We start from the raw sequence: 57,220 nt of genomic DNA, 5'->3' as shown, positions 1-57,220 counted from the left end.
CGATCTCCTGCACCTCGGTCTGGATCTCGTCCAGGCTGTTTGCAACCGTCGGCACCTCGATCGGGTTCCTGGTCATGTCGACCTTGACCGGCTTCTCCTTCGGAAAAAAGTCGAGAGCTACATAGACCTGCCCTGTGAGCAGGTTGCCGGTGCGCAGTTGGGCGCGCAGGCCGCGCGCGATCAGCGCGGAGACACGCTCTCTGCGCTCGGCCTGCTGGTCGGGCATGTCGCGTGCGCCATCGACACGCCGCAGCCGGTCGGGGTACACCGTGACCAGTACCGGCATCAGGAACGCACGCTCGCTGCGATCGAATTGCACGCCCAACGACTTGACCTCGCCGATCGTGATGCCGCGAAAGTCGACCGGCGCGCCCGGCGACAAACCACGCACCGACTGGTTGAAGTACATCAGCAGGTTCTGCGACGGGCCGTCGGGTTCCTTCATGGCAGTCTGTTCGTCTTCGGCCAGCGCGAAGGTCGTTTCGCCCTTGGCGACAGGCCCCTGCGCATCGTCCGGTGCCTGAAAAGCGATGCCTCCCAGCAGGATGGTCGTGAGCGACTGGGTTCGCAGCGTGAAACCGCTGGCACTTAGCTGAGCATCGATGCCGCTGGCGTGCCAGAAGCGTGTGTTGACGCCGATGAACTTGTCGTAAGGCGTGTTGATGAAGACCCGCAGCGTGACGCCGCGGCCATCGCCATCGAGGTCGAACGACGCGATCTGCCCGACCTTGACGCGCCGGAAATAGACCGGCGACCCGATGTCGAGCGAGCCGATGTCGCGCGAGCGCAGCTGGTACTGCGTGCCGTTGGTATCGCGCGTGATGATCGGGGGCGCCTCGAGTCCGGCGAACTCGCCGCTGCTTTCTTTAGACACTCCGGCGTCGGCGCCGATATAGGCGCCCGACAGCAAGGTGCCCAGGCCGGAAATGCCGGACGTATCGAGCCGCGGCCGCACCACCCAGTAGCGAGTGTCTTCGGCCGTGAAGCCATCGGCATCCTTGTTGAGCTGCACCAGCACGCGAACGTGCGAGCGATCGCGCGCCAGCCGGATGCGCTCGACCATGCCGATCTGCACGTCCTTGTATTTAACGGCGGTCTTGCCGGCTTCGAGGCCGTCCGCGGTCTTGAACGTCAGCACCACTTCCGGTCCGCGTTCCCAAAGGATGCGGGCCACCAGCGTGATGCCGACCAGCGCCGCGACAATCGGAATCAACCAGATCAGCGACGGTATCCAATCGCGGCGACGCACCACGCGCGGCGCGGGTACGTCGGGAATACCTGACTGCTTCGGCGCGGGCGCCGGCACGGGCTCCGCGTTTCGCTCTTCACTCATTCATTGCACTCGCTTATTCGATCCGGTTTTCGATTCATCTGATTTTCTGTCGCTGTCCCATATCAGCCGCGGATCGAAGCTGATGGACGCCAGCATGGTGAGCACCACCACCGCGGCGAAGGCGCCGATCCCGACGCCCGCCGTGACTTCGGCAAAGCCCTGAATGCGCACGAGCCCTGCCAGCAGCGACACCACGAAGACGTCCAGCATGGACCATCGGCCGATGATTTCGAGTACGTGATAGAGCTTGGCCCGCTCGAGCTGGCGCCAGTCGCTTTGCCGTTGCGCCATCACCGTCAGCACAAACAATGCCGCCAATTTGAACAGCGGCACCAGAAAGCTGGCCGTAAAGATCAGCGCTGCTAGCCCGTAGGAGCCCGACACCCAGAAAAAGATGATGCCGCTCAGGATGGTGTCTTGCTGCGTGCCGAACAGGCTGGTCGTGATCATCACCGGAAGCAGGTTTGCCGGAACGTACATCACGGCCGCGGCGATCAACAAGGCCCAGGTGCGGCGGATGCTGTCGGGCTTGCGTGTGCGCAAGCGCGTACCGCAGCGACCGCACGGCTCGCCGTCGTGAGCCTGCTGCCACACGGTGGCGCAGTGATGGCATTCGCGCAGCCCGAGCTCGGCCGCGGTGGCCAGCGTGCCGCTGCCTTCGTCGACGCAAGTGTGCGTCGACGCATTGCCGGCCAGCCCGGCCACCCGTGTGCCGAAAGCGTTGAGCGAATCGGGCACTTTCAAGATGCTGGCTCCGATGGAAGCTCGGTCGACGGATTCGTGAACGCCATCTCCCAGAACGCCCGCGGATCGAACGACACCACCGAGGTCAGCAGCACCGTGAGCCCGACGAAAGCCCACAGTGCCGGGCCTGCCACCACCGTCGCCATGCCCGACAGCTTGACGATGGCGACCAGCACGCCCAGCAGAAAAACTTCGATCATTCCCCACGGGCGGAGCGACTGGAGCACGCGCACCAGCAGCGCGAAGCCGGGCGGCCGTGCGCCGCGCGTGAGCGGCACCAGCAGATAGAAAAGGATCAACAGCTGCATGAGGGGGAACAGCAAGGTTGTCGCCAGCACCAGCAGCGCCACCGGCGACATGCCCTCCCCGGTCAGCGCGACCACCGCACCGAACAACGTGGTCTGGCTGCGGCGACCCTGCAATTCGATCTCGACGATGGGAAACAGGTTGGCGATCGCGAACAGGATCAGGCTCGCCACCGTGAGCGGAAGGATGCGGCGCTTTTGCTCGCCGGCATTGCGTGCGAGTTCGGTGCCGCAGCGCTGGCAGCGCGCCACCTCACGGGGTCGCAGGGTCGCGTGCCGATAGACCGCGTCGCAGCCATCGCACACCGTCACTCCGGGAAGTTCAGTCATGCGGCGATTCTGCCCAAAGCCAGCGAACGGTTCATGCGAGCGGGCAGAATCCTCCGCATGTTTTCAGACCAGAAGGCGCCACGCGTCGCGACACCCGACCTGACCGATCCCGCCGGGCGCTCGGCCCGTCCGTTGTGGAAGACCTTTCTTTTCTTCCTCGCGCCGATGTTGCTCAGCAACATCCTGCAGTCGCTGTCGGGCACGCTCAACAATATCTACGTCGGCCAGATGCTCGGCGTGGGAGCGCTGGCGGCGGTGTCGAGCTTCTTTCCGGTGATGTTCTTTTTCATCGCCTTCGTCATCGGGCTCGGCGCCGGCGCGTCGGTGCTCATCGGCCAGGCATGGGGCGCGGGCGACGTCGACAAGGTCAAGGCCGTGGCCGGCACGACGCTCACAGTCGGCGTGCTGATGGGCCTGTTGGTCGCGCTGTTCGGCGGCGTTTTCACGACGCCGATGCTGGCCGTGCTCGGCACGCCGGCCGACGTGCTTGCGGACTCGACGCGCTACGCCCGCATCATGTTGATCGCGATGCCGGGGCTCTTCGTGTTCCTGCTGTCGACGGCCATGCTGCGCGGCGCCGGTGACACCGTCACGCCGTTGATGACGCTGTTCATTTCGACGTTGATCGGCCTCCTCGTCACGCCCGCGCTGATTCGCGGCTGGGGCGGCTTGCCGCAACTCGGCGTGGCGAGCGGCGCCTGGGCCACCACGGTGGCTTTTGTCGTCGCGACGCTGTGGCTAGGCTGGCGGCTGCGCCACCGCAAGAGCCCGCTGGCGCCCGATGCGGACTTCATGCGGCACCTGCGCATCGATCCCAAGCTCCTCAAGGCCGTGCTCAAGATCGGCGTGCCGACAGGTGTCCAGACCATCGTGATCGCGCTGGCCGAGATCGCGCTGCTGTCGATGGTCAACAGCTACGGGTCGAGCGCAACGGCGGCCTATGGTGCGGTCAATCAGGTGGTGGCGTACGTGCAGTTCCCGGCCATCTCGATCGCGATCACCGCATCGATCCTGGGCGCCCAGGCCATTGGCGCGGGTCATGCCGACAGGCTCGGCGCCATCGCGCGGACGGCGCTGGTCATGAATCTGTGCCTGACCGGGGGCCTGGTGCTGCTGGGCTATCTGTTCTCGCGTCACCTGATGGCCTTGTTCATCACCAGCGCGCCGGTGATCGACATCGCTCAATCACTGCTGCACATCATGCTGTGGAGCCTTGTCATCTTCGGCATGGCGTCGGCGCTGTCCGGGATCATGCGGGCCAGCGGCTCGGTGCTGGTGCCGACGCTGATCTCCATCGTGTGCATCGTCGGTGTCGAGGTGCCAGTGGCGTGGGCCGTGAGCCATCGCATCGGGCTGAACGGGGTGTGGGTGGCTTACCCGGCTGCGTTCGTGGCGATGTTGATTCTGCAAACGACTTACTACCGGGCGGTGTGGCGGACGAAGGCGATCAAGCGGTTGGTTTGATACGGACGTCAGCCTGCGTCCGTTTCTCCCGCCTTCGCAGCCTGTTGGTCAGTGCAGCAACTGGCTCAGAAAAAGCCGCGTGCGCTCATGCTGCGGATTGCCGAAGAAGTCTGCCGGTGCGCCCTCCTTCATACAAAACGGGCAGTGGTTGGTCGAGATGAGTTGCAGGTCGTCGGTCTTGAGCGCGGTCCAAAGCGCGTCTTGCGACTCCTTGTTGCGCAGCGGCGGCGTCATCACGTACTTGGCGATCGAGAAGTCGTCGTTGTCGTACACAGACTCGTCGAACATGGCGACTTCATCGGCTGGCAGCGGCCCCATCGGTGGCCGCATCGCGTCGCTCGGAATGCGGCCAAGCAGCTTCAGGCAGGCCTTGAGACGCGCGTTGGCATGGCCGCCCGATGCGGTGCCGTAGATGGCTTTCGCCAATGGGTAGATGCGGTCGTTGAAGGCGCGCGCCGCAGCGAGGTCGCCCGCCTCCATCGCGCGGTACAGGCCGACGACCAGCTCCGGCGTGATGCAGGCAAGGCTCACCAGGTTGCCTTCGGTGCCGACCGCGAAGCAGGTCAGCAGGTGCTCGTCGCCCGATGCCATCACCATCACGTGTGGCGCGACACGTTGCACCATCCGCTGGTTCGCCTCGTAGGCGGCGCTTTCCCAACTGCCTTCCTTGATGCCGATGACATTGGGCAACTGCACCAGCCGCTCCAGCACGTCGGCCGTGTAGCCGAGCGTGCCGGCACGCACGCCCGCCTGGTAGAGAAACAGCGGCAGGCGGCTGTTGGCAGTGGCGATGCGGTGGTGCCGCACGGCCACATCCGCATCCTGCGAAAGCGCCCAAGAGAACGGCGGGAACACCAGCACCGCATCGGCGCCGGCCTGCGCTGCATCGTCGACATGGCGTTGCGCTTCGAGGCTGTCTTCGGCGTTGATGCCGCAGACCAGCAGCGTGTGTGCCGGACACGCTTGGCGGGCAATCTCGACCACGCGGCGTTTGTCTTCGCGGCCGAACATGAAGTTCTCGCCGGCGTGGCCGTTGATTAGCAGGCCTGTGATGCCGTCTGCGCGCGACACGGCGGACAGATGCGCGGCCAGGGAGTCTTCGTCGATGCTGTCATCGGGGAGCAGCGGGCAGACGGTGGCGGCGTGGATGCCGCGGAAATGATCGGAGGATTCGGAAGGCATGGCGGTACGCAATGGAGGACTGCGGCCACCTTAGCCGCGCGCTGGTGCGCGGGCCAATGCGTTTTGGGGACGGGACTATAAGTGCGCCGAATAGGCCCCGGTGGGCTGACGCTCTCGCGGATGTGCGCAGATCAGGGAGGCCGTGTCGGCTGGAACGACAGCTTGCGCGACTACCGCCGCCGGCCGTCTCTGCGGGGCCAGAGTCACAGCCATGACGCGCGCTGTCGAATGGGCGGAGTTACTAGGCCCTTCCCCCGGTCTGCGATAGTCTGGTGCGAGTCCGAAACGACCAGTTGCGCGGGTAGGTTCGATGACCGCTATGCAGGGCGGATTCAACGGGTCGATGCAACACACTAAAAACTGCACAGGCAGAAGGAGTGTTGCAAATGAAGTACCGGACACGAACCCACTATTCGGACAGTCAGAAGGCGTTGATGTGGGAGCGCTGGAAGACCGGCTGGACTCTTCACCAGATCGGCCAACTCTTTGATCGACCGCACACGTCTATCCAGAACATTCTGGCGAGGACGGGTGGAATTCGACCGCCACAGCGATGCCGTTCGGCAGCAGCGTTGTCCTTGAGCGAGAGGGAAGAGATCTCGCGAGCGCTGGCGACAAGCGAATCGATTCGCTCAATCGCTGCACGGCTCGGTCGAGCGCCATCGACAGTCAGTCGCGAAGTCAAGCGCAATGGCGGCCAAGATAACTATCGGGCGGCCCAGGCCGACAGTGCGGCATGGGATCGGGCTCTCCGTCCCAAGCAATGCAAGCTTGCTGAGAACCGTCCCCTTGCGCGGCTCGTGGCCGATAAGCTGCGCCTTCTGTGGTCACCTGAGCAGATCGCCGGATGGCTCAAACATACTTACCCGGGCGACGAGAGCCATCACGTGTCACACGAGACCATCTACCGCAGTCTGTTCATCCAAGCGCGTGGTGCTTTGAAGAAGGAACTGCTGGAGCATCTGCGACGAACTCGCGGCATGCGCCGCTCACGGCACTACACACAAAAGACGGCGACCCACGGGCAAATCGTGGGCGCCGTGTCGATCAGCGAGCGACCAGCGTCTGTTGAGGATCGTGCAGTGCCTGGCCACTGGGAAGGCGACTTGGTGTTTGGCAGCGGTAACAGCCAGATCGCCACGTTGGTTGAGCGCCAGACGCGGTACGTCATGTTGGTGAAGGTGGACGGGAAAGACACTCAGACCGTCGTGAATGCGCTGATCAAGAATGCTCGCAAGCTCCCTCAGGAGCTCTACAAATCCTTGACCTGGGATCGAGGTAAAGAGATGGCCGCCCACAAGCGGTTCACGATGGCCACCAACATCCAGGTCTTCTTCTGCGATCCGCAAAGCCCTTGGCAACGCGGAAGCAACGAGAACACGAACGGCCTGCTCAGGCAGTACATGCCAAAGGGCATCGACATCTCTGGCTACTCACAACATCAGCTCAATGCGATTGCGAGACAATTGAATGAGAGGCCGCGCAAGACGCTCGGCTTCCAGACGCCCGCTGAGATGTTCAGCGAATCTGTTGCATCGACCCGTTGAATCCGCCAGCGATAGCGGTCTCTGCCATAAGACTACCCGTGAGTCGCTGCCGGCCAAAAGCTGGCGTTCGTCCGTGACTGCCCGCGGGTAGGCGCCCTGCGCCCAACTTGCACCTATGCGACGTTGGCCTCCCACCTACGATCACCGAACAACCCTCACATAATTCCGAAGTGGGCTGCTGGATCAGAGGAGCGGCTGCTGATCTCAACTAGAGAATCGATCTATGAACGAAGCCTGGATTCTTCAAGCGTCTGAAATTCGGCGTCCTTTTTCGCGGGCGACATGGATTCCCCTTCGTGCGTCGCTCAGTGACGAGAAGGGCAACGTGAAGGAAGTGGGGTATGTCGGCGACGTATTCGGTTGCGGCTCTGCCGCCTTCCCCAAACAGCATCACGAGCTCGCTGAGAGCTTGAGTTGGAGCGACATCGGCACTGGGCACACCGTGGCACCGTATGCGTACTCGGACGGCTATTACTCGCCGATCGATGAGTATCAGTACAACGACAAGGAGCCCATCGGGATCAACCTCGTCTTCGAGCATCCGCAGCCTGTGGTTGGCGGCCGGCAGTGGATTCTGAATCCAGACATGGTGGTCGCGCTTCGCCTAATCAAGGAGGGGCCAAACTGGGTAAGGCCGGAAGAGGACTTTGTCGTGGTCGTCAGGGAGACGATGGACAGCGATGGCAGCCATCGCCTGATCGAGATCAAGCGCGAGTTCCTGATGGACTACCTTGCCGCGCGCGGCCTGTTCCTCCGTCTGTCCTACTACCGCCAGCGAGTCGAGAACGTGGTCGACCTCAAGGACAGCCCTTACGCCGGCATGGCGGAGATCCGGGAGCAGCGTGAAGGTGGAAGGTACGAACTGCGCATCAAGGAGCTGAACGCCGTGTTCGGCGGGAGCTGGGCGTCGTTTCGTGTGTGGCGTACCGACGTCGACGAGGAGGAGGATGCCCCGGTTATGGGGCCTGAGACGAACGACAACACCGCCTCAGAGAACGCCAATGGCCATCGAAGCGGCTACCCCGGTGTGCGCGTCGAAGGCGAGTTTTGGCGAGACGAGTGGATCGAACATCAAGGGAAAAGTACGCGGGTGCGCGGGGACGAGGATCAGAACCTGCCGCACTTCATCGTCAACACCGACGGCTCGCGCAAGTTCTCGGTCGAGCTCAATGACGAAGACATCGGACGGTGGCTCTGGTTCCGCCCGTCCGTGGTCAACGAGCTTATGAGCCATCGAGGCTTCTCGCTGAAGTGGTATACGGCTGAAACCGGCGCGATCAATTCCACCTCGGGGTATTCAACCCATTTCGGTATCAACGCTTCGGAGCTCATCACCGTCTACGCGTACGACATTGCCAAGCTGCCAGCATGGGAGCAGTTCCTCTGGGCCGCGGGCAATGTCGCGCCGGAAGGCAAGGTCAGCGCCGAACTTTTAGCCTCGCAAGTCAAGGCGCGGCCAGCGGGCACCCACGCCGTGGAGGAGATGCTATTCGGGTGCATGCGGCTGCTAGAGGCCGAGTTCCGCAAAACGTTCGATGTGTCGCTGTTTTCGCATGAGATTGACGACACCACGTCGATGCAACACGTCTCCCGCTTTTCGAGCAAGGACCAAGCATCGCTCTTGCGGCTCGCCAAGGAGCTCGTTCGCATCTTCTCCGATCGACTCGACGTGCGCTCTCTTCGGCAGCTGTCCAACCACCCCGACAAGGAGAAGCTGGGCTCTAACAAGTTGCTGCAGAACATCTTGGCCCAGAAGGCCGGAGAGGCGCACTCGCGCGAGGTCTTCGCTGCCATCGCCGGCGCCTACGACATGCGCCTTGGCGATGCACACCCGACAAGCTCGAAGATCGGCGAAGCCCTCAAGCTCGCCGGCATCGACACCGCGTCGTCGTATCTGCGGCAGGGCGAGCAGTTGATCCGCAACTTCGGCCACGCCGTCTGGTGCACCGGGAGTCTGCTCTTCGGAGGCCACGAGAAGAGTGAGAAATAAGCCGTTAGCCAGCGAACGGCCTAACAGCGTCCGGTTGGCGAATCGGCGATGAATGGCGGCAACTAGTCTTAAATGGTCGTTCGACCCGCGGCACTGAAGGACCGTTTCTAGCTGAATCGACCGAACGGCGGACGCGACACAGTGACGCCGCGCGACAGCTATCCAGTCCACTGATAGTCCCGCGCGGAATTTGAATAGGCCGCCACGGCCTTCCCGCGCCGCGCCGCGACTATTCTGAAAAGCAGCCCCGCTCTCCAGGAACCCCCATGCTCTCCGGCTTCAAGGTCATCAGCTTCAACCACTTCCACGCCGGGCCGATGGCGGCACAACTGCTGGCCGACATGGGCGCCGACGTGATCGCGGTGGAGCCGCTGGACGGCGCCTTCCACCGCAACTGGGCGGTGGCGAATCACTTCGTCGCGGGTCAGAGCGTGAACCTGCTGACCACCGGCCGCAACAAGCGCAGCCTGGCGCTCGACATGAAGTCGGAAGCCGGCAATGCGGTCGCGCGCAAGCTGGTGGAGAACGCCGACGTGGTGATGGAGAACTTCCGGCCCGGCGCGATGGCGCGGCTGGGCCTGGGCTATGAGCAGGTCAAGGCCTTCAACCCGCGCATCGTCTACGCATCGGTCAGCGGCTACGGCGCCAGCGGGCCCGACCGCGACTTGCCGGGGCAAGACCTGTTGCTGCAGGCGCGCTCGGGATTCGCCGCGCGCACCGGTCGCGCCGACGGGCCGCCGACGCCGGCCGGACCGGTCATCGTCGACCAGCACGCCGCATCGTTGCTGGCGATGGGCATCTTGGCTGCGCTGCTGTCGCGTGAGCGCACCGGGCAGGGTCGACTGGTCGAAGGCAGCCTGTTGCAATCGGCCATCGACCTGCAGGCCGAATCGATGACGGCATGGATGAACGGCGCACGCTCGGCGACCTCGCGCGGCCCGCACGGGCTTGCGAGCTGGTGCGGATCGGGGCCGTCGGGCATCCACGCGACGGCGGACGGTCACCTGGCGATCTCGATGGCGGCGCCGGCCGATCTTGCGGTGGCGCTCGACCTGCCCGAACTCGCCGGCTTCGACACTGCCGACAGCTTTTCGAAGAGCACCGATATCACCCGCATCGTCGCGCAGCGCATGCCCGCGCGCACCACCGCGGAATGGCTGCCGCTGCTGGCCGCGCGCGGAATCTGGCACATGCCGGTGAAGGATTACGACGAGCTGCGCGACGATGCGCAGCTCGCGCACTTGGGCGTGTTCATCGATGCCGAGAGCGTCGAGGGCGCGCCGATCACGATGCTCAACCACCCGTTGCGTTACGACGGCGCGGCGCCGCCCGTGCGCTGGGCACCGCAACGGCTCGGCATGCAGACGCGCGAGGTGCTGGGCGAGATCGGCTATGGCGCCGACGATATCGATGCGCTGATTGCTTCGCGAGCGGTCGGCCAACCGCCGGCGCCCTCCTCCAACTGATCACATCCATCCCATGTTCGACTTCTCCACCCCGCCCGACGTGCAACTGCTCGTCGACACCGTGCGCCGCTTCGTCACCCAGGAAGTGCAGCCGCTCGAAAACGAAACCGAAGCGCTCGGCCACGTGCCGGTCGAAGCCTTACGGCGCGTGCGCGGCAAGGCGCAGGAGCTGGGCCTGTTCGCGATGAACATGCCGGAAGACTGCGGCGGCGGCGGGCTCGACAACGTGACCATGTGCCTGGTCGAAGAAGAGTTCGGCAAGACCTCCGATGCACTCATCCGCCGCGTGTTCGGCCAGGTCTATCCGATGCTGCTGCCCTGCAATGCCGCGCAGCGCGAGAAGTACCTGTTGCCTACGGTGAAGGGCGACAAGATCTGCGCGATGGCCATCACCGAGCCGGGCGCCGGCTCCGACGCCGCATCGATATCGACCACCGCGCGACTCGATGGCGACCACTGGGTGCTCAACGGCGGCAAGCACTTCATCAGCGACGGCGACATCGCCGACTACGTGATCGTGATGGCACTGACCGACAAGGAGAAGCGCGCGCGCGGCGGCATCACGCTGTTCCTGGTCGACAAAGGCACGCCCGGCTTCAACGTGAACCGCGTGCAGCCGATGATGGGCCACCGCGGCTATGGCCATGCCGAACTCTCTTTCGACGAGTGCCGCATTCCTGTGGACTCAGTGCTGGGCGAAGTCGGCGGCGGCTTCAAGCTGATCATGAACAGCGTGGCCGGCATCCGGCTCGCGCACATCGGCGCGCGGGCGGTCGGCATGGCGTCGCGCGTGCTGGAGATGATGCGCATCTATGCGGCCGAACGTAAACAGTTCGGCCAGCCCATCGGCGACTTTCAGATGGTGCAGCAGATGATCGCGGACTCGGCCACCGAGATCTTCGCGACGCGGATGATGGTGCTCAACACGGCATGGGAACTCGACCAGGGCCGCGAGCCGCGCGACAAGGTGTCGATGGTCAAGCTCTACGCCTCCGAGATGATCGGCCGCGTGGCCGACCGCGGCATCCAGGTCTTCGGCGGCATGGGCTTCTGCAAGGATCTTCCGCTGGAGCGCATCTACCGCGACAGCCGCGTGACTCGCCTGTACGACGGCACGTCGGAGATCCACCGCATGCTGATCGCCAAGGCCGTCATCAAGAACGGGCTCGTGCTTTGAACGGGCGGCCCGCGCTCAAGGTCGGCGACGCCAAGTCGTTTCGCAAGACCCTCACCGTCGCCGAGCAGGCGATGTTCACCGGCATCAGCGGCAACATGGCGCCGCTCTACGTCGACAAGCGCGCAGCCGAGGCGGCCGGATTCGACAACATGCTCGCCTTCGAGCTGAGCGCGATCGCGCTGGCGACCACGGCGCTGAATCGCGTCGCCGGCGTCGCATGGCGGCTCGGCGGCTTGCAGATCGACTTCGCGATGCCGGTCCTGGTGGGCGAGACGGTCGAGTCGCGCATCGAGGTGCTCGACGTTGCGGACGACGCCGTGTCTTGCAGCGTGCGTTGTACCAAGTCCACCGGCGAGGTGATGGCACAAGGCACCGCCAGGCTGGTGCCGGTGCAAGCGCGCGGCTGAAAAAACGAATCGGCGCCATGTACGAACTCAAACCCTTCGACAGCCTGCATGTCGGCGACTGCGTGTCGGTGCGCAAGACCATCACCGAAGCCGACGGCGCGCTCTACATCGCGGCCACCGGCGACTTCGGACCGGTGCATGTCGACGACAGCTATGCCCAGACCACGCGCTTCGGCAAGCGGCTTGCGCCCGGCATCATGGTCGCGGGCATCTGCACCAGCGTGCTGACCGCCGAACTCGCCGGCACGCTGGGCGTGTCGATCGAAGACCGCTTCTGGTTCACCGGGCCGGTGTTCTACGGCGACACCATCGAGTTCAAGGTCTGGATCGCGCAGATGAACGCCGACACGCGCACCGTGACCTGGCAGGCCAGCGCGGTGAACGAAGAGGAGAAAGAAGTGCTGAAGGCCGAGGCCACGCTTAAGTTCCCGCGGGTGAAGCCGAAGGTGGCGGCATGACTGGCATCTCGACTACGGTTGCGGCGCCTCAACTTCACATGGTCCGCGTCGATGTCGATCCCACGCACGAAGAAGCCTTCAATCGCTGGTACGAAGAAGTGCATGTGCCCGCGCTTCTCGCCTGCCCCGGCTGGTTGTCAGCGCGGCGCTTCGTGTCGCTCGAAGGCGGCCCCAAGTACGCGGCCATCTATGAAGTGGCCGGCGACTGGGTCTACGACACGCAGGAGTTCCATGCGGTGAAAGGCTTCATGGATTTCACGCCGCATGTCAGCAACTTCATGCGGCAGCGCTTCGCGCCGATTGGCGAGTAGCAGGTTGGGGCGAGCCTCGCCGGACCGCGCAAGAACTTACGGGCGTGGTCGCTTCAGGTACGCAGGCGCTTGCGCATGGTCTTCGTACTTGCCGTAGCGCGTCTCCGCCGGGTAGTACGCTGACGCGTGTTGCACCTTGCCCGCCGCATCGTCGCCGGACTCGCTCGCGATGAACGCCAGCATGAGGTCGATGCCGGCCGACACGCCCGCCGACGACCACAGCTTGCCGTCGCGCACGAAGCGATCCTCGACCACATCGACGTCCCCGAGTTCACGAAAGCGATCGAGCTGCGCCCAGTGCGTCGTGGCCCTTTTGCCGGCGAGCAGGCCGGTGGCGTGCAACACGAAAGAGCCGGTGCAAACGGACAGCACGGCACGGCAGTTCGCGGCCTGAGACGAGACGAAATCCAGCAGCGCGCGATTGCCGACTTCACGGCGCGTGCCCTGCCCGCCCGGCACCAGCAGATAGTCGAGCGGCGGGCAGTCCGCGAACGACACATGCGGGTTGATCGACAGACCCTTGGCGCATGTCAACGGCCCCGGCGATTCGGAGATGATGAGGCAGCGGCCGGGTCCGTCTGCGACCTTGCTCCACATCGTGAGCATTTCCCACGGGCCGACGAAGTCGAGTTCTTCTACCTCGGGGAAGACCAGGATGCCGAAGGTGGTCGTCGTGAAGTCCTGCATTGCTTTCTCCATTCAGGTTGCCGGTGGGTTCAACGTCCGCTCGAACAACGCGAGCAGATGGCGCGCGAACAAGTCCATGTTCTTTGCGCGGTCGGTCTCGCCGGTCATCACGGTTTCCAACGCCACCGAATCGCCAACTACTGCCAGACAGACGCGGCCTGCCGGGTCGCCATACGGACTGCCGACCGGCCCCGCGGCACCGCTCTCGCTGATGCCCCAGGTCGCGCGATGGATGTCGCGTGCCTTGCCGGCAACGAGCTGCGCATAGGGCTCGGTTTCTCCCCGAAGACCGACCATGTCGTCGGTGGTCAGACCAAGCAAACCCTTGCCGGCACGGCGCGAGTAGACGACCGCGCCACCGAGGAAATAGGCCGACGCGCCGGGGATCGCAAGCAGCGCTGCGGAGACGAGTCCGCCAGCCGATGATTCCGTTACCGCAACGGTTTCTCCGCGCGCACGCAGAACGGCGCCGACACGGGCAGCTATCACCGCCAACGGCTCGGGTAAATCAGACATCGAGAACCTTTCGATCGTGAGCGGCGGCTTCGACCGGCGCCGCCTTGCCACCGATCATCCACCACGCGCTCGCCGCGCTCAACAACGCCAGCCCGGCGCAGAGCAGCATGACCCAGCGAAAGCCGCTGACAAAGGCTGCGGCCACCGCATGCTTGAGCGCCGCTGTGGTCGCCGCATCGAGCCCGGCCGGCAACGCGGCTCCTGCGAGTTTGTCGCGTTCCCTTTGCAAAAATTCCGTGACCGCAGGCGAAGCGCCGATCGCATGCAGTCGCTCCATCAGCGCGGCATCGAATACCCACGCCATGACCACGCCAAACACCGCGATTGCCAGCACCGATGCGGCACGCGACACCGCGTTGTTGACGCCCGACGCCACGCCTGCGAGATCCGGCCCGACCGCGTTCATCACGGTGGTGGTGAGCGGTGCCACGGTGATGGTCATGCCCAGGCCCAACACCACGACGGCCGGGAAGAATCCGGTCCAGTAACTGGCCCCGACGCCCGGCACTGCGAACAGCGCGAAGCCTGCGGCCGCGATGGTCGGGCCGATGACCAGCGGCAAGCGCGGCCCGAAGCGATCGACCAGCTTCCCGGCCCAGCGCGACAGCGCGAACAGGATGAGGATGAACGGCAGCAACGCAGCGCCCGCGGCGGTGGCGGAGTAGCCCTGCGCCTGGATCATGTTGAGCGGAAAGAAGTACAGGCCGCCGCCGAGCGCCGCATAGAGCAGCAACGTCAGCAGGTTCGCGCCACCAAAGTTCGCGACCTTGAAAAGACCGAGCGGCAACATCGGCGAGCGCAGCCGGCTTTCGACCACGACGAAGGCAACGGTCCCGGCCACGCCGAGCACCAGCGCCGTCAGCACGGCGGGCGACGTCCAGTGCTGCGTCGGTGCCTCGATGAAGGCGTAGACGATGCCGCCCAGCGCCACGGTGGCCAGCAAGGCGCCCCAACCGTCGAGCGCGCCGGCCTTCGGGTTGCGGCTTTCGGGCACGTGGCGCCATACGAGCAAGAGCACGATCACGGCCATCGGCAGGTTGATCAGAAAAGCCCAGGTCCACGAGAAGCGATCGACCAGAAAGCCGCCGAGCACCGGACCGATGGCCGCCGTGATGCCGCTGAAACCCGACCAGGTGCCGATGGCGCGTCCGCGTTCTTTTTCCGGGAACGACGCGCTGATGAGGGCCAGGCTGCCGGGCACCAGCAAGGCACCGCCGACGCCCTGCACTGCGCGCGCCGCGATGAGTTGGTGCACGTCGCCAGCGGCGGCGCAGGCTGCCGAGGCCAATGCAAAAAGGCCGACACCGATCGCGAAGATGCGCCGCCGCCCGAAGTGGTCGCCCAACGCCCCGCCCACCAGCAGCAGTGCCGCCAGCAGCAGGGCATACGACTCGACGACCCACTGCGCCTGGAAAGCCGTCGCATGCAGGTCGCGCTGGATGGCGGGCAAGGCCACGTTGACGACCGTGCCGTCGATGAAGGCCATGCTGGAACCGACGATGGCGGCCGCCAGCACCCAGGGCCGGGAGGCCGGCGGGCATGGCGTCGTATCGGACTTGCCGATCTGCGTCATCGGCCCGGACTCTACTTGCCGCGAGTGCGCAGCACGCTGAACACGCCGGCCAGCGCGGCGCATGCGGCTGCTACCGCCAGGGCGATGACCTGGCCACGCCCTTCGTGCGGACCCCACGCACTGAAGATGGCGGCCAGCATGACCGCGCCGAGCGTTTGCCCGGTCAGGCGCGCGGTACCCAGCATGCCGCTTGCCGCACCGCTTCGTTGCGGCGGTGGCGAGGTCACGATGGTGTGGTTGTTCGGCGACTGGAACAGCCCGAAGCCGGCACCGCACAGCGCCATGCGCCACACGATGTTCAGGTTCGAAGGATCGGCCGGCAACGCAGCCAGCAGCGCCAGGCCCAGCGCCATCAATGCCATGCCGATGCCGCCGAGCAAACCGTCCGGGACGCGGCCGATCAGCCGCCCGGCGATGGGCGCAGCCACCACGATGGCGAGTGGCCACGCGGTGATAAGCAAGCCCGCCTCGATGTGCGAACGGTGCAGCGTCTCGAGCAGCATGAAGGGCAGCGCGATGTACGACAGCATCTGCGCGCTGAAGGCGCCGACGGAAGAGCACATCGACAGTGCGAACACCGGAATACGCATCAGGTCGACCGGGAACAGCGGCACCGCCAACGTGCGCTGGCGCAGCAGGTAGAACACACCCACGACGATGCCTGCCGCGAGCAGGACCCACGCCATCGGGTCGGCGCCCTGCCCGCCTTCGCGCACGCCGAGCCGGTCGGCGCCGATGAAGATCAGCGAGAACATCGCGATGTTCAGGACCACGTCGATGAGCGAAAAGCGCGAGCCCGCAGCCGGCGCCACGCGGTTGGCGGGCAACGACTGCATGCCGAGAAAGAACACCGCGATACCGAGGGGCACGTTGAGCGCGAAGAGCCACGGCCATGACGCCACCGACAAGATGGCCGCCGCGACCGATGGTCCCGCGACCGAGGCGGTGGCAACGACCAGCGAGTTGATCGCCATGCCGCGCCCCAGCTTGGCCGACGGATAGATGAGCCGAACCAGCGCCGCATTCACGCTCATGATCCCGGCGGCGCCCAGGCCCTGCAGCGCGCGGGCCGCGATCAATGTGCCGAGCGAGTTCGACAGCGTGGCACCGAGCGATGCCAGCGTAAAGAAGGCCATGCCGACGAGGTAGACGCGGCGATAGCCGACCAGATCGCCGAGCGAGGCCAGTGGCAGCAGCAACACCAGGATGGCGATCTGGTACGCGTTGACGACCCAGATGGCGTGCGACGCACTGGCGTTCAGTTCGCGCGCGATGCCGGGCAATGCCAGGTTGACGATGGTGCCGTCGAGCACCGCCACCGCGATGCCCAGGATGATCACCATCATGGCGCGGTTGCGTGCCGGCTGGGCCAGGCCGTCGCCGAGCTTGGGCGCGGCGTTCAATGCGCCGGACGTGTTGGACGTGTCGGATGCGTTGGAGGCCACGGCGCTCACAGGGCCTCCTCCATTTTCGGCGCCGTGCGCCAACCGCCCAGCGTGAGCCAGGTCAGCACCGCAGCGACGAACGCCCCTGCGGCCATGCCCGCGACCATCGGCAACGGTCGGCCATCGGTAAAGAGCCCGACCGCCGCCATCATGAAAGCGCCCGTCAGCATCTGCAGCGTACCGAGCAAGGCCGACGCCGTGCCGGCGATGGCGCCATGCGCTTCCAGCGCGAGCACCCCGGTGGTCGGTATCACCAGCCCCATGAAGCCGCTGGCGATGAAGTACAGCACGATGAGCACCGCCAGCCGGTCACCGCCCGAGGCGAAATACGCGAACAGCGCCAGCATGACGGTGCCGCAGGCGAGGACGCCGAACTTCACGACCCGCACCAGGCCGAAGCGTTCACCCAGCGCGCCGGTGAACTGCGAGGCCGCGATGAAAGCCGCTGCGTTGACGCCGAAGGCCACGCTGTAGACCGCAGGCGACAGGCCGTAGTGGTCGATCATCACGAACGACGAGTTGGCCAGGTAGACAAAGAAACCGGCCAGCGCGAAGCCGCCAATGAAGACCAGGCCGAGGTAGTGCCGGTCGCGCAGCAGGAGCCAGTACGCACCGAGCGCGCTGCCCAGACTGCTCTCGACGCGCTCCGATGGCGGTCGCGTTTCGTCGAGCTGCATGAACATCATCGCCATGCCCGCGACCGACGCCACCATGACGACCCAGAACACACCGCGCCAGCCGCCGAGTGCGATGACGCCGCTGCCCGCCAACGGCGCGAGGACGGGCGACACGCTGAACACGAGTATCAGCAGCGACATCAGCCGCGCCGCATCCGTGCCGGTGTGCAGGTCGCGCACGATGGCGCGCGGAATCGCCATGCCGGCAGCCGCGCCCAGCCCCTGGATGAAGCGCAGCACGATCAAGGTCTGGATATCGGTGGCCAGTGCGCAGCCGACACTGGCAAGTGCGAACAACGCCAAACCCGCATAAAGAGGAGGCTTGCGTCCGACCATGTCCGACACCGGTCCATACAACAACTGACCGATACCGAGGGACAGGAAGAACGCCGTCAGGCTCATCTGCACGGCACCGATGTCGGCCCCCAGGCTTTGCCCGATGGCCGGCAAGGCCGGAAGGTACATGTCGATGGCGAAAGGACCGATGGCGGAGAGCAGGCCCAGCAGCAGGGCCATTTTCAGAAAACGGGAAGGCATGTTGCGATTGTCGCAATCCCGGTATCCGGTCACTCGATATGGTCTTGTTCGAAAGCATGCTGACGCTGCTGGTCATCGCGTTGGTATTGCTCCAGGTGTCGAGCGGCTGGCCGGTGCCCTACCCGGCCATGCTGGCGCTGGGGTTGTTCATCGCGCCGGCGCTGCTCGATGCGGCGTTCGACTTTCCGCCGTGGCATCTGCGGCGCTATTGGTTGTCGTTGTTCTCGCTGGCCGCGGTGCTGGTGCTGTTGACCACCGCGGCCGTGGCCTGGCTCTGTGTCGTGGTGGCCGGCCTGCCACTGGCGGCGGCCATCGCGCTCGGCGCCATCGTCGCGCCACCCGACGCCGCTGCGGCCAGTGCGGTGCTAGGGCGCTTTCAGTTGCCGCGCGCGACCGTCAGCGTATTGAAGGGGGAGAGTCGGCTCAACGATGCGGTCGCGCTGCTGATCTTCAGCGCGGCGGTGGCGTCGGTGGCCGCCGGTTCGGCTGCTGCGCTTTGCCAGGGACGAATCGTTCGACCATGAATTGATCGCCGGCCGCATCGCGCTGATCGACGCGGGTAAGGCCAGCGTCGAGAACGAGCGCGGCGATGCGGCCGAGGCACTGCGCGAAACGCTGAAGGCCGACCGCAAGGCAATCGACGCCGGCAAGCACCCGCGCGAAGCCGCCAAGATCGACGACCTGACGCGCCGCAGCATCGCGGCACAGCGCGCCAGGCTTGCAGACTTGCGACGCTCGGGCGAGATGGAAGAAGACGTGTTCCACACGCTCGAAGAAGAACTCGATTGGGCCGAGCTGGCCGCCTCGCCGCCGAGCAGCTTCGAGCTGGTCGAAGGCTGAACCGGCCGCTGACTCGCTCTATTGGGTGGCCGAGCGCTCCAGCGTGCGCTTCATGATGGCGGACGCCTCTTCGACCATCGCGTTGAGCGAAGTGGTGAGCGTGTCGGGCAACACGTCGGTGATCCAGACGATCTGGCAGGTGGCTGGTCCCGTCTGACACACCTGAACCGAAGCGTTGTGGTGTGCCGCGCGGCTGCCCACGGCCGAGTACGCCAGCCGGTGGGCCGCGTCATCGACCGCCAGGATGATTTCGCGCGCCACCACGCCGTTGGCGAAAGTGACGATGCGCGCCTTCGGCTCCAGTTTGACGTCGACGACGAAACCGGGCACCAGCCGCTCGTGCACCAGCTCCCAGTCACGCACCGCCTCCCAGACTTGCTGGGCCGGAGCCTGGATATCGATTTGCTTGTAGATGGATGCCATGCGCGCATTCAACCTCAAGGCAGGTTGAAAAGCGAGTCCATTCTGTTCGCTTGCGCACAATCGGCGTGAAGCATCATCAGCCACCGCCGGCAAGGTCGACGTTCTCGAACAGAAAATCAAGTACCGCCCTCGTCGAGCCTGATCATCGCCGCCTTCGCCCTCGGCAACGCGCTCGGTGCGTGGATCGGCGGCATGACCATCTTGAGCGTGCTCGGGCTCGATGCGCCGGGCGGGGTCGCTGCGTTGCTGACGCTCGGTGAGTTCGGGTTCGCGGTGTGGAGTCGCTGGCCCCAAGGGGCGAAGCAGGTTATCTGTCGATGCCATTCCAGCCCGTGCCTGATCGAACAAACATCCCGATCTCTCTTGGGCAAAAGGACATCGACATGGAATACCGACTTCAACAAATCGAGCTTCAAGGTGCCCGCCCTCGGCTATGGCGTTGGCACCTTCGGCGGTGAAGGTCCGCCCTTCAGCGCGTGGGGCAACACCGATGTTGCGGGCTCGCGGCGCATCGTCTACATCTGCTTGGGCGCCGGCGTTAACCTGTTCGACATCGAGCAGGTCGTGCAGACACTTGACGGACTGATCCGCGAGGGCAAGCTCCCCTAGATTGCCGGTTCCAACTTTTCTGGCTGGCAGCTGATGAAGCCGCCGGCAGCGGTTGACAAGCTGGGCGCCGAGCGCTTCGTCGCGAACCAGACCTGCTACTCGCTCAACGGCCGCGGCTACGAATGGGAGTTGATCCCGTTCGGCATCGACCCGGGCGTGGGTGCGATCGTCTGGAGCCCGCGGGCCTGGGGCCGGCTCACCGGCAAGATCCGACGCCGCCAGGCTTTGCCTGCGGAAGGCCGGCCGCACGAAACAGAAGGTGAACTGGCTGCTGACACGCCCGACTGTCGCCACCCTGCTGATCGGCGCGCGCGTCGAGACGCAGTGGCAGCAGAACCTCTGCGCGCTCGGCTGGGAATTGAGTGCGGCGCAGATTGCGAACCTGGATACGGCGAGTGCGGTGACTCCGCTCTACCCTTACTACCCGTACTGGAACGGGCCGTTTTCGGAGCGGAGTCCGGTTGCGGTTTGAGCGATGAGAGTGTGGTGTGGTGTGGTGAACAAGTTATTCGTCAGTCTTTGCGATTTGTGAAAGCAGACATCAAGCGTCGGCACACGAGCCCGCACGGAATTTTCAGCGGCATAGGATGCAACGCATGCACCCATGCAGCCAAAGAACGCCAGAGTCGCCAGTCGTTTCGACGTACCAAAGGATCCTCGTACCGATCGATGGCAGCGAAACCGGATACCGCGGGCTACAGGAAGCCATCAAGCTCGCTCTAACGACGCGAGGTTCCATCCGTCTGATTCATGTGGTGGACGAACTGCGAATGGAGCAAAGCGGCGAACCACGCACCGGCGCTCTCGACGCGCCGAACCCCAATGTCACGCGGGGCAATGAAGTCCTCGCGGCGGGCCTTGCCGAAGTGGAACATGCCGACGTGAAAGGAGATGTCGCGCTTCGGCAAGGGGTGGTCGGGGAAATCTACCCGGCGATCGCCCTGGAGATCAGGGCTTGGGACGCCGACATCGTCGTGATCGGGACGCACGGCCGAACCGGGCTGCCGCGCCTGGCCTTTGGCAGCAATGCGGAAGACATCCTGCACTCCTCAGATGTCCCCGTTTTGCAGGTGAGGCTTTGACGTGAGCGCACTGCAGCACATCGGTTTTCTCTTCCCCCGCCACGTCGACAGCCGGGCCGGCCAAAGCGCCGCCCTGGGATAGCTAGGCCGGCCCCACCGACGTTCGTCTAGTTTGTCCTGACGGCGCTTCCCCAATGCGCCATAGAGCACTCACCGGAGTTGCAGCGGTTGCCGCGACTCCTTCACCCTGCCCGTCCCATCGCGGAAATCTCGCGGCGTCCGACGCTGCGCGACGACCCGCTCCTGCTAACCGAAAGATCCCATGGCACTTCACCAGACCACTGAACATCACGACAACTCGATCGAGGACATCTACGCCTCCGGCGCCTCGGAACGTTGCCTTCCAAAGTACCGGCTGCCCGACCAGTCCACCGAGGCATCGACCGCCTACAGCCTGGTGCACGACGAACTCATGCTCGACGGCAACTCGCGGCAGAACCTGGCCACTTTTTGCACGACCTGGGTCGAGCCTCAAGTGCAGAAGCTCATGGCCGAAGCGCTCGACAAGAACATGATCGACAAGGACGAATATCCTCAGACCGCCGAACTTGAGAACCGATGCGTCCACATCCTTGCCGACCTTTGGCACGCGCAGCAATCGTGGGAGACGGTGGGCTGCTCGACGACCGGCTCCAGCGAGGCGGCGATGCTCGGCGGTCTGGCGTTCAAATGGAAATGGCGCAAGCGCCGGGAAGCCGAGGGCAAGGACGCCAGCAAGCCCAACATCGTGACTGGCCCGGTGCAGATCTGCTGGCTCAAGTTCGCCCGGTATTTCGATGTCGAAATTCGCGAAGTGCCTCTGGAAGGTGATGCGCTCGGGCTCAAACCCGAAGACCTGCGCAGGTACTGTGACGAAAATACCATCGGCGTCGTGGCGACGCTGGGTGTCACCTTCACAGGGATCTACGAGCCGGTCGAAGCGCTTGCGCGTGAGCTCGATGCCATGCAGCGCGACCTCGGGCTGGACATCCCGATCCACGTGGATGCGGCCTCGGGCGGCTTCATCGCGCCGTTCATTCAGCGCGACCTTGTATGGGATTTTCAGATCGAGCGGGTTCGATCCATTAACGCGTCCGGGCACAAGTACGGCCTGGCCCCGCTGGGGGTGGGCTGGGTGATCTGGGCCTCGAAGAAAGACCTGCCCGAAGAGCTGATCTTCAACGTCGACTATCTCGGCGGCAACATGCCGACCTTCGCGCTGAACTTTTCCCGCCCGGGTGGCGAGATCATTGCGCAGTACTACAACTTCTTGCGCCTCGGGCGGGAGGGCTACACGGCCATTCAGCAAGCGTGTTCAGACACGGCCCAATGGTTGGGGGCCGAATTGGCGAAGCTAGAACCGTTTGAGATGGTCTACGACGGCCATGGTGGCCTGCCAGCCGTTGCCTACCGTCTGACCGACTCCGATCATGGCTACACCCTGTATGACCTGTCCGAGAGGGTGCGGATGCGGGGTTGGCAGATCGCTTCCTATCCGCTGCCATTGAATCGCAAGAACACCGTTGTGCAGCGCATCCTGATTCGTCACGGTGTCAGTCGGGATCTGGCGCAACTTCTCCTCAACGACATAAAAAGTGCGATCCAGCACCTGACGAAGAACCCGGTCCCCAATTCCACGGCGAAACCTGGCTTTCATCATGGATAGCATCCGGTCTGTGACCGAGGCTGGGGTTCACGGCTTTTTCCAACTCCTGGGCGATCAGCCAATCGCTTTCGTTCTGCTCGCGCTTGCGCTCGGCACTCTGATCGGCAAGTTCAACTTCAAGACCATCTCTCTTGGATCTACGGCCGGCACGCTGCTGGTCGGCGTCGTGGTCTCGATGATCGCCCAGTCCGCATACGACATCACCTACGCCATCCCGGGCATTCTGTCGTCGTTCATGCTGCTGCTTTTCATGTACGCCCTCGGGCTGAAGGTGGGACCGCAATTCTTCTCGGGGCTGCGCAAGGGCGGTCTTGCCTTCGTCGCGATCGGGCTGATCGTCTGGGTCTTGAACTGGGTCATCTGCTATTTCGGAGCCGCGCTGGCCGGGCTCGCGCCGGGCTACGCGACCGGTCTGATTTCCGGGAGTTACACCATCACGGCGATCCTCGGTGTCGGCCAAAGCGCACTGGCGAGTGGTGCCTACAAACCACCCGCAGGCATGACCGTCGCGCAGGTGGGGGCCAATATGGCGGCTGCCTACGCGATCAGCTATGTTCTCTCCACAGTCGGCATCATCCTCTTGATCCGTTACCTTCCGCGCATCTTTGGACACGACGCCAAGGCCGATGCGAAACTGGCCGAGGCAGCGTTCAGCGGCGGGGCTACCCATCCCGTCCCAGGCGCGCCCAGTGCACTGGTCATCGGAATTTCTCCCTACGATCTGCGCGCCTTCTCTGTTACGCATGACGGCTTCATTGGCCGCAACATCGCGCAGCTGGCCGTGGACTTCCCCGCCGCGCCCATTCTTCGGCTGGTCCGCGACGGCGGTGTGCTTGACATGACCGACGACCTGGTCCTCAGAAAGGGTGACATCGTCACGGTGCGTGGGGACGTGCATGACCTGATCCTGAAGGACGGGAAGCTGATCGGCCCAGAATCCAGCAATCCGTTGGCGCGGAACATCCCGCTTGAGGTTGCGGACGTGCACGTCGGCGCTCACGAGCACTCGGGAAAGAGCATGGCGCAACTCGGACAGGTGATGTCTGGCGGTGTCGCCGTGCAGGCCCTCTTCCGTGGCGGAACCGAACTCCCTCTGGGCCCGAAAAGCGATGTCCGCTTCGGCGACGTGCTGCGCCTCACCGGACCAGACTCCGCGCTCCGCAAAGCGGCGAAGGAATTCGGCGGCCACATCGTGCTGCCGACGATGAAGTCCGAGGTGCTTTATCTCGCGATCGCCATGCTGGCTGGCTACCTCGTGGGCATCGTCACGGTCACGATCTCAGGCATTCCTTTTTCGCTCGGAACCTCGGCCGGCGTCATCATGGCGGGGGTAGGGGTCAGCTATTTCCGCAGCCGCAACCCCAACTTCGGTGGTCCGGTGCACGAAGGCGCACGAAGCTTTCTGCAGGATTTCGGGCTGAACGCCTTCGTCGCGGTGCTGTCGGCCAACGTAGGCCCCAAGGTCATCTCCGCGCTCGGCGGCAACACGATCCTTTGGCTCGCACTCATCGGCCTTGCCGGCGCGCTCATACCGCCGCTGGTCGGCTTCTGGGTGGGAATCAAGTTCTTCGGACTCAACTCGATCATCTCCGATGGTGCCACCACGGGCGCGCGCAACAGCACGCCGGGTCTGAACGCCATCATGGAGGAATCCGGCAGCTCGGTCGCCGCCGTCCCTTATCCGGTGAGCTATGCGTTGACGACCGTCCTGGCGCTGATCGGCGGCTATTTCTCGATGATCCTGTCCTGGCGATAGCCAAGTAGCTTCTGCGTGACTGCTGAAAAGAACCCTGCTCGTCTGAGCTCGGCGTCGGTCGGTCTCATGACCGCGGCAGCCATCGTTACCAGCTTGCGCGGTCTGCCGTTGCTCGCCAAGGAGGAGATGACGATGTTTGCCTATTTGGCGTTCGCGGTTGTCTTTTACCTCGTTCCAGCATCGCTCGTTTCGGCCGAACTCGGCGGTGCCTTTTCGGATAGGAAGGGCGGTATCTATGCGTGGGTCGGGGAAGCCTTTGGTCAGCGATGGGGGTTTCTCGCGGTCTGGCTGCAATGGATACAGAACGTGGTCTGGTTTCCAGTGGGTCTGACTTTCGGCGCTGTGGCTCTGGCGTACACCATCGGGCGTCCCGACCTCGCAAAAAACGGGACTTTCGTCGGCGTCTTCTGCATCGTCGTCTTTTGGGTGGTGACAGCGCTCGTGTTGCGTGGCGTGCGGGTCTTCGCCAGGCTCGCGAACTGGACATTCATCGCCGGAACGATCGTGCCAGGCCTGTTTCTGTTGGTCCTCCTCACCTACTGGCTGTCGACGGGGCACCCGATCGGCTGGCGGCACCTGACCGACCCGGCCGTGTCGAACGACGGCCACGCGACGTTCTGGCCGTCGATCCATGGATTCGGCGGTGTCACCTTCCTGGCCGGAATCATCCTGCTTTTCGCCGGTGTCGAGGTGCAGGCGGTCCATGTCGCGGAAATGCGCGAGCCGGGCCGCGAATATCCGCTGGCGATAGGCATCGGTGCGCTGGCGGCAGTTCTCGTCTTCGCGCTCGGAGCGATCCCGGTCGCGGCGATCCTGCCGCACGACAGGATTTCGCTGCAGTCGGGCGTCTTCGATACGTTCAGCGCCGTCATCAGCGATATGTGGCACATGATCTGGCTGACAAGGACGTTGTCTCTGCTGGTCGGACTCGGTGCCGTCAGCGGCATCTTTGCGTGGCTCGGCAGCCCGTCGAGAGGACTTCTGGCAACTGCCCAGGATGGGAATTTGCCGCGCATTCTGCAGGCGACCAACGGCCATGGGATGCCCAAACACATCCTGCTGGCCCAAGGTGTCGTGGTGACGTTGATGTCGTCGCTCTACTTCTTCGTCAAGAACGTCTCGGTCGTTTTCTTTTTGCTGTCGGCCATGACCATCGCGCTCTATCTGATCGCCTACATGTTCATGTACGCGGCCGCCATCAAGCTGCGCTACTCGCGATCAGAGCTCACGCGTCCATTTCGCGTGCCTGGCGGCAATATCGGAATGTGGGCAGTCGCAGGCATCGGTTTCATGGGGGTGCTTTTCAGCTTTCTGGTTGCGTTATTTCCGCCCGATCAGCTGCCGGTTGGCTCGCCCGCGCTCTACACAGGCCTGGTCATCGTAGGCACTATCGTGTTTTGCGCAGTCCCGTTGCTCATGCACGGTCGGCACCCGCCTGCGCTCGCCGCAGCTGGCTTTAACGCCGAGACCCCAATCTGGCCTGTCGAGAGCTTTCCGCCTACGAGCCGGCGAGCCTGAGATCCCAAGGTTCGGCGCCGTCATCCGCGATGATTGCGCCATGACACAAACGTATTCGATCGAAGAAGGAACCGCGCACCCGTTGGGCGCCACTTACACCGGCCACGGCGTCAACTTCGCGCTGTTCACCGCGCATGGAACCAAAGTCGAGGTCTGCATCTACGACGAGGCCGGCATCGAGGAGTTGGCGCGCATCACATTGCCTGAATACACCGACGAGGTCTGGCACGGCTTCGTGCCCGGCTTGCAGCCCGGCGCCCGTTACGGCTACCGCGTGCACGGCCCGTACGAGCCCGAGAAAGGTCACCGCTTCAATCATCACAAGCTGTTGATGGACCCGTACGCCAAGGCGCACATGGGCGAGCTGAAGTGGGGGCCGGAACTCTTCGGCTACACCGTCGGCCATGAAGATGCCGACCTGAGCTTCGACGAGCGCGACAGTGCGCACATGGTGCCCAAATGCGTGGTGGTCGATTCGCACTTTCAGTGGAAGCAGACCCGAAACGTTCGGGTGCCGTGGGACCAGACCGTGTTCTACGAAACCCATGTGCGCGGCTTCACCATGCGCCGGCCCGACGTGCCCGAGCACATGCGCGGCACCTTCGCCGGCCTGGCGCAAGACGGTCCTATCAAGCACATCCGCGAACTGGGCGTGACCAGCGTCGAGCTGTTGCCGATCCAGATGTTCCTGAACCAGCCGTTCCTGACGGACAAGGGCCTCACCAACTACTGGGGCTACGACACGATGGGCTTCTTCGCGCTAGACCAGCGCTACATGGACGGGCCCAACATCGACGAGTTCAAGGCGATGGTCGACCGCTTCCACGAGAACGGGCTCGAAGTGATCATGGACGTGGTCTACAACCACACGCCCGAGGGCAATGAGCTTGGCCCGACGCTGTCTTTCAAGGGCATCGACAACGCGAGCTATTACCGGCTGATGCCGGGCGGTGGTGCAGACGGCAACGGCGCTGAAGGCCCCGGTGCGCGCTACTACATCAACGACACCGGTACCGGCAATACGCTCAACCTGAGCCATCCGCGCGTGTTGCAGATGGTGACGGACAGCCTGCGTTACTGGGTGACGGAGATGCGCGTCGACGGCTTTCGCTTCGATCTGGCGACCATCCTGGCGCGCGAGCCGTACGGCTTCGACGAAGGCGGCGGCTTCCTGAAGAGCTGCCGGCAAGACCCGGTGCTGTCGAGCGTCAAGCTGGTGGCCGAGCCATGGGACATCGGCCCTGGCGGCTATCAGGTCGGCGGCTTTCCACCGGGCTGGGCCGAGTGGAACGACCAGTTCCGCGACAACGTGCGCGCCTGGTGGAAAGGCGACGAAGCGCTGGCGCCCAAGTTGGCGCAGTGCATGTCGGCCAGCGGTGACCGCTTCAACCATCGCGGCCGCCGTCCTTGGGCCAGCGTCAACTTCATTACCGCGCACGACGGCTTCACGCTGGCCGACACGGTGAGCTACAACGAGAAGCACAACGACGCCAACGGCGAAGACAACCGCGACGGCTCCTCGGACAACCGTTCGTGGAATTGCGGCGTCGAAGGCGACACCGACGATGAGGCCGTGCTCGACCTGCGCGCACGGCAGCAGCGCAACATGCTGGCGACCTTGCTACTGTCGCAGGGCACGCCGATGATGTTGGCCGGCGACGAGTTCGGCCGTACGCAACAAGGCAACAACAACGCCTATTGCCAGGACGACGACATCTCGTGGTTGCACTGGGAGATCGACGAGCGTGGTCAGGCGCTCAACCGTTTTACGCAACGTCTGACGAAGCTGCGTAAGGAATTGCCGGTGCTGCGCCGCGGACGCTTCTTGTCGGGCGACGTCAAGGAAGAGACGCAGCTCAAGGACGTGACGTGGCTCGCGCCCGATGGTGCCGAGATGGATTCGGGCCACTGGGACGACCCGCAAACGCGTTGCTTCGGCATGCTGCTCGAAGGCACCGCGCAAGCTTCTTCGATCGCGCGGCCCGCTGACGATGCGACCGTGATGATCATGATCAACAGCTGGCAAGACGCGATCGAGTTCAAGCTGCCGGCGCGTGCCGACGGTGTGCATTGGTCGCGCCTGATCGACACCGCACTCGACCCGCAGGAGCCCGAGGACTTCGAGCCAGAGGCGATCTACACGGTCACGGGACGGTCGATGCTGCTGTTTGTCGCTGCCGGTGAAAAGCAGTCTGCGAACGCGGTCGCGGCGCTCGTCGCATCGCTCTGACGATGGTGCGGTGACTGAGCGTCGGTACAAGATGCACCCATGGCACGCGACGTACTCCTCACCTTCAACCCTGGCTCATCGACGATCAAGCTCGGGCTCTTTGCCATCGAAGACGGCAAGGCGCGAGCGTTTGGGCAGGGTGCAATCGATCTCCGGCACAAGCCGCTGTCGCTGAAGATCGAGGAGGCGAATCGACCGCTTCAGGTGACCTTGAAGTCGCACGCCACAGAGGACCTGCACGACGTTATCGATGAAACGCTCGGCTGGCTCGCGAGCCATTTCCAGTCCGACAAGCTCTTGGCTGTAGCGCATCGCGTGGTGCATGGCGGCGATCGTTTCGACGGGCCGACGAAGATCTCTGACGACACGCTCGCGGCCATCGATGCGTTGTCGTCTCTCGCCCCGTTGCATCAGCCGCAGAGCCTGCGTCTGATTCGTGCGGTTCAAAAGCTGCGTCCTGACTTGCCGCAAGCCGCGTCGTTCGACACGGCGTTTCACCGCACGCAAAGCGACCTGGTGCGTCGCTTCGCCCTGCCCCGCGATCTGTTCGACCAGGGCGTCAAGCGCTACGGTTTCCACGGGCTCTCGTACAAGTTCATTGCCGGCCAACTGGCACTGAACGGCGATGGCGACGTGGGCGATATCGGCGACCGCGTCGTCGTCGCCCATCTGGGCAGCGGCGCGAGTCTGTGCGGCCTGGAGAACGGCATCAGCCGCGATACCAGCATGTCGTTCTCGACGCTCGACGGCATTCCGATGGCGACGCGCCCCGGTGCGCTCGACCCGGGCGTGCTGCTGCATCTGCAGAAGGAAAAGCACATGTCCGTCGACGCGCTCGAAGACATGCTCTATCACCGCTCCGGATTGCTCGGCGTCTCCGGTATTTCAGCGGACAGTCGCGAGCTTGTCGCCAGCGATGCACCGGAAGCACGTCAGGCCTTGGCATTGTTCGCATTGCGCATTGCGCGCGAGATGGCGGCGATCGCCACCACCCTCGGCGGCCTGGACGCCATCGTCTTTACCGCCGGCATCGGCGAACATCAGCCGAGCGTTCGCGCGGCCATTGCGGCGCACCTCGCCTGGCTCGGTGTTCGCATCGACGCCGAGGCGAACACCGCACACAAGCTTCGCATCGACGCACCCGACAGCGAGATCTCGCTTCTCGTCATGCACACCGACGAAGAACAGGTGATCGCCGACGAGGCATGTGAGGTGCTGCTCGATCCATAGCTGGACGCCTCTTGCAACCACGGATCACCTGGCGCGCGTTTTGACGCCTGAGCCACCGGATCGCTGGGCAAGGGCCGCTGGGCCGACGGTGGTGGAAAGCGCCCAGTCAGGCGGATCGCGTGACCATTCCTTTAAAAATTCGAGCAGGTGCCGTACGCGCGTCGGCATGTTGCGCCGGGTGGAAAACACAACGTTGATATCGAGTTCCTCCGGCACGAAGCTCGGCAGCACCGCCTCCAGCGTTCCGGCTTTGAGTTCGTCGGACACCATGTAATAGGGATGCAACGAAATGCCGCTGCCCAGCAAGGCGCCCTGCTTCAGAGCATCACCCAGGTTGGATCGCACCGTGCCGCGCACGCGGATCTGCTGGGGGGGATCGCCGGCAAACTTCCAGATCCCGGCCCCCGACTTGATGATGTGCACCAGGCAGTTGTGGCGCGCGAGTTCGGCCGGCGTGGCCGGGTACCCATGCACCTTGAGATAGGCCGGTGCCGCAACCACGACCTGTGGCGACTTCAGCAACGACTGGGCGACATAACTGGCATCTTCTAGCGAGGGGGAAATGCGGATCGACAGATCGAGTGCTTGCGCGACCAGATCGGAGCGGCCATCGTCGTGCACCACGGTCACCTCGATGTCAGGGTAGCGCTGCGTGAATCCGGCCACCAGCCGCATCAAGTGGTAGGCGCCGAACGAGGGCGGCGTGCCAACGCGGATGGCGCCTCGCGGCAGTTGCACGGCATCGCGCACCTCGCCTTCGATGGCTTCATAGCGTTCGAGCAGATCGCGTCCAGCGCCCAGCACACGCGCGCCGGCTTCGGTCAGCGCAACCTGCTTGGAGGTGCGCTTGAGCAGCTGCGCACCCATCGACGCTTCGAGCCAGGCCACATGCTTGGTGACAGTGGCCCGCGAAACCGACAGCTGCATGGCAGCCCGTACGAAGCTGCCGCAGCGCGCAACTTCCGTAAATATCTGGAGACAGCGCAGGCGGTCCAATGGGTTCGTCTCTCTTCGCGCGTGAGCGATCGGGAGGGCCATGGGCGGTCCCAAGGTTTCCAAATCGCAAACATTGGATTATCGAACAGGGTGCGTTGGCGGGCAAGCCGCTTCCTAAACTCCGGCCCCATGGTCGCTGTATCTTCCTTTGTCTCTTCCGCCGCAGCGGCACCGGCGCCCGCCGGCTTCACCCAGCTCCTGCATGGCTTTTTCCATGCTCTCGATCTGCGCCACTACGACCTGATGCTTGCGCTGTTCACGGAAGACTGCCGCTGGTTGCGGCAGGGTCAATGGTTAGAGGGCAAACCGGCGGTTCAAGCAGCGCTCGAAGCACGCCCCCTCGATGTCGACACGCGCCACGTGCTGACCAACGAATACATCAGCGCGCTGGCGGACGGCACCGCCGAAGTGGAGGCGTACATGATCGCCTACCGCTACACCGCCACGCCGGCGCTGCACCATGTTGTGCCATCGATTGCGGGTCCGCTGCGCTTCAATCTGACGACGACGGTGTTCAGGCGAGACGTCGGCCACGACTGGCGCATTGCCGAGCAACGCATGGTTGCCGCTTTCGGCTTCACCGAGTGAATACCGTGCCCGCATCCGGGCAGGCGCTCGACCGCATCGCGACCAAGACGCTCGGTGAGCGCGGCCTTCACTGCAACCCGCGCACGTCACGCGTGCCGCCGAGATCCGCGGGCTGCTCGACGCAGCGTTCTGAAACCCAATGAGAGCAAACCCACCATGACTATCCGCATCGTCCCCAGCCAAGCCACGCTCGGCGCCCGCGTCGAAGGCCTCGACCTGTCCCGGCCCTTGTCCGGCGACGTGTTCCAGATGCTGCTGCAGGCGCTCGGACGCCATGGCGTGCTTAGCTATCCGAAGCAGCAACTGACGCCTGTGCAGCTGCGCGATTTTTCGCAGAACTTCGGCCGACTTGAAGTCAACGTGGCGGGCGCCTACCAGGAGCCAGGCCTGCCGGAAGTCATGGTGCTGTCCAACATCGTCGAAGACGGCAAGCCGCTGGGACTCTCGGACGCCGGCCAGGACTGGCATACCGACATGTCGTACGCCCGGATGATCGCGTTCACCAATGTGCTCTACGGCATCAAGATTCCGCAGCGCGACGGCCAGCCGCTGGGCAACACCGCGTTCTGCAACATGCACGCGGCCTACGACGCGCTGCCCGAAGCTTGGAAGAAGCGGCTCGAAGGCATGACCGTCCTGCACGACTTCGACAAGTTCTGGGAAATGATGCGGCGCGAGCGCGGCAGCAGCCGCCCAGCACTCACGCCTGTGCAGCGCGCGGCCCGGCCGCCGGTATCGCATTCCGTATTTCTCGAGCACCCCATCACCGGGCGGCGCGTGCTTTATGCGAACCCGGGCTATGCGACTCGGATCAACGAAATGGACGCCGCGGAAAGCGACGAGGTACTCAATTTCCTGTTCAAACACCAGACACAAGAGGCTTTCACGTATGCGCACCGCTGGGAAGTGGGCGATCTGCTGATGTGGGACAACATGGGAACGATCCACAACGCGATCCCCGATTACCGCCCCGACGAGCCGCGGCTGATCAAGCGATGCCAGGTCATGGCCACGCGCTTCTTCCATGACGACGGCACGCCGCGTGCGGTGCCCGACACTCGGCTCGAAACCGCATGACCCGACGCGCGCAAGACTGCTACTCGATCGCCGACCTGCGCGCGCTGGCGAAACGACGTCTGCCGCGCGCGGTGTTCGACTTCTACGAGGGCGGTGCCGAAGACGAGATCACGCTCGCCAGCAACGCGCGCGCTTTCGATCGCTGGCAGCTGGCGCCGCACGTGCTGGTCGACGTCAGCAAAGCCTCGACTGCTTGCACCTTGCTGGGCGCACCGGCGGCCATGCCCGCGGCCATCGCACCGACCGGCGCTGCAGGTTTCGGTTGGCGCGGTGCCGACCTCGCATTGGCGCGTGCGGCGGCCTCAATGGGCATTCCGTACACGCTGTCCAGCAGCGCCACCACCGCGATCGAAACCATCGCAGACAAGGCGCCGGGCCGGCTCTGGTTTCAGGCTTACGTCTTGCGCAACCAGGACTTCTTCTGGAAGTTGATCGAACGCGCGGAGCAGGCGCACTACGAAGCTTTGGTGATCACCGTCGACCTGCCGGTGGGCGGCAAACGTGAGCGCGACTTTCGAAACCACTTCTCGATCCCGTTCCGCTTCACTGCGCGCAACGTGCTCGACTTCGCGTCGCGGCCCGCCTGGGCGCTCGACATGCTGGTTCACGGCATGCCAGTCATGGAAAACCTTCGCGGGCTGGAGGCAGCTGCCACCAACGCAACGAAGATCGCCTCTTCGGTCGGCCGCAGTTACGACCCGGCGTTCGACTGGGCCCGCCTTGCCGCGGTGCGCGACCGCTGGCCACGCAAACTGATCGTCAAGGGCGTGAGCCGCGGCGACGATGCGCGCCGACTGGCGGCGATGGGCGTCGATGCGATCGTGGTCTCCAACCACGGCGGTCGCCAGCTCGACGGTGCCGTGCCAGGCCTGCTCGCACTGCGCGAGGTGATCGAGGGCGTGGCAGGTCGCGTGCCGGTGCTGATGGACGGCGGCGTTCGGCGCGGCACCGATATCGCCAAGGCGTTGGCGCTCGGCGCGCAGGGCGTATTGCTGGGGCGCGCGACATTGTTCGGCGCAGTGGCCGCCGGCGACGCCGGCGCTCGCCGCGCACTCGAAATCCTGCACGACGAGCTGCTTCGCACCATGCGCCTGTGTGGCGCCCGCACGGTGGCACAGCTCTCGGCCGATCTGCTGCGACCGGCCGACGAAATGCCGGCGCGGCGTCCATCGCAGTACGCACAGGCCGCACACGAAGCGGCCGGTTCCATCATCGCGGCGGCATCGCAGTCGGTCCGCGAAGCAGCGCTTTCGCATCCCGGCACGCACGCCGAAAACCCCTGATCGACACCAAATAAGGAAGAGACATGACACGACATTCCCGCACCCGCCGCTTTGCGCTGCTTGCAGCCGCAGTGCTCGGCACCGCCACATTTTCTCTGAACGCCACGGCGCAGAGCGACTACCCCAACAGGCCGATCAAGCTGGTCGTGGGCTACAGCGCCGGTGGTCCGACCGACGTGCTCGCGCGCGTGCTGGGCCAGGACATTGGCGCCACACTGGGGCAATCGGTCATCGTCGACAACAAGCCTGGCGTCAACGGCAACATCGCAACGGAATTCGTGCAACGCGCAGCGCCTGACGGCTACACCCTGATCGTCAACACGATCTCGCACAACGTCAACCCGCTGTTGCAGCCCGACCGTATCAAGTACGACCCGATCAAGGACTTCGCGCCCATCGCCATGGTGGCGGTGCTGCCGCAGCTCATCGTCGTGGCGGCCAATTCGCCCTACAAGACGCTGGGCGAACTGATTGCCAAGGCGCAGACCGCGCCCAACGCGGTGAGCTACGGCACGGCCGGCGTCGGCGGCTCCGCGCACCTTGCCACTGCGCTGCTCGAGCAGCGAAGCAACACGCACATGAACCATATTCCGTTCAAGGGCAACGCGCCGGCACTGACGGAAGTGATGTCTGGCCGCGTCGACTTCATGTTCTTTCCCATGATCGGGGTGTCCGAGTTCGTCAGCAGCGGCAAGGTTCGCATCCTGGCCACCACTACGGCCAAGAGGCACCCCGACTATCCGCAAGTGCCGACCACCGCAGAACTGGGCTTCCCGGGATTCGAGGACTATGCGCAGCCCATCGGCTTCATCGCGCCTGCCGGCCTGCCGGCACCCATCGCCGCCAAACTCGACGCCGCCATCGTCGCGGCGCTCGACAAGCCCGCCATGCAGGCGCGACTCAAATCGTTGGGCGCCGACGTCAAGCATTTGGGTCCGGCCGAATACCGCGAGTGGCTGAGCAAGGACCGCGTGCGCTGGGCCGAACTCATCCGAAGTGCCAACATCAAGGCTGAATGATCAAGGCTGAATGACGCGGAGACACTCGAATGCGATGGATCAACTTTTCAGTCGACGGCGGCCCGTCCGCTTACGGCATCCTCGACACCGACGACCGCATCCACGAAGTGCATGGAACGATCTTCGAGCCTGGCGAGCGCAGCGGCGCGGTACATCGGTTGGCCGACGTCAAGATCGAAGTCCCATTCATACCGCGCACCTTCTACGCAGCGGGGCTGAACTACGTCAAGCACATTCGTGAATATGCCGAACTGACGGGCCAGCCGGTGAGCGAGCCCAAGCAGGCCGACATCGGTTATCGCGCCGTCAATGCGCTCATCGCGCACGACGAAGCCATTGTGATTCCGCCGGGTGCAACGCAGGTGGAATACGAAGGAGAGCTCGTCGTCGTGATCGGCAAGAAGGCCAAGCATTTGAGCGAAGCTGAAGCGCTTTCATGCGTGCTGGGATACACGATCGGCAACGACGTGAGCGAGCGCCTGTGGCAAGCCTCGGACCGGACCTTCTGGCGCTCCAAGAACGCCGACACGTTCAAGCCGATGGGGCCATGGATCGAAACCGAATTCAACATCGATGCCGCCGAGACGACGGTGCGCCTCAACGGCAACGTGCAGACGCATTTCCGCACTGCTGACATGCTGTTCGACATCCGCACTTTCATCAGCCGCATGACGCAGTGCCTCACGCTCTTTCCAGGCGACGTGATCTGGATGGGAACCGACGGCAAGTCGCCGAAGCTGAAGGCTGGCGATGTCGTCGAGGTCGAAATCAGCGGTCTGGGCCGCCTGCGGAATCACCTCGTCAACTGAAGCGGAAGCGCGCCGCACGGGGCGCGTCTGCGTGCTCGGTGATCAGTCAAGCGAGCCGATCTTGTTAGGCATCACATGCGAGGCTTGAGCTCCGAAGATATTGCAAGGGCGGAGGCAAATCGACGGTGGTGCTGGCCGCCATGAACAAAAACCATGCGTCGGCCTGCGCCGTGCCAGTCGAAATACCACCGTCAGCAAAGTCGGAACCGTCGTTCTGGATCACGCTCGGTCGTTGAAGTGGTGATGGTGCCGAAGGCCAAGTGCATGGGCGCGATCGTGAGCATCCGGATCAGCGTAGAAACGGCAGAACCGCATGGAACGGCAAATGCAATAGGGATCCTTTCTGCACAAGCGGAGAACAGCCAGCGGATTCACCGCCGTAAGAAATCACAGCGCAGTCAGAGTGCAGTCAACCGCAGTCGCACCGGAATCGACTTTGCAGCGGGCACTTTGCTTTGCTCGGCGTGGTGCGCGAGCGGAATCAGCGGATTGCATTCCGGGTAATAGCCGGCGACGCAACCAGCTGGGATGTCGAAGCCGGTGATGCGCAGTCCCGGCACCTCGCGCGTGTGCCCGTCGTCGACAGCGGTCGACGCGGTCACGATCGCGCCTTCGGCCAGCCCGAGCCGGTCGATGTCGTCGCGGTTCATCAACAGCACCTTGCGCGTGCCGTACACACCGCGAAAGCGATCGTCCAGGCTGTAGACGGTGGTGTTGAACTGGTCGTCGCTGCGCATGGTCATGAGTCGCAGCACGTCGGGGTCGGTCTCCGGCGTGTCGGGGTCGGCGACCAGGCTCTCCACGACCATGAAGTTGGCCTTGCCGCTGCTGGTCTTCCAGATGCGCTCGCGTGCCGGAATCGGCCGCTGAAAACCGCCGGGAATGCGAAAGCGCTGCTCGAAGTCTCGAAAAATTTCCGGGTACGTGGTCTCGATGGCGCTGCGCACCCGCCCGTAGTCGGCGACCCAGTCCTGCCAAGGCACCATCGGGTTGGGCGCGAGCGTCGCCTGCGCGATGCCGGCAATGATCGAGGCCTCCGAACGAAGGGTCGACTCGGCCGGCTCCGCAACGCCTTTGGAGGCATGGATGAAGCCTGTCGAGTCTTCGAGCGCCACGGTTTGCTCGCCACTCGCCTGCCGATCGATCTCGATGCGGCCCAGGCACGGCAGCAGGTACGAGACCTCGCCGTGGATCAAGTGACTCCGGTTGAGCTTGGTCGCCACGTTGACAGTCAATCGCAAGCGACGCCAGGCCGCCTCGACACGCTCCGTCTCCGGAACCGCACGCACGAAGTTGCCGCCCAGCCCGATGAAGGCGCGAACCGACCCTTCGATCACACCCTCGCAGGCCTCTACGGTGTTCAGCCCCTTAGTGCGCGGCGGCTCGAATGCGTACAGCGCGGCCAGCTTGTCGAGCGGCGCCAGCGCCGGCTTCTCCGTTATGCCGACCGTGCGCTGGCCCTGCACGTTCGAGTGCCCGCGCACTGGGCAAATGCCTGCGCCCGGCCGGCCGATGTTGCCGCGCAGCAGCAGCAGGTTCGACAGCATCTGCACGTTCTGCACGCCCTTGCGGTGCTGTGTCAGGCCCATGCCGTACACCGCGATCACGGCGTGCGCTTTGGCATAGACCAGCGTTGCCTGCTCGATGTCGTCGCGCGTGAGTCCCGACTCCTTCTCGATCCCGGCCCACGAGGCTTCGCGGACCGCTGCGGCAAACATCTCGAAGCCGCTGGTGTGCTCCGCGAGGAAGTCGACATCGAGCACGCGCTTGATGCCGGCGAGCCTTGCGGTGTCGTCCATCGCGATGAGCGACTTGCACATGCCGGTGAGCACTGCGATGTCACCACCGATCTTCAGCTGGTGGTACTGCGTGCTGATCTTCGTCTCGGCCAGTGTCAGCATCTCTATCGGCGACTGTGGATTGGCGAAGCTCACCAGCCCGCGTTCGCGCAGCGGGTTGAAGGTAACAATCGGTACGCCGCGTTTGCGCGCGTCTTGCAGCTGATGCAGCATGCGCGGACTGTTGACGCCCGTGTTGTGGCCGAAGAAAAACATCGCGTCGGTCTGCTCGAAGTCGTCGAGCGTGACAGTGCCCACCGGCACGCCGATGGTCAACGGCAGCGCGACCGATGTGCTCTCGTGACACATGTTCGAGCTGTCGGGCAGGTTGTTGTTACCGTACAGCCGGGCCAGCAACTGGTACATGTAGCTGGCCTCCAGCGAAGCGCGACCTGAGGCGTAGAACACAGTCGACTTCGGGTCTTCGGCGCGCAACTTTTTAAGCTCGGCGCCGATGTCGGCATAGGCATCTTCCCAACTGACTTCGAGGTAGCGATCGGTGACGGAGTCCCATCGCATTGGCACCGTGAGACGGCCGCCGACTTCGAGTTCGTGGTCGCTCCAGGTTTCCAACTCGGTCAACGTGTGTTCTTCGAAGAACTTTGCCGGCATGCGCTTGCCAGTGAGTTCCCAGGCGGTCGCCTTGGCGCCGTTCTCGCAGAACTCGGCGAGGTGCGGCTTGGACGGCTTGGCCCAGGCACAGCTCACGCATGAGAAGCCGCCGGGCTTGTTTTGAACGAGCAGTGCTTTGGTTCCGGCGACAAGGGCTTCTTCCCGAATCAGGTAGGTCGTGACTGCCTTGACGGAGCCCCAGCCGCCCGATGGATGGTCATTGGGCTTGAATTCGGGGATTGCGCTCATCGGGGACTACCTTTTTGAATCGGCCGGTGCCGCAACAGGCATCGATGTCTCGAAAGGTAGTCAAGGGAAGCGGCTTGTCAGGTAGGGTAGACGGACCGCGCTTTGTAAGACTGAGGGATGCACTTGCTGCTGCGGCTCCCGCGCGAGTCATGAGACGGTACGCGCCAACACTTATAGCGAATGACGACGACCGGCAGGTATGGGCGAGGACAAGAAGAAGGCGGGTTGACGATGCGCTCGTGCGGGGCTCAGGCCGGCGCGGTGCACTGCTCCGCTCATGTCCCCCGGCTTCGCCTCCTCCTTTACTTCGCTGCGCAGTGCACCCCACCGGCCTGAGCCATGTGAGGGCCGCGGTTGATCGGGGTGTGCGACCGTCAGCTTCGGGCCCGAAGCCGACACAGCAACTCCCTGATTGCAGACGCTCAGGCGGTCGTTAAGCGGAGGCTCATGTGCTGCCCGTCGTAAAAAACGCTGCCTATACAAACCGCATCGGGTTCGATCCCGTAAGGCTTGAAGCCAAGGGATTGGTAAAGGCTTGTTGCGGCGATATTCGGGACGAAAACAGTCAGATTTACTCGATGCACGTCATGCGACCGGGCGTGGTCGAGGGCCGTGCTGACAACCGATCTTCCCAATCCTTTGCCTCGATGCGCAGGATGGACAAATGTCCCCCAAAGTACTACCTTGTGCATGGAAGAGGCAAATTTGCTTGTCCATGAGATGGCCGCACAGCCTCGCAACTCGCCTTCGACAAATGCGCCGAAGGCCGCGTTTGGAGCAGGAAAGCCCAACTGGTCGCGAAACCCCTGCATCGGCCGCGTCATCTCTTCAGCTAGCGTCAGACCCATAGGTAAAGGGTCATCTGCTGTGATTATCCTGCGCAACGAGGAAAACGCTTCCGCATCGCTCGACGTCAATTGGCGCACATGAAGTTCTGGCATTTGTTTTGGTCACCCTGTGATTGCTTGATGTCTGCTTCTGGCCCGATTGCGGTCGTAGCCCACCGTCGTTGCTATGCGCCTACCGCGCCAGCCCAGCCTCACCGTGAACCGTTAAACCTTCGGCGGCTCCGTCTTGATCGGATGCCCTCCAAACTCATTCCGCATCGCAGCCAGCAGCTTGTCGGTGAAGGAGTCGTCGTCGCGCGAGCGCAGCCGTTCGAGCAACGACAACGTGATGACCGGCGCAGCCACACCCAACTCGGCCTCGTTCACGGTCCATCGCCCTTCTCCCGAATCGGCGACGTACGGGGCGATGCCGGCCATGGTCGGGTTCTTGCCGAGCGCGTCGGTCGTGAGGTCGAGCAGCCATGAGCGCACGACGCTGCCAGTGCGCCAGATCTCGCCGACCTGGTGCAGGTCGAGCGCGAAGTCGGTCTTGTGCTGCAGGATCGAAAAGCCTTCGGCGTACGCCTGCATCATTCCGTACTCGATGCCGTTGTGAACCATCTTGGTGAAGTGCCCCGAGCCGACCGGCCCGACACGGCCCCAACCCGCATCCTTGCCCGGCGCCAGCGTCTCGAAGATCGGGCGCAGCGCAGCGACCACCGCTTCGTCGCCGCCGATCATCATGCTGTAGCCCTCTTGCAGACCCCATACGCCACCGCTGGTGCCGCAGTCGACATAGGCCAGTCCTTTGCCGGCGTACGCCTTCGCGCGGCGCAGCGTGTCTTTGTAATTGGAGTTGCCGCCATCGATGACGGTGTCGCCCGGTGCCAGCAGCGCGAGCAAGGCATCGACGGTGTCGTCGGTGATCTTGCCGGCCGGCACCATCAGCCACACGACGCGCGGCGCCTCCAGGCTCTGAACGAGCGACGCGAGCGCATCGGCCGATGTCGCGCCCTTCGCTTCGAGCGCAGTCCGTGCCGCAGCATTTGGGTCGAAGCCGACGACGTGATGCCCGCCGCGCAGCAAGCGTTCTGCCATGTTGGCGCCCATGCGGCCGAGGCCGATCATTCCAAGCTTCATCGATGTGCTCCGTTTCGTTTTGTTCAACCGCGCTTGGGGATAGCGAGGCCGGCGGCCACAGCCGGACGCGCCACGAAAGCAGCCAGCACGCGCGCCACGTTCGGGAAATCGGTGAAGCCGACCAGCTCGCCAGCTTCGTAGAAACCGACCAGGTTGCGCACCCACGGAAAGATCGCGATGTCGGCGATGGAGTACGCGTCGCCCAGCATCCAGTCGCGGCCCGTCAGGCGTTTTTCGAGCACGCCGAGCAGCCGCTTCGACTCGGCTACATAACGATCGCGCGGCCGCTTGTCTTCGTAGTCCTTGCCGGCAAACTTGTTGAAGAAACCGAGCTGCCCGAACATCGGTCCGATGCCGCCCATCTGGAACATGACCCACTCGATGGCTTCGTAGCGGCCCGCGGCGTCCTGCGGTATCAGCTTGCCGGTTTTCTCGGCGAGGTAGAGCAGGATGGCGCCTGATTCGAACAGGCCGAGCGGCTTGCCGCCCGGTCCATCGGGATCGAGGATGGCTGGGATCTTGTTGTTCGGGTTGAGCGACAGAAACTCCGGCGACATCTGGTCGTTGGTTTCGAAGCTGACGAGATGCGGCTCGTAAGGCAGCCCGATTTCCTCCAGCATGATCGCGACCTTGACGCCGTTGGGCGTCGGCAGCGAATAGAGCTGAAGGCGGTCGGGATGCGCGGCTGGCCACTTCCTGGTGATCGGGAAAGTTGAAAGATCGGTCATATGCGGAGGGTTTCGAAAAAGATGGGCCGACGCTGAGTATCTCCGCGATACCCCAGAAAATCCTGCGGCGGGCAGGTCCGGCAGCACCGGCTTTTGCAGCCCATGTGTCGGGCAGCACACGATCTTTTCGGATCTCTGCTAAAAAAGTTCAGCGCTTGCATCAGCCATCCCGTCGGACCAACGCGCTTTCAAAAACCTTTCGTTGATTTGTCCTTGCCATGATGTCTTTCACAAGTCGAGCGCCCGGCCGGCGGCGCATCGGATCAGGCGTCGTGCGCCGCTCGAAAGCCCGAAGCTTTGCGTGGGCGTTGAGTCTCTTTGCCGGTGTCGGGCTGGCCCCGCCAGCGATGGCGGCACCCGAAGAAATTCAGGTCTATCTCGACGATCTAAGCGAGCCCGGCAAGTTCGGCGTCGATGTTCACAACAACTATGTTTTTTCCGGAAACTCAAAGCCTAGCTATCCCGGTGAGCAACCGCCGGCGCATGTCTATCGTCTGACGCCGGAGTTCTACTACGGGCTCACCGACACATTGGAACTCGGCCTGTACGTGTTGGGTACGCGAACCGCTGCTTCCAACACGAGCGTTGTCGGCGGCAAATTCCGGATCAAGTACATCGCCCCACACGACAAGGAGCAGGGCTTTTTCTGGGGTGCGAATCTGGAAGTCGGGCGAACTGACCTGCGGGTGTCGCCTACGCCGTGGAATGCCGAACTCAAGGGCATCTTCGGCTATCGCACCGGCCCTTGGACACTTGCCGTCAATCCCAACTTCGACTGGAGCATTTCGCGAGGCGGTGGCCCGGTCACGTTCGACGTGGATGCCAAAGTGGCCTACGCGATCGATGCCAAAACGCAGATCGGTTTTGAAACCTACAACGAACTGGGGCCGCTTCGACACCTCGATTCCTTGAGTAAAAACAGCAAGACCTTGTTTGCTGTTGTCGATCATGAATTCACCGGTTTCGACGTGAACCTGGGCGTCGGCAAAGGCATCACCAAAGAGGCCGACAAATGGACTTTGAAGTTCATTGTCGGCACGCACTTTTGAGCTGAGCCCGAACGCGCCCGCCTCGTCAGGCCCCGCGCAGTTGTGCTCGGAGCTTCTCGCCGATCTCCGGCCGCTCGAGAAACGGATCGGCCGGGTTCGTGATCGACACGATGTTCTCCATGCGGCTCTTCACGTTGCCCAGCGCCTTGGGGTGGCTGAACACGTAGAACTGGTTGTCGCTGATCGCGGCAAACACCTTATGCGCCACTTCGGCCGCTGTGATCTTGCCGCTGCTGACCGCCTTGTTACTCATGGCCTGACCGATCAGCTGGCTCTTGGTCAGCTGGTCGTTGCTGGGTGCGTTCGGGCGGTTGCGCTCGCTGCTGGTGATGCCGGTCGGCACGAAGTACGGGCACAAGAGGCTGGCGCCGATCTGGTCGGTGACGAGGTTCAGGTCTTGGTACAGCGTCTCCGTCAGGCTCACGACCGCGGCCTTGGCGGCGTTGTAGATGCCCATGTTCGGGGGCGTCAGCAGGCCGGCCATGCTGGCCGTGTTGGTGATGTGACCGCGCCAGCTCGGGTCGGCGGCGGCGGCCTCCAACATCATCGGCGTGAACAGGCGCACGCCGTGCACCACGCCCCAGACGTCGACGCCGAGCACCCATTCCCAGTCGGCCACGGTGTTCTCCCACACCAGCCCGCCTGCACCGACGCCCGCGTTGTTGAAGACGAAATGCGGCGCACCGAAGCGCGCCTTGACGTCGACCGCGAGCTGCTCCATTTGCGCCGCGTTGGCCACGTCGACCTTGCGCGCCAGCACCTGAACGCCGGCGGCTTCCATCTCGGCCTGCGCCTTGTCGAGCGCGTCCTGCTGCACGTCGACCAGCACGAGGTTCATGCCACGCGCGGCGCCGATGCGCGCGCATTCGAGGCCGAAGCCCGAGCCTGCGCCGGTGAGTACGGCGGTCTTTCCAATGAAGTCCTGAATCATGCGTTGTCTGCTTTCTTGAGTACGTAACCAATGCGGGGAAAATGAACGTGCAGCGTGCCGGCGCGGTCGTCGGTGCGCTCCAGCGTGTAATGCATGCGCGAAGCGGCAACGAGCTTGCCCACGGTCTCCTCGAGGCCGAAGCTTTCCGCGCGAATGGTGACCTGCGAGCCGAGCGGGATGCCGTGGTCGTCCTGGAAGGTGCTGTCGGCCAACAGTGAATTGGGCACCGACGCCTTGCCGATGGCGATGGCTTCGTCGGCGCTGAATTTGGCGGACTCGCCGTGGCCTAGCGCCGCGATACGGTCCATCCAATCGACCACCGCGGGCGTCAGGTCGAGGATGCCTTTGACCGCCTCGATGCGACGCGTGTACCAGAGCGGGTGGTAGGCAGAAAAGTCGGCGATGCACGGCATTTCGCCGAGCAAAAAGGGCTTGTCGTCCAGCATGTCGGAGATGCGGCGCAGGTACGACTTGTAGGCCGCCGCAGCATCGGCCGGACGCAGTCGCGTCATGTTGCCGACGCTCATCTTGCCGCGGTCTTCGCCGAAGGCCTTGACGGCTTCGGGTGGCGCTTTGGCAAACACTTCTGCTGCGCCTTTGGGCTGCAGGTTCCAGGCCATCGCGGCCCAGAACAGGGTGCTGTCGGCCCATTGCGCGAGGATGCGCGACATGCCTTTTTCTGGCTCGGGATACAGCGTCGGCTCGGGTGCGAGATGTTCGAGCACGTCGGCGATCAGCGCCGTGTCGCAGTAGACGTCGGCACCGATCTGCAGCACCGGTGTACGACGGTAGCCGCCGGTCAGCGGCAGCACATCGGGCTTGGGCATGATCGCCGGAATGAAGACCGATTTCCAGGGCAGCTTCTTGTGGCCGAGGATGAGTCGCAGCTTCTCGGAGAAGGGCGAGGTCGGGTAGTGGTGCAGGATGAGATCGGACATGGGTTCCTTGTGTTCGTTTTGTTCAGTGCTCTGCAGCATCAGCGCGGCATCGCGCGCTGCAGGATCGAATCGAAATCGGTGCCTGCGCCAAGCGTGCCGAAAGCTTGGCCCCAGTCGCCGCCGAGGCGCGATGCGCAGAAGGCACCGACGACAGCCGGGGGCGATGTCTGAGCTAGCAGAGCGCCCTGCACTGCAAGCGCCACGTCTTGCGCGAGCCGGCGCGCTTCGGTCTCCGATGCCAACAGGTCGATGCGCGATGGCAGCGCATCGATGAGGCGATCGAGCGACACGTGCTCGCCGCGGGCCGGCGCAAGCTCTTGCGCGAGTGCCGCCGCGGCATCGCCTTTGCGCAGGCCGCGCAGCAGATCGAGAGCCATGATGTTGCCTGCGCCCTCCCAGATGGAATTGAGCGGCATCTCGCGATACACACGAGCCATGACGCCTTCGCCGCCCTCTTCCACGTAGCCGTTGCCGCCGAGACACTCCATCGCTTCCTGCGCGAAATGGCTGCCGCGCTTGCAGATCCAGAACTTAGCGACGGGCGTGAGGATGCGCGCCATGAGACGTTCGTGTTCGTCGTGCGGATGATCGAAGGCGCGCGCCAGCCGAATCGCCAGCGCGGTCGCGGCTTCGCTTTCAAGTGCGAGATCGGCCAGCACGTTTTTCATCAGCGGCTGGTCGATCAACGACTTGCCGAAAGCATGGCGTTGCGCCGTGTGATTCAGCGCCAGTGAAAGCGCCTGCCGCATCAGGCCGCTGGTGCCCAGAGCGCAATCGAGCCGCGTCATCGTGCCCATCTCGAGGATCTGCGGGATGCCACGCCCTTCTTCGCCGACGAGCCAGGCACTCGCACCCAGGAACTCGACTTCGGAGCTGGCATTGGCCTTGTTGCCGAGCTTGTCTTTCAGGCGCTGAATTCGGATGCCGTTGCGAACGTCATTGCTTGCGCCGTCCGCCATCCATTCCGGCAGCACGCGCGGCAGGAAGAAGCAAGTAAGTCCGGTCGGCGCTTGTGCCAGCACCAGAAAGGCATCGCACATCGGCGCGGAAAAGAACCACTTGTGACCGGTAATCTCATAGCGCTCGCCCCACGCGTCGCTGCCGACGCGCAATGCACGCGTCGTGTTCGCGCGCACGTCGGAGCCGCCCTGCTTTTCGGTCATGCCCATGCCCATGGTCACGCCCGGCTTGTCCTTGAACGACTTGAGCGCAGGGTCGTACCAGAGGCTGCCGAGCTTGGCGCCCCAGTCTGCGTAGACAGCCGCATTGCTGCGCAGTGCAGGCGTGGCCGCGTAAGTCATGGAGATCGGGCAGAGGATCGAGGGCTCCAGCTCGGTGAAAAGCATGAAGCCGGCCGCGCGCTTGACGTGCGCTGCCGGATTTGTTCCCCCCCAAGGCGTCCCATGCAACCCGGCTCCCACAGCGGCCTTCATCAACGCGTGGTAACTCGGATGAAACTCCACCTCGTCGATGCGCCGCCCAAAGCGATCATGCGTATGCAGCTGCGGCCCGTTGACATTGGCAAGCCGCGCATGCGTCTGCATCTCCGCGCTGCCGATCGTCTCGCCCAGCTCGTGCAAGCCGGCCGTCTGCAGCTCGGGCGCGTTGAACTTCAACGCATCGCGAAGCGGTCGATTGGTTTCGAACAGGTTGTAGCCCACCAGCGGAGAGGGCTGGTTGAAGACGTCGTGTGTCGTGTCCATGGCCGGCCTCCTCTTCGTTGTGCTGGTGGTGGGCTGGGCAGAATCAGCTCAATCGGCTCAGACAACAGATCAAATCAGCTTGACCAGTTGCTTGCCGAAGTTCTTGCCCTTCAGCAAACCCAGAAAAGCTTCCGGCGCGGCCTCGATGCCTTCGGCAATCGACTCGCGCGGCTTGAGCTTGCCGGTGCCGACCAACCCGCCCAGTTCGGCCAGCGCTTCGGGCCAGATTTCCATGTGTTCGCTGACGATAAAGCCTTCGAGCTTGACCCGGTTGATAAGAAACAGCGCGGGGTTGGCGAGCGGGAGCGGCGCGCCGTCGTAACCGGCGATCATTCCGCACATCGCGATGCGCGCGAAGGCGTTGAGACGCAGCATGACCGCATCGAAGATGTAGCCGCCGACATTCTCGAAGTAACCGTCGATGCCGTCGGGGCAGGCCTCCTTGAGTGCAGCACTCAGGCTCTTGACGTCGGGATGCTGCTTGTAGTCGATGCAGGCATCGAAGCCCAACTCTTCGACCACGTACTTGCATTTGTCCGGGCCGCCAGCGATGCCGACCACGCGGCAGCCGCGTGCCTTGGCGAGCGCGCCGAAAGCGCTACCGACCGCGCCCGAGGCTGCGGTGATGACGACCGTTTCACCCTCCTTCGGCGCGATGATTTTCACCAGTCCGTACCAGGCCGTGACGCCCGGCATGCCGACCGCGCCGAGGTAGTGAGACAGCGCAACGTGCGTGGTGTCGACCTTCTTCAGCGAGCCGGGTACAGAGCCGTCGACCACGCTGTATTGCTGCCAGCCGCCGAAGCCGACCACCTTGTCGCCGATTTGAAATTTAGGGTGCTTGCTCTCGACCACTTCGCCCGCGGTACCGCCCTGAAATACGGCGCCGGTCGGCTGGTTGGCCGTGTAGCTTTTCGAGTCGTTCATGCGACCACGCATGTACGGGTCGAGGCTCATGAAGTGATGACGCACCAGCACCTGGTTGTCGGCGAGCGGCGGCGTCTCTGCGGTCACCAGCTTGAAATTGCTGGCGGTCGCTTCGCCCTCGGGGCGGTTGTCGAGGTGGATCTGTTTATTGGTCGGCATGGAAATCTCTCGCTTCGGATGATCGGTCGTTGAAGTTCAGTCCGTCGACAGCGGTTGCATGCTGTTGACGGTTTTGGAATCGACCGGCAGACGCTTCACATACTTGAAGGTGCCGGTGGCGTGCGAGCAGGCGCGACCCTGCTCGTCGAAAATGGTGGCTTCGGTGAAAGCCATCGTCGCGGTGCGATGCATCAACCGGCCTTTGCCGACCAATGGCCCGCGGGCCGGTTGCATGAAGCTGGTTTTCATCTCGATGGTGACAACGCCCATCTCGGGCTGCATGCTGCGCGCGGCAGCTGCCATCGTGACGTCCATCAACGTCATGCACGCGCCGCCGTGGGTCACGAAGAAGCTGTTCAGGTGTTCCGGCTGCGCCGTGTAGTGCAGCTCCGATTCGCCGCCCTCGAAGCGCTCGAGCGTGAACCCGAGGTGATCGACGAACGGAATGACGACGCCGAAAGAAAGACTCATGCCGCTGCCTCGCTCAGGATGCGCCGAGCACCACGCTCACGCCGCCATCGACCGCCAGCCACTGGCCGGTGATGTGCTTGCCGGCATCGCTCGCGTACAGCAGCGTGATGCCCTTCAGGTCTTCTTCATCGCCCAGACGGTTGAGCGGCGCCGCGGCGGCCATCTTCTCTTCGCCCAATTGCTTGATCAGCCCGGCCGCCAGTTTGGTCATGAAGAAACCGGGGCAGATCGCGTTCACGTTGATGTTGTAGCGGCCCCATTCGGCGGCCAGCGTTTGCGTGAAGCCGATCACCGCAGTCTTGGACGTGTTGTAGGCCAGCGTCTTCATGTCCGGACCGTTGCCGTTCAGCCCGGCAATCGACGCGATGTTGATGATGCGGCCGGCCTTCTTGGGGATCATGTAGCTCTTGGCGACCTGCTGCGCCAGGATGAAGTAGCCGCGCACGTTCAGGCTCATGACCTTGTCCCAGGCCGCCACCGGATGGTCTTCGGCGGCAGCGCCCCAACTGGCGCCGGCGTTGTTGACGAGGATGTCGATGGCGCCCATGCGCTCCAGCGTTTCGTCGGCCAGGCGTCGCGTGTCTTCTTCCTTCGAGCAATCTGCGGCGATCCAGCGTGCGTCGATGCCCGCGGCTTGCAGCTCCGCTGCAGCCTGCTCCAGGTCTTCGGCCTTGCGTGAACTCAACATGACGCGCGCGCCAGCCTCGCCGAGGGCATGCGCCATCTGCAAGCCGAGGCCGCGCGAGCCACCGGTGATGAGTGCGGTCTTGCCGGTGAGGTCGAACAGTTGTTGGGTGGTGCGTGCGGTCATGGGCGAGGTTCTCCGATGGTTTTAATAAGTCTCGATGGTTCTAGTGGGCCCGGAAGTCGAGCACGGCGCGCGATTCGCGCAGCGTTCCGAGCGTAGCGCTCACCTCTTTGTGCGTCGGGTGGACCAGATAAGCCTGCAGCGCCGCGGCGTCGTCGAACACCGAATAAAGCACCACGTCATGGTTGGCCTCCAGGCCCTCTGCGCGCGTCGCCACTTCAACCTCGCGCATGCCGGGCACGATGCCTTTGCAGGTGTCGAGCAACTGCTTGAAGTCTTGTGCCTTGGCCGCATCGAGCAGCTTCCACATCACGATATGTTTGATCATTGCCATGTCGTTCTCAGTGGAGTCGCGAGCGAACGTAGATGAGCACGAATCCGACCAGCGCGACCACGCCGCCAAGCACCGCCATCGACCATCCGAGCACAGGATTCGTGCGACCGGTCGCTATGCCGAGGGCCATGACGAACAAGCCGACGTAGATCAGCACCCATGTCCACTTTTCGAGGGCAGCGTGCGATTTTTCCGTCATCAAAACGCGTCTTCAGGTAGTGCGGTGCAGGTAGGGTCACGGCTCTCCACCACGTTGAGCCAGGCGCCGATCTTGGGCAGTTCGTAATGGAAGAAGTAAGCGGCGGCGCCGACGCGTCCGGCCGTTGCGGCGTTCGACTGCGTCGCATCGACTTCGAGCGTCCGATGTGCCACGTCGAGCCATATCCAGGCCAGCACCGTGTGGCCGAACGCCTGCATGTAAGGCACCGCGTTGGCGAGCGCGTCGTTCGGGTTGCCGGTCGACCAGGCGGCTTCGGTGGCGGTGCCGATGCGTTGCAACGCCGTGAGCAAGGCCTTGGCGTGGTCGGCGAGCGAAGGCACTTCGGATGCGCGACGCGCCGTGTCGGTCATGCGGCCGGCCAGCAACTTCAGGCCATGCCCGCCTTCCATGAGCACTTTGCGGCCCAGAAGATCGGCGGCCTGGATGCCGTGCGTGCCTTCGTGAATCATGTTCAGGCGGTTGTCGCGCCAATACTGCTCGACCGGGAAGTCGCGTGTGTAGCCATAGCCACCGTGGACCTGGATGGCCAGCGAATTGGCTTCGAGGCACCACTCGCTCGGCCAGCTCTTGGCAATGGGCGTCAGCACTTCGAGCAGCAGCCGCGCATCGTCGGCGCCCTGCGCGCCACCTGTTTTTTGTTCGTCGACCAGCTTGGCACAGTACAGCTCCAGCGCCAGCGCGCCTTCGCAGTACGCCTTTTGCGCAAGCAGCATGCGGCGCACGTCGGCGTGTTCGATGATGCGCACTTGTGGACTCGCCGAGTCTTTGACGGCTGCGCCCGGCCCGGCTGTCGCTCCGTCGGTCGGCTTCTTCATGAGCCGTCCCTGCGGCCGCGCCTTGGCGTAGTCGAGCGAAGCGTAGTAGCCGGCCATGCCGAGCATTGTCGCGGCGGTGCCGACGCCGATGCGTGCCTCGTTCATCATGTGGAACATGCAGTGCAGGCCTTTGCCGGCCGAGCCGACGAGATAGCCCACGGCACCCGCGCGCTGGTCGACCGGGTACTTGCCCTCGCCGAAATTCAGCAGGGTATTGGTGGTGCCGCGCCAACCGAGCTTGTGGTTGAGGCCGGCCAACGCCACATCGTTGCGCTCACCGGTCAGGTTGCCGGCGGTGTCGACCATCTTCTTCGGCACGATAAAAAGCGAGATGCCGCGCGTGCCCGGCACCAGCTTGCCGTTTTCGTCCGGGATCTTGGCCAGCACGATATGAACGATGTTCTCGGTCAGCTCGTGGTCGCCCGACGAAATCCACATCTTGTTGCCGGTGAGCCGGTAGCGCGGCCCGAGCGGGTCGTTCTGGAAGTCGGCGCCATCGGGCACCGCACGCGTCACGACGTCGCTCAGCGACGATCCGGCCTGCGGCTCGGACAGGCACATGGTTCCTGCCCAGCGGCCGGAAAATTCGTTCTTTGCGAATACCTCTTTCTGCATCTCGGTGCCGTGCACCATCAACAGATTGGCATTGCCGCTGGTCAGCATGTTGGAGCCGATGCTGACCGACGCCATCGCAAAAAAACAGTTGGCAGCCGCGCTCAGGGTGTACGGCAACTGCATGCCGCCGATGTCGTAGTCCTGCGCCGCACTCATCATCCCGGAGTCGACAAAGGCCTTGTGCGCGTCGTGCGTGGCCTGCGGCAGGATGACCTTTTCGCCATCGAAGTGCGGCTCCTGCGTGTCGACCGTGCGATTGAACGGCGCGTACTTTTCGCGCGCGATGCGCTCGCAGGTGTCTAGCACCGCATCGAAGGTTTCGCGCGAGTGATCACTGAAACGTTCGCGCTGGTTGAGCGACTCGGCATCGAGCCAGTCGTAAAGGAGAAAGTCGAGGGTGGGACGGAGGCTCATGGCAATCTCGAGATAGAACGCCGACTACGACTCGGCCATATTCGTGAAACACCGCGGAACTGGCTCCGCCAGTCCGCCGGTGTTGCCCCCCGGCAGGGGGGAAGGCGAGCGACACGAAGTGCGCGAGCCTCTGGGGGGCGAGTCAAATGACCTCGAACACGCCCGCAGCGCCCATGCCGCCGCCGATGCACATCGTGACCAGCACTTTTTTGGCACCGCGGCGCTTGCCTTCGATGAGCGCGTGGCCGGTCAGGCGCTGGCCGCTCACGCCGTAGGGATGGCCGACGGCGATCGCGCCGCCATCGACGTTCAGCAGTTCCGCCGGGATGCCGAGCTTGTCGCGGCAGTAGATGACCTGCACCGCAAAGGCTTCGTTCAGTTCCCACAGGTCGATGTCGGCAACCGTCAGGCCGAGACGTTTCAACACCTTGGGAATGGCGAAGACCGGGCCGATGCCCATCTCGTCAGGCTCGCAACCCGCGACCGCGAAGCCGAGGAAGCGACCGATCGGCTTCAAGCCCTTTTGCTCTGCGTACTTTTCGTGGACCAGCACGCAGGCGCCGCCGCCATCCGAAAACTGGCTGGCATTGCCGGCTGAAATCACACCGCCGGGCATGGCCGGGCGAATGCCGCTGATGCCTTCCTTGGTGGTGCCGGCGCGAATGCCTTCGTCGTTCTCGATGGTGACTTCTTTGGTGCGCAGACCGAGGACGGCGTCGGCCACACCGGCCAGCACGGTGATCGGCGCGATTTCATCCTTGAAGCGACCGGCTTCGAGCGCGGCGGTAGCCTTCTGCTGGCTGGCGGCGCCGTACTCGTCCATCGCCTCGCGGCCGATGTTGTAGCGTTTGGCGACCTGCTCGGCCGTTTGCAGCATGTTCCAGTAGATCTCCGGCTTCATCTTCATGAGCGCAGGGTCGGTGATCATGTGACGATTGGCTTCGTTTTGCACGCAGGAAATGCTCTCGACGCCACCGGCCACATAGACGTCGCCCTCGCCCGCAATGATGCGTTGCGCCGCAGTCGCGATGGTCTGCAGACCCGACGAGCAAAAGCGGTTGATGGTCATGCCCGACGTGGTGACCGGCAGGCCGGCGCGCAGGGCGATCTGTCGCGCAATGTTCGAGCCGGTGGCGCCTTCAGGCGTGGCGCAACCCATGATGACGTCGTCCACCGAGGCCGGGTCGATGCCCGCGCGCTGCACGGCGTGCTGCACCGCGTGGCCGCCGAGGGTGGCGCCGTGCGTCATGTTGAAGGCACCTTTCCAGCTCTTGGCAAGCGGAGTACGGGCGGTGGAAACGATCACGGCGCTGGTCATGGGGATGTCCTTGCTAGAAGAATGAAACGGAAAATGGAACGAAGGAGGGACGAAAAAGAGCGAGGGCTCATAGAGCGGGCGTAGGACCGGTCGGGCCCGACGCATTGATGAGAAGCTGACGATAGAACTGAATCATCTCGGCGTAGTTCGCAACCGAGATGCGCTCGTTGGTGCCGTGAAACCTGCTCAGGTCTTGAGGGCCAAGCCGCAAAGGCGAAAAGCGATAGATGGCGTCGCTCACGATACTCATGTGGCGCGAGTCGGTCGCCGCCGTCATGAGCCCGGGAGCAACCACCGCTTCAGGAAACTCTTGCCGCAGCGTCTGCTGGATGGCTCGGTAGCCGGCGTTGTCGGTCGGCGAGATGGGCGATGGCTCGGCGTTGCCGGCATACGACTTCACCTGAATGGTGTCGTTGCCCAGCGCCTTGCGCATGTGCGCTTCGACGCTGGCCAGCGTATCGCCCGGCAACAACCGGAAGTTGACCGCCGCGTCGACATGACCGGGCAGCACGTTGTCCTTGTTGCCCGCTTGCAGGATGGTCAGCGCGGTGGTCGTGCGCAGAGTGGCATTGGTGCTCGGGTTCTTTTCAAGCTGGCTCTTGACGAGCGGCGTCGTGAGCCAGAGGTTGGACAGCATGACCCGGTTGATGCCCTTCATTTCGGGCGCCAGCGTGGCGAACATCTCGCCCGCCACACCACCGATCGAGGCCGGCATCTGGTCGTTCTCGAGACGCGCGAGTGCGGCGCCCATGGTGCCGATCGCACTGTGCGGCGGTGGCATTGACGAGTGGCCGGGGGCCGCGTCGAGCGACAGGAAGAAGGTGCCGTAGCCCTTCTCCGCCAGGCCGACCAGTGCCGCGGGCCTGTCGAGTCCGCCAATCACGCCGTCGATGACCGCCAGCCCTTCGTCCAACACCCAAGACAGCCGCACAGCCCGGGATTTGAGCAACTCGGCAATCGGCTTGGCACCGCGCAAGCCATTCACTTCTTCGTCGTCGCCGGCAATGAGATAAACGGTCTGCTTCGGCTGAAATCCGCTGCCGATGAGCATCTCGATGGCTTCCATCTGAGACAACAGGTTGCCCTTGTTGTCCATGGTGCCGCGACCCCAGATGTAGCCGTCATGCACCAGGCCGCTGAACGGGTCCTGCGTCCAGCTCTTCTCTGTCCCGGATGCAATGGGCACCACGTCCTGATGCGCCATCAGCGCGATCGGTGGTGCCTTGGCGTCGGTGCCGGCCCAGGTGTACAGCAACGCATGCTGCCCGATCACTTCCTTCTTCAGCGTGGCGTGCAACTTGGGGTATTGCTGCGCAAGCAACAAATGCAGCTTGTCGAACTCGGCAGCGTTCAGCGTCGGGTCGTCGGCACTAGCCACGGTGTGCAGCACGATCGCGCTCGACAGCCGCTTGGCGGCCGCTTCGGCGTCGATCGCCGGCTTGGCGACCGGTGCCACCGCGATCTGCCGCGACGGCGTCAGCCACGTCTTGCCTGCGACAGCGACGACGAGAACGCCCACCACCAGCAACAGCGCCAGAAGAATGCGTTTGATCATCGTGCGCTGTCGGGGTGACGGTGACGTCGGCAGTCCGGCTCGGGCACGCTCAACTGAAGCTCTTGCCTTCAGCCACCAGCTTCTGAATCAACGGCGCCGGTTGCCAGAAGCTCGCGTCGTCGCGCGGGTTCTTGGCAAAGCGCTTCATCGACTCCGCCACGTTGAACAGGCCGACCTGGCTCGCGTAGTGCATCGGGCCACCGCGGAAGATCGGGAAGCCGTAGCCCGTGAGGTAGACCATGTCGATGTCGCCCGACTTGCTGGCGATGCCGTCTTCCAGGATGTGCGCGCCTTCGTTCACCAGCGCATACACCAGGCGCTGCACGATCTCGTCGTCCGAGATCTTGCGAGGTGTGATGCCTTCGTCCTTGCGGTGTTGCTCGATCATGTCCAGCACGAGCTTGCTCGGAATGGCATCGCGCTTGCCGGCCTGGTAGTCGTACCACCCTGCCCCGGTCTTCTGGCCGAAGCGGCCGAGCTCGCACAGCTTGTCGGCAGTGCGGCTGTACTTCATATCGGCGCGCTCGGTGGCGCGGCGCTTGCGGATCGCCCAGCCGATGTCGTTGCCGGCCAGGTCGCCCATGCGGAACGGGCCCATGGCAAAGCCGAACTTCTCGACCGCCTTGTCGACCTGTTGCGGCGTCGCGCCTTCGTCGATCAGGAAACCGGCCTGGCGGCTGTACTGCTCGATCATGCGGTTGCCGATGAAGCCGTCGCAGACGCCGGACACCACCGCGGTCTTCTTGATCTTCTTCGCGACGCCCATCACCGTAGCGAGTACGTCTTTGGCGGTGTCCTTGCCGCGAACGACCTCGAGCAGCTTCATCACGTTGGCCGGGCTGAAGAAGTGCATGCCGACCACGTCCTGCGGGCGCTTGGTGAAGGCTGCGATCTTGTCGACGTCGAGCGTGGAAGTGTTCGACGCGAGAATGGCGCCAGGCTTGGCGACGCGATCGAGTTCCTTGAACACCGCCTCTTTCACGCCGAGTTCTTCGAACACGGCTTCGATGATGAGGTCGCAGTCTTTCAGGTCGTCGTAGCTCAAGGTGGTGCTGAGCATCGCCATGCGCTGGTCGTACTTGTCTTGCTTGAGCTTGCCCTTCTTGACCTGCGATTCGTAGTTCTTCTTGATGGTGGCGATGCCGCGGTCGAGTGCGTCCTGCTTCATTTCGAGGATCTTGACCGGCACGCCCGCGTTCAAGAAGTTCATCGAGATGCCGCCGCCCATGGTACCGGCACCGATGACGCCGACCGACTTGACCGCGCGCTGAGGCGTGTCGTCAGCCACATCAGGGATCTTGCTGGCGGCACGCTCGGCCACGAAGAGGTGGCGCAATGCCAGCGACTCGGGAGTGAACATCAGCGCGGTGAACACGCGGCGCTCTTCAAGCATGCCCGCGTCGAACTTCATCGTCGTCGCGGCCTGCACGGCCTCGACGCACTTGAGCGGCGCCGGGTAGTTCTTCGACATGCCGGCGACCATATTTTTCGCGAACTGGAAGTAGGCGTCGCCTTGCGGATGCTTGCATGGCAGATTCCGTACCAGCGGCAACGCGTCACCGGTCTTGCCGGCGACCGACTTGGCTAACTCGACGGCCTCGTCCATCAGCGATTCAGGCGACGACGCGAGCTTGTCGAACAGTTTCTGGCCCGGCAGGCTCGCCAGCACTTCGCTCTTGACGGCTTCACCGCTGACGATCATGTTGAGTGCGGTCTCGACGCCGAGCACGCGCGGCAGGCGCTGCGTGCCGCCAGCGCCGGGAATCAGGCCGAGCTTGACTTCAGGCAGCGCCACGCTGGTGCCGGGCGCCGCAATGCGGTAGTGGCAACCGAGTGCCAGTTCGAGCCCGCCGCCCATGCAGACCGAGTGAATCGCCGCGACGATGGGTTTGGCCGAGGCTTCGAGCGAGAGGATCACGCTCAGCAGATTGGGTTCTTGCAGCGCCTTGGGCGTGCCGAATTCCTTGATGTCGGCACCACCGGAGAACGCCTTGCCGGCGCCGGTGAGCACGATCGACTTGACGGCCGGATCGCCATTTGCCTTGGCGAGGCCATCGGTGATGCCGATGCGCGTTGCGAAGCCGAGACCGTTGACCGGAGGGTTGGTCAGGGTGATCACGGCGACATCGCCGATCACTTTGTATTCAGCCGTCATGGCGCGTTCCTTAGGTGGGAATAAAAACTGGAGAAAAAAGCACGAGTGTTCTTTTCCCTGAAATTTTAGGCGTTTACGAACGCCCGGCAATCGGCTTCAGTCGCTGCGGGGACAAATCAACGAGAGGCTAAACCTCGAGCCATTCTTTTCGAGTGCCCGAATCTGCGCGCAGGCTGTCGGGCGTACCGTCGAAAACGATGCTGCCGTGGCCCATGACCAGCACCCGATCGGAGATGCGCATGGCGATGGTCAACTTCTGTTCGATCAGCAAAACCGAGATGCCCTTGTCCTTGAGCGTCTTCAGATACTGCCCCACGAGCTCGACAATTTTGGGCGCCAGACCTTCGGTTGGCTCGTCGATGATGATGAGATCGGGGTCGCCCATCAGCGTGCGACACAGTGTGAGCATCTGCTGCTCGCCACCCGACAGTACGCCCGCCTCGGTGTGCTCCCGCTCTTTCAGCCGCGGGAACATTTCGTACATGTCGTTGAAGCTCCAGCGGCTGCCCTTGCCCGAACCCTTCTGGCCGAGCAACAGGTTTTGATGCACCGTGAGGTTCGAGAAGATGTCGCGGTTCTCCGGCACGTAGCCGATGCCCATGTGCGCAATCTCGTAGGCCTTTTTACGCAGCACGTCCTGGCCCTTCCACTGCAGGCCGCCTTCGGCGTGAACCAGACCCATGATCGCTTTGGCGGTGGTCGAGCGGCCCGAGCCGTTGCGCCCGAGCAGCGCGACGATTTCCCCCGCGTTGACGTCGAAAGAAACGCCGTGCAACACGTGGCTCTTGCCGTAATACGCGTGGATATCTTGAAGCTTCAACATGATCAATGACCCTCGCTTTGCGCATCGGCTACCGATGAGCCCAGGTACGCTTCCTGCACACGTGCGTTGGCGCGCACTGCAGCCGGCGTGTCGAAGGCGATGATCTCGCCGTAGACGACGACGGCGATCTTGTCGGCTAGGCCAAACACCACGCCCATGTCGTGTTCCACCGTCAACAGCGTCTTGCCGATCGTCACTTGCTTGATGAGGGCGATGAAGTGCAAGGTCTCGGTCTTGCTCATACCCGCGGTCGGCTCATCCAGCAGTATTACGCTGGCGCCGCCCGCGATGGTCACACCGATCTCCAGAGCGCGCTGTTCGGCATAGGTGAGATTCACCGCCAGAACGTCGCGCTTTTTCTCGAGGCCGACTTGGCGCACCAGTTCTTCGGTGCGCTCGTTGGCATCGTGGAGACTCGAGAGAAAGCGCAGGAAGGTGTATCGGTAACCCAGGCTCCACAGCACACCGCAGCGCAGGTTCTCGAAGACGCTGAGCTTGGGGAAGATGTTAGTAATCTGGAAGCTGCGCGACAAGCCCAGCCTGTTGATCTCGTAAGGCGGCTTGCCATCAATGCGCTGACCGTTCAGAAGCACTTCGCCGCTGCTCGGTGCGAGCCGCCCGCTGATGAGATTGAAAAGCGTCGACTTGCCGGCACCGTTAGGGCCGATCACGCCGATGCGTTCGCCCGCATTCACCGCAATGTCGATCCCGCGGATGATATCGGTCTTACCGAAACTCTTGCGCAGATTCTTGAGTTCGAGTGCAACGGTCATCACGCTGTCTCCCGCCACTTGATTTCGGCTTCGATTTCTTCCTGCGCCTTACCCCAGACGCGCGCAAAGCGACGCCTCACCAAGTCGAGCAGCGCGATGCCGACGGCTGTCAACACAGCAGCAGCGGCCCAACTCGTCACGCTCGAAGTGTCGAGCGGGAAGCCGAAGAACTTGACGTTGGGGCCCAGCGCGGAATTGAGCTGGACGTGGTAGACCATTTCGACCAGTGCAGCAGCACCGACGGCTGCCACGGCCCCAGTGAAGATAAGCCCACCGTAAAGCACCCACAAGCGCTTGAATTTACCGAATTTGGCCACCCGCAGGTTCATCATGATCAGGCTCGCCACACCGCCCGGCGCGAACATGACCATTAACAGGAAGACAAGCCCCAGATAGAGCAACCACGCCTTGGTCAGCTCCGAGAGCAGCACCGATGCAAACACGAGCAGCACGGCTCCGATGATCGGCCCGAAGAAGAACGTGGCGCCGCCCAAGAAGGTGAACAGCAAGTAGCCGCCCGAGCGCACACCGCTGAGACTGTCCGACGAATTCACGATCTCGAAG

At 63.7% G+C, this 57,220-nt stretch carries 53 protein-coding genes and 1 pseudogene (2 of these 54 running past the window's edge); 24 read left to right on the top strand and 30 right to left on the bottom strand.

The genetic code is table 11. The annotated features are described in order from the left end of the window. The 3 genes from QN413_RS07390 to QN413_RS07380 all read right to left on the bottom strand — a co-directional run. A protein-coding gene (locus tag QN413_RS07390) for an intermembrane transport protein PqiB (protein WP_323495967.1) crosses the window boundary here: on the bottom strand, positions 1–1,333 show its 5' portion. Its footprint begins 332 nt before the window's first position; 1,333 of the gene's 1,665 nt are visible here — the first part of the coding sequence; it begins with the start codon at positions 1,331–1,333; its stop codon lies off the left edge, out of view. Beyond that, positions 1,334–1,978 (bottom strand): paraquat-inducible protein A, encoded by a 645-nt coding sequence (locus QN413_RS07385; RefSeq protein ID WP_261802674.1) that lies wholly within the window; start codon positions 1,976–1,978, stop codon positions 1,334–1,336. Between the two features lie 95 nt (positions 1,979–2,073). Next, on the bottom strand, positions 2,074–2,712 hold the full coding sequence (locus QN413_RS07380) for a paraquat-inducible protein A (protein ID WP_323495965.1): 639 nt from the start codon (positions 2,710–2,712) through the stop codon (positions 2,074–2,076). Positions 2,713–2,877: 165 nt separating this feature from the next. Here QN413_RS07380 and QN413_RS07375 point away from each other — a divergent pair, with 165 nt between their 5' ends. Further along, entirely contained in the window at positions 2,878–4,176 is a 1,299-nt protein-coding gene (locus tag QN413_RS07375; RefSeq protein WP_323496062.1) for an MATE family efflux transporter, read from the top strand. A 48-nt stretch (positions 4,177–4,224) separates the two neighbouring features. Here QN413_RS07375 and QN413_RS07370 read toward each other — a convergent pair whose 3' ends face one another. Beyond that, on the bottom strand, positions 4,225–5,358 hold the full coding sequence (locus QN413_RS07370; protein WP_323495964.1) for a dihydrodipicolinate synthase family protein: 1,134 nt from the start codon (positions 5,356–5,358) through the stop codon (positions 4,225–4,227). Positions 5,359–5,744: 386 nt separating this feature from the next. Here QN413_RS07370 and QN413_RS07365 point away from each other — a divergent pair, with 386 nt between their 5' ends. From QN413_RS07365 to QN413_RS07335, 7 genes are all read left to right on the top strand, one after another. Beyond that, on the top strand, positions 5,745–6,905 hold the full coding sequence (locus QN413_RS07365; RefSeq protein ID WP_323495963.1) for an IS30 family transposase: 1,161 nt from the start codon (positions 5,745–5,747) through the stop codon (positions 6,903–6,905). 223 nt (positions 6,906–7,128) lie between these two features. Further along, positions 7,129–8,895 (top strand): hypothetical protein, encoded by a 1,767-nt coding sequence (locus QN413_RS07360; RefSeq protein ID WP_323495962.1) that lies wholly within the window; start codon positions 7,129–7,131, stop codon positions 8,893–8,895. A gap of 266 nt (positions 8,896–9,161) precedes the next feature. After that, positions 9,162–10,361 (top strand): CoA transferase, encoded by a 1,200-nt coding sequence (locus tag QN413_RS07355; RefSeq protein ID WP_323495961.1) that lies wholly within the window; start codon positions 9,162–9,164, stop codon positions 10,359–10,361. Between the two features lie 13 nt (positions 10,362–10,374). Then, positions 10,375–11,538, top strand: a complete 1,164-nt coding sequence (locus tag QN413_RS07350; protein ID WP_323495960.1) for an acyl-CoA dehydrogenase family protein — start codon at positions 10,375–10,377, stop codon at positions 11,536–11,538. Then, positions 11,535–11,945 carry a MaoC family dehydratase gene (locus QN413_RS07345; RefSeq protein ID WP_323495959.1) on the top strand — a complete coding sequence of 137 codons (411 nt, stop codon included), beginning with the start codon at positions 11,535–11,537 and terminating at the stop codon, positions 11,943–11,945. Before QN413_RS07350 ends, QN413_RS07345 begins: the two co-directional genes overlap by 4 nt. Before the next feature lie 17 nt (positions 11,946–11,962). Next, entirely contained in the window at positions 11,963–12,403 is a 441-nt protein-coding gene (locus QN413_RS07340; protein ID WP_323495958.1) for a MaoC family dehydratase, read from the top strand. Next, positions 12,400–12,714 (top strand): hypothetical protein, encoded by a 315-nt coding sequence (locus tag QN413_RS07335; RefSeq protein WP_323495957.1) that lies wholly within the window; start codon positions 12,400–12,402, stop codon positions 12,712–12,714. Before QN413_RS07340 ends, QN413_RS07335 begins: the two co-directional genes overlap by 4 nt. A gap of 36 nt (positions 12,715–12,750) precedes the next feature. Here QN413_RS07335 and QN413_RS07330 read toward each other — a convergent pair whose 3' ends face one another. From QN413_RS07330 to QN413_RS07310, 5 genes are all read right to left on the bottom strand, one after another. Next, complete coding sequence (locus QN413_RS07330; RefSeq protein WP_323495956.1) at positions 12,751–13,401, bottom strand: DJ-1/PfpI family protein; 651 nt, start codon at positions 13,399–13,401, stop codon at positions 12,751–12,753. 12 nt (positions 13,402–13,413) lie between these two features. Next, complete coding sequence (locus tag QN413_RS07325; protein ID WP_323495955.1) at positions 13,414–13,917, bottom strand: CinA family protein; 504 nt, start codon at positions 13,915–13,917, stop codon at positions 13,414–13,416. Then, a complete protein-coding gene (locus QN413_RS07320) occupies positions 13,910–15,490 on the bottom strand; it encodes a DHA2 family efflux MFS transporter permease subunit (RefSeq protein WP_323495954.1) in 1,581 nt (526 codons plus the stop codon). The genes QN413_RS07325 and QN413_RS07320 overlap by 8 nt, the downstream gene beginning before the upstream one ends. 11 nt (positions 15,491–15,501) lie before the next feature. After that, complete coding sequence (locus QN413_RS07315) at positions 15,502–16,836, bottom strand: MFS transporter (RefSeq protein WP_187055029.1); 1,335 nt, start codon at positions 16,834–16,836, stop codon at positions 15,502–15,504. A gap of 104 nt (positions 16,837–16,940) precedes the next feature. Next, positions 16,941–18,149 carry a multidrug effflux MFS transporter gene (locus QN413_RS07310; protein WP_323495953.1) on the bottom strand — a complete coding sequence of 403 codons (1,209 nt, stop codon included), beginning with the start codon at positions 18,147–18,149 and terminating at the stop codon, positions 16,941–16,943. A gap of 38 nt (positions 18,150–18,187) precedes the next feature. Between QN413_RS07310 and QN413_RS07305 the strand changes: the two genes are divergently transcribed. Both QN413_RS07305 and QN413_RS07300 read left to right on the top strand, forming a co-directional pair. Continuing rightward, positions 18,188–18,673: a cation:proton antiporter gene (locus QN413_RS07305; RefSeq protein ID WP_323495952.1), complete on the top strand. Its 486-nt coding sequence runs from the start codon at positions 18,188–18,190 to the stop codon at positions 18,671–18,673. Position 18,674: 1 nt separating this feature from the next. Further along, entirely contained in the window at positions 18,675–18,989 is a 315-nt protein-coding gene (locus QN413_RS07300) for a hypothetical protein (protein ID WP_323495951.1), read from the top strand. A gap of 18 nt (positions 18,990–19,007) precedes the next feature. Here the strand turns inward: QN413_RS07300 and QN413_RS07295 are convergent, their stop codons facing one another. Beyond that, positions 19,008–19,412 carry an SRPBCC family protein gene (locus QN413_RS07295; RefSeq protein ID WP_323495950.1) on the bottom strand — a complete coding sequence of 135 codons (405 nt, stop codon included), beginning with the start codon at positions 19,410–19,412 and terminating at the stop codon, positions 19,008–19,010. Between the two features lie 363 nt (positions 19,413–19,775). On the opposite strand from QN413_RS07295, the pseudogene QN413_RS07290 reads away from it, so the two are divergent. From QN413_RS07290 to QN413_RS07260, 7 genes and pseudogenes are all read left to right on the top strand, one after another. Next, positions 19,776–20,493 (top strand): annotated as a pseudogene (locus tag QN413_RS07290) (aldo/keto reductase). Between the two features lie 124 nt (positions 20,494–20,617). After that, complete coding sequence (locus tag QN413_RS07285) at positions 20,618–21,103, top strand: universal stress protein (RefSeq protein WP_323495949.1); 486 nt, start codon at positions 20,618–20,620, stop codon at positions 21,101–21,103. A gap of 262 nt (positions 21,104–21,365) precedes the next feature. Further along, complete coding sequence (locus QN413_RS07280) at positions 21,366–22,748, top strand: glutamate decarboxylase (protein WP_323495948.1); 1,383 nt, start codon at positions 21,366–21,368, stop codon at positions 22,746–22,748. Further along, the gene (locus QN413_RS07275) at positions 22,741–24,504 is read left to right on the top strand and encodes a hypothetical protein (RefSeq protein ID WP_323495947.1); all 1,764 of its coding nucleotides are present in this window, start codon (positions 22,741–22,743) and stop codon (positions 24,502–24,504) included. Before QN413_RS07280 ends, QN413_RS07275 begins: the two co-directional genes overlap by 8 nt. Positions 24,505–24,570: 66 nt before the next feature. Then, entirely contained in the window at positions 24,571–26,022 is a 1,452-nt protein-coding gene (locus tag QN413_RS07270) for an amino acid permease (RefSeq protein WP_323495946.1), read from the top strand. 40 nt (positions 26,023–26,062) lie between these two features. Then, on the top strand, positions 26,063–28,252 hold the full coding sequence (gene glgX / locus QN413_RS07265; RefSeq protein WP_323495945.1) for a glycogen debranching protein GlgX: 2,190 nt from the start codon (positions 26,063–26,065) through the stop codon (positions 28,250–28,252). Positions 28,253–28,291: 39 nt separating this feature from the next. Further along, positions 28,292–29,482, top strand: coding sequence for an acetate/propionate family kinase (locus QN413_RS07260; RefSeq protein WP_323495943.1), 1,191 nt, complete (start codon positions 28,292–28,294; stop codon positions 29,480–29,482). A gap of 24 nt (positions 29,483–29,506) precedes the next feature. On the opposite strand, the gene QN413_RS07255 is transcribed toward QN413_RS07260, so the two are convergent. After that, complete coding sequence (locus QN413_RS07255) at positions 29,507–30,520, bottom strand: LysR family transcriptional regulator (RefSeq protein ID WP_323495942.1); 1,014 nt, start codon at positions 30,518–30,520, stop codon at positions 29,507–29,509. Positions 30,521–30,607: 87 nt separating this feature from the next. On the opposite strand from QN413_RS07255, the gene QN413_RS07250 reads away from it, so the two are divergent. The 6 genes from QN413_RS07250 to QN413_RS07225 are packed head-to-tail and all read left to right on the top strand — an operon-like array spanning position 30,608 to position 35,254. Beyond that, positions 30,608–31,066: a nuclear transport factor 2 family protein gene (locus QN413_RS07250; protein ID WP_323495941.1), complete on the top strand. Its 459-nt coding sequence runs from the start codon at positions 30,608–30,610 to the stop codon at positions 31,064–31,066. Further along, positions 31,063–31,209, top strand: coding sequence for a hypothetical protein (locus tag QN413_RS07245; protein ID WP_323495940.1), 147 nt, complete (start codon positions 31,063–31,065; stop codon positions 31,207–31,209). Before QN413_RS07250 ends, QN413_RS07245 begins: the two co-directional genes overlap by 4 nt. Positions 31,210–31,222: 13 nt before the next feature. Next, positions 31,223–32,143, top strand: a complete 921-nt coding sequence (locus QN413_RS07240) for a TauD/TfdA dioxygenase family protein (protein WP_323495939.1) — start codon at positions 31,223–31,225, stop codon at positions 32,141–32,143. After that, complete coding sequence (locus QN413_RS07235; RefSeq protein WP_323495938.1) at positions 32,140–33,426, top strand: alpha-hydroxy acid oxidase; 1,287 nt, start codon at positions 32,140–32,142, stop codon at positions 33,424–33,426. The genes QN413_RS07240 and QN413_RS07235 overlap by 4 nt, the downstream gene beginning before the upstream one ends. 23 nt (positions 33,427–33,449) lie before the next feature. Continuing rightward, the gene (locus QN413_RS07230; RefSeq protein ID WP_323495937.1) at positions 33,450–34,445 is read left to right on the top strand and encodes a tripartite tricarboxylate transporter substrate binding protein; all 996 of its coding nucleotides are present in this window, start codon (positions 33,450–33,452) and stop codon (positions 34,443–34,445) included. A gap of 29 nt (positions 34,446–34,474) precedes the next feature. Continuing rightward, positions 34,475–35,254, top strand: a complete 780-nt coding sequence (locus QN413_RS07225; protein WP_323495936.1) for a fumarylacetoacetate hydrolase family protein — start codon at positions 34,475–34,477, stop codon at positions 35,252–35,254. 398 nt (positions 35,255–35,652) lie between these two features. On the opposite strand, the gene QN413_RS07220 is transcribed toward QN413_RS07225, so the two are convergent. The 4 genes from QN413_RS07220 to QN413_RS07205 all read right to left on the bottom strand — a co-directional run bounded on the left by QN413_RS07220 (position 35,653) and on the right by QN413_RS07205 (position 40,648). Beyond that, positions 35,653–37,953, bottom strand: a complete 2,301-nt coding sequence (locus QN413_RS07220) for an FdhF/YdeP family oxidoreductase (RefSeq protein ID WP_323495935.1) — start codon at positions 37,951–37,953, stop codon at positions 35,653–35,655. Between the two features lie 422 nt (positions 37,954–38,375). Further along, a complete protein-coding gene (locus tag QN413_RS07215; RefSeq protein ID WP_323495934.1) occupies positions 38,376–38,894 on the bottom strand; it encodes a GNAT family N-acetyltransferase in 519 nt (172 codons plus the stop codon). Between the two features lie 111 nt (positions 38,895–39,005). Next, positions 39,006–39,947 carry a phosphogluconate dehydrogenase (NAD(+)-dependent, decarboxylating) gene (gnd, locus tag QN413_RS07210; RefSeq protein ID WP_323495933.1) on the bottom strand — a complete coding sequence of 314 codons (942 nt, stop codon included), beginning with the start codon at positions 39,945–39,947 and terminating at the stop codon, positions 39,006–39,008. Then, positions 39,944–40,648 carry a glutathione binding-like protein gene (locus QN413_RS07205; RefSeq protein WP_323495932.1) on the bottom strand — a complete coding sequence of 235 codons (705 nt, stop codon included), beginning with the start codon at positions 40,646–40,648 and terminating at the stop codon, positions 39,944–39,946. The genes gnd and QN413_RS07205 overlap by 4 nt, the downstream gene beginning before the upstream one ends. 272 nt (positions 40,649–40,920) lie before the next feature. On the opposite strand from QN413_RS07205, the gene QN413_RS07200 reads away from it, so the two are divergent. Beyond that, positions 40,921–41,697: a hypothetical protein gene (locus QN413_RS07200; RefSeq protein WP_323495931.1), complete on the top strand. Its 777-nt coding sequence runs from the start codon at positions 40,921–40,923 to the stop codon at positions 41,695–41,697. Positions 41,698–41,722: 25 nt separating this feature from the next. Here the strand turns inward: QN413_RS07200 and QN413_RS07195 are convergent, their stop codons facing one another. The 15 genes from QN413_RS07195 to QN413_RS07125 all read right to left on the bottom strand — a co-directional run. Then, a complete protein-coding gene (locus QN413_RS07195) occupies positions 41,723–42,628 on the bottom strand; it encodes an SDR family oxidoreductase (protein WP_323495930.1) in 906 nt (301 codons plus the stop codon). After that, positions 42,625–43,566 carry a glutathione S-transferase family protein gene (locus QN413_RS07190; RefSeq protein ID WP_323495929.1) on the bottom strand — a complete coding sequence of 314 codons (942 nt, stop codon included), beginning with the start codon at positions 43,564–43,566 and terminating at the stop codon, positions 42,625–42,627. The genes QN413_RS07195 and QN413_RS07190 overlap by 4 nt, the downstream gene beginning before the upstream one ends. Positions 43,567–43,604: 38 nt before the next feature. Continuing rightward, on the bottom strand, positions 43,605–45,269 hold the full coding sequence (locus QN413_RS07185) for an isovaleryl-CoA dehydrogenase (protein ID WP_323495928.1): 1,665 nt from the start codon (positions 45,267–45,269) through the stop codon (positions 43,605–43,607). Positions 45,270–45,338: 69 nt separating this feature from the next. Then, entirely contained in the window at positions 45,339–46,355 is a 1,017-nt protein-coding gene (locus QN413_RS07180) for an NADP-dependent oxidoreductase (RefSeq protein WP_187051854.1), read from the bottom strand. 36 nt (positions 46,356–46,391) lie between these two features. Beyond that, entirely contained in the window at positions 46,392–46,826 is a 435-nt protein-coding gene (locus tag QN413_RS07175; protein WP_187051853.1) for a PaaI family thioesterase, read from the bottom strand. A gap of 13 nt (positions 46,827–46,839) precedes the next feature. Then, positions 46,840–47,637, bottom strand: a complete 798-nt coding sequence (locus QN413_RS07170) for an SDR family oxidoreductase (protein ID WP_323495927.1) — start codon at positions 47,635–47,637, stop codon at positions 46,840–46,842. Positions 47,638–47,677: 40 nt separating this feature from the next. Continuing rightward, positions 47,678–47,968, bottom strand: coding sequence for a Dabb family protein (locus QN413_RS07165; RefSeq protein ID WP_416352152.1), 291 nt, complete (start codon positions 47,966–47,968; stop codon positions 47,678–47,680). Between the two features lie 7 nt (positions 47,969–47,975). Beyond that, on the bottom strand, positions 47,976–48,167 hold the full coding sequence (locus QN413_RS07160; protein WP_323495926.1) for a hypothetical protein: 192 nt from the start codon (positions 48,165–48,167) through the stop codon (positions 47,976–47,978). Beyond that, the gene (locus tag QN413_RS07155) at positions 48,167–50,032 is read right to left on the bottom strand and encodes an acyl-CoA dehydrogenase (protein WP_323495925.1); all 1,866 of its coding nucleotides are present in this window, start codon (positions 50,030–50,032) and stop codon (positions 48,167–48,169) included. The genes QN413_RS07160 and QN413_RS07155 overlap by 1 nt, the downstream gene beginning before the upstream one ends. 142 nt (positions 50,033–50,174) lie before the next feature. Further along, complete coding sequence (locus QN413_RS07150) at positions 50,175–51,350, bottom strand: acetyl-CoA C-acyltransferase (RefSeq protein WP_323495924.1); 1,176 nt, start codon at positions 51,348–51,350, stop codon at positions 50,175–50,177. A 67-nt stretch (positions 51,351–51,417) separates the two neighbouring features. Beyond that, positions 51,418–52,905 carry a M20 family peptidase gene (locus tag QN413_RS07145; RefSeq protein ID WP_323495923.1) on the bottom strand — a complete coding sequence of 496 codons (1,488 nt, stop codon included), beginning with the start codon at positions 52,903–52,905 and terminating at the stop codon, positions 51,418–51,420. Between the two features lie 49 nt (positions 52,906–52,954). Beyond that, positions 52,955–55,060, bottom strand: coding sequence for a 3-hydroxyacyl-CoA dehydrogenase NAD-binding domain-containing protein (locus tag QN413_RS07140; protein ID WP_323495922.1), 2,106 nt, complete (start codon positions 55,058–55,060; stop codon positions 52,955–52,957). 127 nt (positions 55,061–55,187) lie between these two features. Continuing rightward, positions 55,188–55,883, bottom strand: coding sequence for an ABC transporter ATP-binding protein (locus QN413_RS07135; protein ID WP_323495921.1), 696 nt, complete (start codon positions 55,881–55,883; stop codon positions 55,188–55,190). Positions 55,884–55,885: 2 nt separating this feature from the next. Beyond that, the gene (locus tag QN413_RS07130; RefSeq protein WP_323495920.1) at positions 55,886–56,656 is read right to left on the bottom strand and encodes an ABC transporter ATP-binding protein; all 771 of its coding nucleotides are present in this window, start codon (positions 56,654–56,656) and stop codon (positions 55,886–55,888) included. Continuing rightward, on the bottom strand, positions 56,656–57,220 hold the 3' portion of the coding sequence (locus tag QN413_RS07125; protein ID WP_323495919.1) for a branched-chain amino acid ABC transporter permease. It continues 731 nt past the right edge of the window; only the last 565 of its 1,296 coding nucleotides appear in the window; its start codon lies beyond the right edge, outside the window; its stop codon occupies positions 56,656–56,658. Before QN413_RS07125 ends, QN413_RS07130 begins: the two co-directional genes overlap by 1 nt.

Origin of the sequence: Variovorax sp. LG9.2 (assembly GCF_035018885.1) — a bacterium.
In the GTDB taxonomy this organism is placed as follows: Bacteria; Pseudomonadota; Gammaproteobacteria; order Burkholderiales; family Burkholderiaceae_C; genus Variovorax.
Note: the sequence above shows the minus strand (reverse complement) of the source record. Positions and strands in the feature narration are given on the sequence as shown.

Bases quoted from the DNA above. Each gene is read 5' to 3' on its own strand.
- QN413_RS07380 (WP_323495965.1), bottom strand. From the start codon at position 2,712: ATGACTGAACTTCCCGGAGTGACGGTGTGCGATGGCTGCGACGCGGTC.
- QN413_RS07375 (WP_323496062.1), top strand. From the start codon at position 2,878: ATGTTGCTCAGCAACATCCTGCAGTCGCTGTCGGGCACGCTCAACAAT.
- QN413_RS07370 (WP_323495964.1), bottom strand. From the start codon at position 5,358: ATGCCTTCCGAATCCTCCGATCATTTCCGCGGCATCCACGCCGCCACC.
- QN413_RS07365 (WP_323495963.1), top strand. From the start codon at position 5,745: ATGAAGTACCGGACACGAACCCACTATTCGGACAGTCAGAAGGCGTTG.
- QN413_RS07360 (WP_323495962.1), top strand. From the start codon at position 7,129: ATGAACGAAGCCTGGATTCTTCAAGCGTCTGAAATTCGGCGTCCTTTT.
- QN413_RS07355 (WP_323495961.1), top strand. From the start codon at position 9,162: ATGCTCTCCGGCTTCAAGGTCATCAGCTTCAACCACTTCCACGCCGGG.
- QN413_RS07350 (WP_323495960.1), top strand. From the start codon at position 10,375: ATGTTCGACTTCTCCACCCCGCCCGACGTGCAACTGCTCGTCGACACC.
- QN413_RS07340 (WP_323495958.1), top strand. From the start codon at position 11,963: ATGTACGAACTCAAACCCTTCGACAGCCTGCATGTCGGCGACTGCGTG.
- QN413_RS07335 (WP_323495957.1), top strand. From the start codon at position 12,400: ATGACTGGCATCTCGACTACGGTTGCGGCGCCTCAACTTCACATGGTC.
- QN413_RS07330 (WP_323495956.1), bottom strand. From the start codon at position 13,401: ATGCAGGACTTCACGACGACCACCTTCGGCATCCTGGTCTTCCCCGAG.
- QN413_RS07325 (WP_323495955.1), bottom strand. From the start codon at position 13,917: ATGTCTGATTTACCCGAGCCGTTGGCGGTGATAGCTGCCCGTGTCGGC.
- QN413_RS07320 (WP_323495954.1), bottom strand. From the start codon at position 15,490: ATGACGCAGATCGGCAAGTCCGATACGACGCCATGCCCGCCGGCCTCC.
- QN413_RS07315 (WP_187055029.1), bottom strand. From the start codon at position 16,836: ATGATGGTGATCATCCTGGGCATCGCGGTGGCGGTGCTCGACGGCACC.
- QN413_RS07310 (WP_323495953.1), bottom strand. From the start codon at position 18,149: ATGCCTTCCCGTTTTCTGAAAATGGCCCTGCTGCTGGGCCTGCTCTCC.
- QN413_RS07305 (WP_323495952.1), top strand. From the start codon at position 18,188: ATGGTCTTGTTCGAAAGCATGCTGACGCTGCTGGTCATCGCGTTGGTA.
- QN413_RS07295 (WP_323495950.1), bottom strand. From the start codon at position 19,412: ATGGCATCCATCTACAAGCAAATCGATATCCAGGCTCCGGCCCAGCAA.
- QN413_RS07285 (WP_323495949.1), top strand. From the start codon at position 20,618: ATGCACCCATGCAGCCAAAGAACGCCAGAGTCGCCAGTCGTTTCGACG.
- QN413_RS07280 (WP_323495948.1), top strand. From the start codon at position 21,366: ATGGCACTTCACCAGACCACTGAACATCACGACAACTCGATCGAGGAC.
- QN413_RS07275 (WP_323495947.1), top strand. From the start codon at position 22,741: ATGGATAGCATCCGGTCTGTGACCGAGGCTGGGGTTCACGGCTTTTTC.
- QN413_RS07270 (WP_323495946.1), top strand. From the start codon at position 24,571: ATGACCGCGGCAGCCATCGTTACCAGCTTGCGCGGTCTGCCGTTGCTC.
- glgX (WP_323495945.1), top strand. From the start codon at position 26,063: ATGACACAAACGTATTCGATCGAAGAAGGAACCGCGCACCCGTTGGGC.
- QN413_RS07260 (WP_323495943.1), top strand. From the start codon at position 28,292: ATGGCACGCGACGTACTCCTCACCTTCAACCCTGGCTCATCGACGATC.
- QN413_RS07255 (WP_323495942.1), bottom strand. From the start codon at position 30,520: ATGGCCCTCCCGATCGCTCACGCGCGAAGAGAGACGAACCCATTGGAC.
- QN413_RS07250 (WP_323495941.1), top strand. From the start codon at position 30,608: ATGGTCGCTGTATCTTCCTTTGTCTCTTCCGCCGCAGCGGCACCGGCG.
- QN413_RS07240 (WP_323495939.1), top strand. From the start codon at position 31,223: ATGACTATCCGCATCGTCCCCAGCCAAGCCACGCTCGGCGCCCGCGTC.
- QN413_RS07235 (WP_323495938.1), top strand. From the start codon at position 32,140: ATGACCCGACGCGCGCAAGACTGCTACTCGATCGCCGACCTGCGCGCG.
- QN413_RS07230 (WP_323495937.1), top strand. From the start codon at position 33,450: ATGACACGACATTCCCGCACCCGCCGCTTTGCGCTGCTTGCAGCCGCA.
- QN413_RS07225 (WP_323495936.1), top strand. From the start codon at position 34,475: ATGCGATGGATCAACTTTTCAGTCGACGGCGGCCCGTCCGCTTACGGC.
- QN413_RS07220 (WP_323495935.1), bottom strand. From the start codon at position 37,953: ATGAGCGCAATCCCCGAATTCAAGCCCAATGACCATCCATCGGGCGGC.
- QN413_RS07215 (WP_323495934.1), bottom strand. From the start codon at position 38,894: ATGCCAGAACTTCATGTGCGCCAATTGACGTCGAGCGATGCGGAAGCG.
- QN413_RS07205 (WP_323495932.1), bottom strand. From the start codon at position 40,648: ATGACCGATCTTTCAACTTTCCCGATCACCAGGAAGTGGCCAGCCGCG.
- QN413_RS07195 (WP_323495930.1), bottom strand. From the start codon at position 42,628: ATGATTCAGGACTTCATTGGAAAGACCGCCGTACTCACCGGCGCAGGC.
- QN413_RS07190 (WP_323495929.1), bottom strand. From the start codon at position 43,566: ATGTCCGATCTCATCCTGCACCACTACCCGACCTCGCCCTTCTCCGAG.
- QN413_RS07185 (WP_323495928.1), bottom strand. From the start codon at position 45,269: ATGGACACGACACACGACGTCTTCAACCAGCCCTCTCCGCTGGTGGGC.
- QN413_RS07180 (WP_187051854.1), bottom strand. From the start codon at position 46,355: ATGCCGACCAATAAACAGATCCACCTCGACAACCGCCCCGAGGGCGAA.
- QN413_RS07175 (WP_187051853.1), bottom strand. From the start codon at position 46,826: ATGAGTCTTTCTTTCGGCGTCGTCATTCCGTTCGTCGATCACCTCGGG.
- QN413_RS07170 (WP_323495927.1), bottom strand. From the start codon at position 47,637: ATGACCGCACGCACCACCCAACAACTGTTCGACCTCACCGGCAAGACC.
- QN413_RS07165 (WP_416352152.1), bottom strand. From the start codon at position 47,968: ATGGCAATGATCAAACATATCGTGATGTGGAAGCTGCTCGATGCGGCC.
- QN413_RS07160 (WP_323495926.1), bottom strand. From the start codon at position 48,167: ATGACGGAAAAATCGCACGCTGCCCTCGAAAAGTGGACATGGGTGCTG.
- QN413_RS07155 (WP_323495925.1), bottom strand. From the start codon at position 50,032: ATGAGCCTCCGTCCCACCCTCGACTTTCTCCTTTACGACTGGCTCGAT.
- QN413_RS07150 (WP_323495924.1), bottom strand. From the start codon at position 51,350: ATGACCAGCGCCGTGATCGTTTCCACCGCCCGTACTCCGCTTGCCAAG.
- QN413_RS07145 (WP_323495923.1), bottom strand. From the start codon at position 52,905: ATGATCAAACGCATTCTTCTGGCGCTGTTGCTGGTGGTGGGCGTTCTC.
- QN413_RS07140 (WP_323495922.1), bottom strand. From the start codon at position 55,060: ATGACGGCTGAATACAAAGTGATCGGCGATGTCGCCGTGATCACCCTG.
- QN413_RS07135 (WP_323495921.1), bottom strand. From the start codon at position 55,883: ATGTTGAAGCTTCAAGATATCCACGCGTATTACGGCAAGAGCCACGTG.
- QN413_RS07130 (WP_323495920.1), bottom strand. From the start codon at position 56,656: ATGACCGTTGCACTCGAACTCAAGAATCTGCGCAAGAGTTTCGGTAAG.